General features: G+C 36.3%; 37 protein-coding genes (1 of these 37 running past the window's edge). 21 read left to right on the forward strand and 16 right to left on the reverse strand.

Annotated elements, in window-relative coordinates; genetic code table 11:
• Positions 1-190: 190 nt before the first annotated feature.
• Entirely contained in the window at positions 191-658 is a 468-nt protein-coding gene (locus Q7C23_RS08570) for a hypothetical protein (protein WP_375032118.1), read from the reverse strand.
• A gap of 485 nt (positions 659-1143) precedes the next feature.
• On the opposite strand from Q7C23_RS08570, the gene Q7C23_RS08575 reads away from it, so the two are divergent.
• The 3 genes from Q7C23_RS08575 to Q7C23_RS08585 are packed head-to-tail and all read left to right on the forward strand — an operon-like array spanning position 1144 to position 3898.
• Positions 1144-1884: a (Fe-S)-binding protein gene (locus Q7C23_RS08575; RefSeq protein WP_375032119.1), complete on the forward strand. Its 741-nt coding sequence runs from the start codon at positions 1144-1146 to the stop codon at positions 1882-1884.
• A gap of 33 nt (positions 1885-1917) precedes the next feature.
• Positions 1918-3318 carry a lactate utilization protein B gene (locus Q7C23_RS08580; protein ID WP_375032120.1) on the forward strand — a complete coding sequence of 467 codons (1401 nt, stop codon included), beginning with the start codon at positions 1918-1920 and terminating at the stop codon, positions 3316-3318.
• On the forward strand, positions 3311-3898 hold the full coding sequence (locus Q7C23_RS08585; RefSeq protein ID WP_375032121.1) for a lactate utilization protein C: 588 nt from the start codon (positions 3311-3313) through the stop codon (positions 3896-3898). The genes Q7C23_RS08580 and Q7C23_RS08585 overlap by 8 nt, the downstream gene beginning before the upstream one ends.
• A gap of 108 nt (positions 3899-4006) precedes the next feature.
• On the opposite strand, the gene Q7C23_RS08590 is transcribed toward Q7C23_RS08585, so the two are convergent.
• Positions 4007-4243 carry a hypothetical protein gene (locus tag Q7C23_RS08590; protein WP_375032122.1) on the reverse strand — a complete coding sequence of 79 codons (237 nt, stop codon included), beginning with the start codon at positions 4241-4243 and terminating at the stop codon, positions 4007-4009.
• 451 nt (positions 4244-4694) lie between these two features.
• Here Q7C23_RS08590 and Q7C23_RS08595 point away from each other — a divergent pair, with 451 nt between their 5' ends.
• Positions 4695-5120: a hypothetical protein gene (locus Q7C23_RS08595; protein ID WP_375032123.1), complete on the forward strand. Its 426-nt coding sequence runs from the start codon at positions 4695-4697 to the stop codon at positions 5118-5120.
• A 61-nt stretch (positions 5121-5181) separates the two neighbouring features.
• Positions 5182-5676, forward strand: a complete 495-nt coding sequence (locus Q7C23_RS08600) for a GNAT family N-acetyltransferase (protein ID WP_375032124.1) — start codon at positions 5182-5184, stop codon at positions 5674-5676.
• A gap of 78 nt (positions 5677-5754) precedes the next feature.
• Here the strand turns inward: Q7C23_RS08600 and Q7C23_RS08605 are convergent, their stop codons facing one another.
• Positions 5755-6831, reverse strand: coding sequence for a M23 family metallopeptidase (locus Q7C23_RS08605; RefSeq protein WP_375032125.1), 1077 nt, complete (start codon positions 6829-6831; stop codon positions 5755-5757).
• 407 nt (positions 6832-7238) lie between these two features.
• On the opposite strand from Q7C23_RS08605, the gene Q7C23_RS08610 reads away from it, so the two are divergent.
• The 10 genes from Q7C23_RS08610 to Q7C23_RS08655 all read left to right on the forward strand — a co-directional run bounded on the left by Q7C23_RS08610 (position 7239) and on the right by Q7C23_RS08655 (position 29112).
• On the forward strand, positions 7239-11288 hold the full coding sequence (locus tag Q7C23_RS08610; protein WP_375032126.1) for a two-component regulator propeller domain-containing protein: 4050 nt from the start codon (positions 7239-7241) through the stop codon (positions 11286-11288).
• A gap of 667 nt (positions 11289-11955) precedes the next feature.
• Positions 11956-13353, forward strand: coding sequence for a hypothetical protein (locus tag Q7C23_RS08615; RefSeq protein WP_375032127.1), 1398 nt, complete (start codon positions 11956-11958; stop codon positions 13351-13353).
• Between the two features lie 46 nt (positions 13354-13399).
• Positions 13400-16432 (forward strand): SusC/RagA family TonB-linked outer membrane protein, encoded by a 3033-nt coding sequence (locus tag Q7C23_RS08620; RefSeq protein ID WP_375032128.1) that lies wholly within the window; start codon positions 13400-13402, stop codon positions 16430-16432.
• 12 nt (positions 16433-16444) lie between these two features.
• Positions 16445-18046 (forward strand): RagB/SusD family nutrient uptake outer membrane protein, encoded by a 1602-nt coding sequence (locus Q7C23_RS08625; protein ID WP_375032129.1) that lies wholly within the window; start codon positions 16445-16447, stop codon positions 18044-18046.
• Positions 18046-19683 (forward strand): glycoside hydrolase, encoded by a 1638-nt coding sequence (locus Q7C23_RS08630; protein ID WP_375032130.1) that lies wholly within the window; start codon positions 18046-18048, stop codon positions 19681-19683. The genes Q7C23_RS08625 and Q7C23_RS08630 overlap by 1 nt, the downstream gene beginning before the upstream one ends.
• Before the next feature lie 114 nt (positions 19684-19797).
• Positions 19798-21381 carry a glycoside hydrolase gene (locus Q7C23_RS08635; RefSeq protein ID WP_375032131.1) on the forward strand — a complete coding sequence of 528 codons (1584 nt, stop codon included), beginning with the start codon at positions 19798-19800 and terminating at the stop codon, positions 21379-21381.
• 83 nt (positions 21382-21464) lie between these two features.
• Positions 21465-23888 carry a sugar-binding domain-containing protein gene (locus tag Q7C23_RS08640; RefSeq protein ID WP_375032132.1) on the forward strand — a complete coding sequence of 808 codons (2424 nt, stop codon included), beginning with the start codon at positions 21465-21467 and terminating at the stop codon, positions 23886-23888.
• A 126-nt stretch (positions 23889-24014) separates the two neighbouring features.
• Positions 24015-25385: a glycoside hydrolase family 27 protein gene (locus tag Q7C23_RS08645; RefSeq protein WP_375032133.1), complete on the forward strand. Its 1371-nt coding sequence runs from the start codon at positions 24015-24017 to the stop codon at positions 25383-25385.
• A complete protein-coding gene (locus Q7C23_RS08650) occupies positions 25385-27322 on the forward strand; it encodes a family 43 glycosylhydrolase (RefSeq protein ID WP_375032134.1) in 1938 nt (645 codons plus the stop codon). Before Q7C23_RS08645 ends, Q7C23_RS08650 begins: the two co-directional genes overlap by 1 nt.
• Positions 27323-28074: 752 nt before the next feature.
• Positions 28075-29112 (forward strand): cellulase family glycosylhydrolase, encoded by a 1038-nt coding sequence (locus Q7C23_RS08655; RefSeq protein ID WP_375032135.1) that lies wholly within the window; start codon positions 28075-28077, stop codon positions 29110-29112.
• Positions 29113-29209: 97 nt separating this feature from the next.
• Here the strand turns inward: Q7C23_RS08655 and Q7C23_RS08660 are convergent, their stop codons facing one another.
• Entirely contained in the window at positions 29210-29542 is a 333-nt protein-coding gene (locus tag Q7C23_RS08660) for a YegP family protein (protein WP_375032136.1), read from the reverse strand.
• Between the two features lie 232 nt (positions 29543-29774).
• On the opposite strand from Q7C23_RS08660, the gene Q7C23_RS08665 reads away from it, so the two are divergent.
• Positions 29775-30896, forward strand: coding sequence for an XdhC family protein (locus Q7C23_RS08665; RefSeq protein ID WP_375032137.1), 1122 nt, complete (start codon positions 29775-29777; stop codon positions 30894-30896).
• Between the two features lie 11 nt (positions 30897-30907).
• Positions 30908-31495 carry an NTP transferase domain-containing protein gene (locus Q7C23_RS08670; protein ID WP_375032138.1) on the forward strand — a complete coding sequence of 196 codons (588 nt, stop codon included), beginning with the start codon at positions 30908-30910 and terminating at the stop codon, positions 31493-31495.
• Positions 31496-31643: 148 nt separating this feature from the next.
• Here Q7C23_RS08670 and Q7C23_RS08675 read toward each other — a convergent pair whose 3' ends face one another.
• A complete protein-coding gene (locus Q7C23_RS08675; RefSeq protein ID WP_375032139.1) occupies positions 31644-32783 on the reverse strand; it encodes a cysteine desulfurase family protein in 1140 nt (379 codons plus the stop codon).
• Between the two features lie 170 nt (positions 32784-32953).
• On the opposite strand from Q7C23_RS08675, the gene Q7C23_RS08680 reads away from it, so the two are divergent.
• The 4 genes from Q7C23_RS08680 to Q7C23_RS08695 all read left to right on the forward strand — a co-directional run bounded on the left by Q7C23_RS08680 (position 32954) and on the right by Q7C23_RS08695 (position 37945).
• Positions 32954-33595: a (2Fe-2S)-binding protein gene (locus Q7C23_RS08680; RefSeq protein WP_375032140.1), complete on the forward strand. Its 642-nt coding sequence runs from the start codon at positions 32954-32956 to the stop codon at positions 33593-33595.
• Positions 33592-34572 (forward strand): FAD binding domain-containing protein, encoded by a 981-nt coding sequence (locus tag Q7C23_RS08685; RefSeq protein ID WP_375032141.1) that lies wholly within the window; start codon positions 33592-33594, stop codon positions 34570-34572. Before Q7C23_RS08680 ends, Q7C23_RS08685 begins: the two co-directional genes overlap by 4 nt.
• Before the next feature lie 8 nt (positions 34573-34580).
• Positions 34581-36791 (forward strand): xanthine dehydrogenase family protein molybdopterin-binding subunit, encoded by a 2211-nt coding sequence (locus Q7C23_RS08690; RefSeq protein WP_375032142.1) that lies wholly within the window; start codon positions 34581-34583, stop codon positions 36789-36791.
• A 698-nt stretch (positions 36792-37489) separates the two neighbouring features.
• Positions 37490-37945 carry an Hsp20/alpha crystallin family protein gene (locus Q7C23_RS08695; RefSeq protein ID WP_375032143.1) on the forward strand — a complete coding sequence of 152 codons (456 nt, stop codon included), beginning with the start codon at positions 37490-37492 and terminating at the stop codon, positions 37943-37945.
• A 98-nt stretch (positions 37946-38043) separates the two neighbouring features.
• Here Q7C23_RS08695 and Q7C23_RS08700 read toward each other — a convergent pair whose 3' ends face one another.
• From Q7C23_RS08700 to Q7C23_RS08750, 11 genes are all read right to left on the reverse strand, one after another.
• Positions 38044-38607 (reverse strand): DUF2911 domain-containing protein, encoded by a 564-nt coding sequence (locus Q7C23_RS08700; RefSeq protein WP_375032144.1) that lies wholly within the window; start codon positions 38605-38607, stop codon positions 38044-38046.
• A 97-nt stretch (positions 38608-38704) separates the two neighbouring features.
• Positions 38705-40534 (reverse strand): glycoside hydrolase family 2 protein, encoded by a 1830-nt coding sequence (locus Q7C23_RS08705; RefSeq protein WP_375032145.1) that lies wholly within the window; start codon positions 40532-40534, stop codon positions 38705-38707.
• A gap of 285 nt (positions 40535-40819) precedes the next feature.
• Positions 40820-43237, reverse strand: coding sequence for a glycoside hydrolase family 2 TIM barrel-domain containing protein (locus Q7C23_RS08710; RefSeq protein WP_375032146.1), 2418 nt, complete (start codon positions 43235-43237; stop codon positions 40820-40822).
• Between the two features lie 96 nt (positions 43238-43333).
• Positions 43334-44515: a glycoside hydrolase family 88 protein gene (locus Q7C23_RS08715; RefSeq protein WP_375032147.1), complete on the reverse strand. Its 1182-nt coding sequence runs from the start codon at positions 44513-44515 to the stop codon at positions 43334-43336.
• Positions 44516-44537: 22 nt separating this feature from the next.
• Complete coding sequence (locus tag Q7C23_RS08720; protein WP_375032148.1) at positions 44538-46055, reverse strand: RagB/SusD family nutrient uptake outer membrane protein; 1518 nt, start codon at positions 46053-46055, stop codon at positions 44538-44540.
• A gap of 12 nt (positions 46056-46067) precedes the next feature.
• Positions 46068-49070: a SusC/RagA family TonB-linked outer membrane protein gene (locus Q7C23_RS08725; RefSeq protein WP_375032149.1), complete on the reverse strand. Its 3003-nt coding sequence runs from the start codon at positions 49068-49070 to the stop codon at positions 46068-46070.
• 215 nt (positions 49071-49285) lie between these two features.
• The gene (locus tag Q7C23_RS08730) at positions 49286-53380 is read right to left on the reverse strand and encodes a two-component regulator propeller domain-containing protein (protein ID WP_375032150.1); all 4095 of its coding nucleotides are present in this window, start codon (positions 53378-53380) and stop codon (positions 49286-49288) included.
• Between the two features lie 32 nt (positions 53381-53412).
• Complete coding sequence (locus Q7C23_RS08735; RefSeq protein ID WP_375032151.1) at positions 53413-55053, reverse strand: hypothetical protein; 1641 nt, start codon at positions 55051-55053, stop codon at positions 53413-53415.
• A 106-nt stretch (positions 55054-55159) separates the two neighbouring features.
• Entirely contained in the window at positions 55160-56344 is a 1185-nt protein-coding gene (gene uxuA / locus Q7C23_RS08740; RefSeq protein ID WP_375032152.1) for a mannonate dehydratase, read from the reverse strand.
• Between the two features lie 23 nt (positions 56345-56367).
• Positions 56368-57180, reverse strand: a complete 813-nt coding sequence (locus Q7C23_RS08745) for an SDR family oxidoreductase (RefSeq protein ID WP_375032153.1) — start codon at positions 57178-57180, stop codon at positions 56368-56370.
• Between the two features lie 79 nt (positions 57181-57259).
• Positions 57260-57671 carry the 3' portion of a YhcH/YjgK/YiaL family protein gene (locus Q7C23_RS08750; RefSeq protein WP_375032154.1) on the reverse strand. 38 nt of this gene lie beyond the right edge of the window, so only the last 412 of its 450 coding nucleotides appear in the window; its start codon lies off the right edge, out of view; its stop codon occupies positions 57260-57262.

Consider the following 57671-nt stretch of genomic DNA (forward strand, 5'->3'; position numbering starts at 1 on the left):
AGTATCTCTGTAATTAATTGATTATCAAAGATTCTAAAAAACAGCTTGTGATAATTTACTTCTTCTGATTTTCTATCTTATCAAAAGATATTGATAAAATTGAAGAAGCAAAAAAATAATCTTTTTTGAATTAAAAAGATAAAACCTCGTTTAAGGATTTAAACGAGGTTTTTTTATAGCTAATTTTTGATCATTTTGATAAATTATATTTTTCAGGATGCTTACTTCTTTTATGTTCTATTGCACATGGCCCGATTGTAATTTCGTTGTCTTTTTGTTTTACTAAAAATATATAACCAGAAAAAGGTTTGGTTTTTATAATATAATTTAGGACAATACAATTGTCGGTATAACTCACAACATCGTATTTGAAATCTCCCCAGGAAAAAATGCTGTCTTTTGTTACAGACCATTTTAGAGGAGTTTCTACAACGTCGCTTTCGCCTAAATATTCTTGAAATTCTCCTTTGCTATTTCTCTGATATCGATGACTCAATTTATCTTTATTGAATTTAAAATGGGTAAAATGTGAGGAATTTGAATTATAATATACCCAATGTTCATCAGGTTTTGCTATGAGACTCTCTTCAATAGGATTTAGTTTACTACAGCCTATCAAAACAAATGTAAGTGCTGCTACATAAAATTTTGTTTTCATATGCAATGATTTAAAAATAAGAATAAATATAATGCATTATTATTAGATATTTGAGTTTTGTATTTTTGAGAGAATCTAATTTTAGCGGCTTAAATTGAATTGCTATCAATAAAATTAAAAGGGCTTTTACCGATCTTTTTTCTCTATTGAAAATCATTCTTTCTTTAGTTTCTCCCATTACATTAAAATCGGTAGACAGTACAGTAATACCCAGAAATTACTTTAGTGATTTGTCAAGGTAAGAAATAACGCAAATAGCTGTTCCTAACATTCTTGGTCTCTACTTTACTTTATCAGATTTACCAAATTGATTTGAAATTTTGCAAACATTAATATAATAGCTGGTTTGTATATATTATATTAGCCACAGATTAAAGGATTAAAAAGATTAAAATTAAATCTACTCAATCTACAGGATCTGTGTGAACAAAAATAACACATGAAAATATTGATTTTTTTATGTGTTTTAAGAAAATTACAAGAATATGAAAGTTGGACTTTTTATACCCTGCTATGTCGACCAGTTTTATCCAAAAGTAGGTATTGCAACCTATGAGCTTTTACAAAAATTAGGCTGTGATGTTGAGTTTCCAATGGGACAAACCTGTTGTGGACAACCGATGGCCAATAGCGGCTATCAATATTTAACCAAAGGCTGCGATGCTAATTTCATAGCCAATTTTTCTGGTTTTGATTATATCGTTTGCCCATCAGGAAGTTGTGTTCTGCATGTAAAGGATCATTTGCATGATGAGAAACAAGAGGAATTGGCACGCGAAATGCGAAAAAAGGTTTTTGAACTCACAGAATTTATTACTGATATTCTCAAAGTTGACTATATAGAGGGAAACTTCCCCTACAGAGTTGGAATGCATACAAGCTGCCATGGACAACGTGGTTTAAAGCTTTCGCAGATGAGTGAATTAAATGCTCCATTTTTCTCTAAACCCGAACAATTAATTCGCAACATAAAAGGACTCGATTTGGTTTCTTTAACCAGAAAAGATGAATGTTGTGGTTTTGGAGGTACCTTTTGTGTGACCGAAGAAGCTGTGTCAGTAAAGATGGGACAAGATCGAATTAAAGATCACGAGAACCATAATGTTGATTACATAACCGGAGGTGATATGTCGTGCCTGATGCATTTGGAAGGAATTCTGAAAAGGCAAAAAAGCAACATCAAAACCATTCATATAGCCGAGATATTAAATTCACTGGAAAATTAAAAGATTTCAGTATTTACTTTTAACTCACAAAAGATGTCTTCAGAAAAAATAATAGAACATAGCCAGGCCGCAGCACGTTTTAATAAAGATGTAGAACGGGTAAACTGGCATGATGAAACGCTTTGGTTTGTTCGCGCCAAACGTGATAAATCGGCAAATCAAATTCAGGATTGGGAATTACTTCGTGAAACCGCTTCTCAAATTAAAAATAATGTGCTTGCCAATATGCACGATTATTTAATTGATTTTGAGGCTAATGCTCAAAAAAACGGAATCATTGTGCATTGGGCTGCCGATGCAAAAGAACATAATGAAATTGTGCATTCGATTTTACAAAAGCACAATGTAAAGCAAATGGTGAAATCAAAATCAATGCTTACAGAAGAATGCCATTTGAATGATTATTTAGCCGATAAAGGGATCGAAGTTATCGATTCTGATTTAGGAGAATATATCGTTCAGCTTCGTAAAGAGCCGCCGAGCCATATTGTATTGCCGGCCATTCACCTTAAAAAAGAAGATGTAAGTGAAACTTTTCACCAGCATCTGGGAACCGAAAAAGGAAATTTTGACCCTCAATATTTAACCGAATCTGCAAGACGTGAACTGCGTGATACCTTTTTAACGCGCAAGGCCGCTTTAACAGGAGTTAACTTTGCTATTGCCCAGACAGGTGAGTTTGTAGTTTGTACCAATGAAGGAAATGCTGATATGGGGGCGCATTTAGCCGATGTTCACATTGCCTGCATGGGATTCGAAAAATTGATTCCAAAGCGTGAACATTTAGGTGTTTTCCTAAGATTATTAGCCAGAAGCGCTACAGGACAGCCGATCACGACTTTCTCAAGTCATTTTAAAAAGCCAAGAGACGGAAAAGAAATTCATGTTGTAATTGTAGATAACGGAAGAAGCACGCAATTAGGCAGGGCAGATTTCAGAAACTCTTTAAAATGTATTCGTTGTGGCGCTTGTATGAATACTTGTCCGGTGTACAGAAGAAGTGGCGGACATAGCTATCATAATGCCGTTGCCGGACCAATTGGATCGATCCTAGCGCCTAATTTAGATATGAGCCAGAATGCCGATTTACCTTTTGCAAGTACCCTTTGTGGTTCGTGCACCAATGTTTGTCCGGTGAAAATTGATATTCACGACCAATTGTACAAATGGCGTCAGGTTTTGGTAAAAGAAGGGCATACGCCAACTTCAAAAACTATTGCGATGAAAACCATGGCCACCGTTTTAGCGAATCCTACGGTATTTAATCTGGCTGGGAAATCGGGAAGATTTGTAATGAAAAATATTCCTGGGTTAGTGAATAATAAAATGAACAAATGGTACGACGGGCGCGAAATGCCAGACGTTCCGGAGGAATCTTTTAGAGAATGGTACAAGAAAAATTCAAGGGAATCTAAAGCAAATAAAGATGAGTAGTAAAGCTGAAATCTTAAATAAAATAAAACAAAGTCAGCCTAATCTTGCTGCTGAATTACCTGATTTAAAAGTTTTAGGTTCAGAACAGTTTGATGTTTTGGAAATGTATAAAACAGTATTAAAAAACATCGGAGGAAATCCGATAGAAGTGGCTGATTATAATGAAGTACTAATGTATATCAAGAGTAACTATCCACTTGAAAAACGAATCATAACGACAATTCCGGAGCTTTCTGAAATAGCTGTTTTAGATTGGACAAACGACGATCCGCATTCGCTTCAAAATGTGGAATTAACAATTATAAAAGCGCATTTTGGAGTAGCTGAAAATAGTGCACTTTGGGTAACCGATGACATTTTAGGACAACGTGTTGCACCTTTTATAACGCAATATTTAGCAATCGTAGTGAATAAAAAAGACCTCGTTGCGACAATGCATCAGGCTTATGACAGCATTGGAAACCAGCAGTATGGTTTCGGAACTTTTATCGCCGGACCTTCTAAGACGGCTGATATTGAACAGTCTTTGGTTTTGGGTGCGCATGGGGCTAGGGGATTGGTTGTTTTTTTGATGGATTAAATACAATGAAGAATAAAAAAAATGCGCAAATTCTATTTTTAGGATTTGCACATTTTTTGTCTTTTGAATATAAATTTCTTTTTAGAGTGCGCCTGTTAATTTTGTCAATTAACTGTTTGTAGCCGCGCTTCCAGTGCTTCCTGCACCTCCTGAATTGTTATTTCCGCCTTCTTCAAGTTGGTCGGAATCATTACGGTCAGGATCGGTTCCTGCTTCATCTCGCTCGTCATCCCAATCGCCTGTGTTAGCATTTTCCCGTTCCCCATTATTGTTGCTACTATTTTGCTGACTGTGATAAGGACATTTTTGAAGATCTTCGCTATTGTAGTTGTTTAAATTTTCCATGACTTAGATATTTTAATTAGTAAGTTTAAAATTAAGCTGATAACTATGAAATTTCTTATACATAAATAAGGATTCGTTATCAAATTTACATTCGGACATACATAAGAGATATTTAGTTTTAAAGTCAGAGAATTTATGAGATTTCTGTTTTTCAATTATATTTGTTTAAAATTACGCAAAGGTCAGAGGCATTTGCGCAAGCCTGTCAATGAGCACTTTTCACAGCGGGATTTAAAAAATAAAGTATGAAAAAAATTATATTAAGATTACTAATCATTGTATTTATGTTTGTTAGTTGTAATAGTCATGTAATAAAGAAGATAATGACGCTTACATTGCTGCTAGAAGTGAATTTGATACTGTTATAACTTCACATTTTCCAAATAAATTAATTAAATATCCCTACACCACCATCAATAATAAAAATATAACCAAAAATGATGTATGTTTCATGCTATATAATTATGAAGTTGATAATTTAAAAATTGATTCGATATTAAATAAATATCATTTTGTTGCTACTTATACATCTAAAGATTCATGTATGTTTTTAGTTAATAGATTTGAAACAAAGGATACTTACGAAAACATAAAAAGGGTTGAAATATTAGACACCCTTTCAGTAGACAAAGATTGCTATAAAAATAAATATCCAGTACCAAATTTCGTCGTTTATAATGTTACAGATGAAAGTAATCGACCGCTTGATAATAATTTCGATATCTACGTAATTGATGCTAAATCAGGAAAGCACTTTAAAAATTTTGATTTACTTCCTGATCCACAAATGCCTCTAGATTGGCAGAATGGGTATTCAAAAGGAATAGCAATTAACAAAAAAAGAAAAACGATAATATATTGGGGGATAATTTGGTAAAAATAGTATGCCCTGGTATTTCTTTAATTTATTAAAAAATCATTTTTTGTATATTTGAAATATGGATGCAATTACAAAAGACATATCAATCAGACGTGCTACTACTGCTGATTTGCCTAAACTAGCAGAATTTCTACAGTTTCTTGTTACGGCAGAACGACCATTTGACCCAACACTTAAAGAGGGTGAAATCTTCTATTATAACATAGAAGAGTTTATATGGGATGAGAAGTCAGAAATTTTGGTTATAGACTATAAACAACAAATTATTGGATGTGGATATGCGCAGATTCGATCAGCAAAATCGTATCAAAAGTTTGACTCATTCGGCTATTTGGGTTTCATGTATGTGAGTCCGGAATTTAGGGGGAATGGTTTTAATAATTTATTGCTGAATGATCTTAAAAAATGGGTTTTATCGCAAGGCATAACAGAGGTTAGACTGGAAGTTTACTCTGAAAACCAAGCGGCAGTCAGAGCTTATGAAAAAGCCGGTTTTAAGCAAATATTGACAACCATGCGTTGTGATATAAGCGAAAATGATCTTCCCAAATAATCTCACGAAAAGCGGTATAAATAGCAATGCATTTGTACCGCTTTTTTGCTCAGAGACAAAATCACAATAAATATCTTATTATTTTGCCTGAATAACATTTCCGGTTTCAGCCAAACCCGATTTTAGTTTTTGAGATTTATTTCCAATTACTAAATCAATATTCGAAAAATAGGAAGGAAGCCCTTCTGCGGTGTTCGATAAATCAGTTCTGATCTCAAAATGAAGGTGCGGAAAAAAGGAACTGCCTGAAACACCAATTTGACCGATTTCCTGTCCGGATTTTACTAAATCTCCTTTCTTGTATTTTAAACTGTTTTCTTTTAAATGACCATAAATACTAACTGAGCCATCGTTATGCTGAATTGCGACACAATTTCCATATAATTCCAAAGGATTTTCTTTTAGCTTGGGAATATCAAAAGTCTTATCGTCTTTGTGATTCGCTACGGAGTAAATTATTTTTCCGTCAGCAACCGCATAAACGGATCTTTCAAAACCAAAGTAATCAGAATTGTTTTCTCCCTTATTTTTAAATTGATTGTTGCTAGTATCCAATAATACAAAATCATAGGCATAACGCATGAAATTTGATTTGAGTTCAAGCATTTTGATAGGCTCAAAATTATAGTCAAATCTGCGATGGTGTGAGTTGTAATCGTGTGCGTCATATACCAGCACACGACCTTTTAATGGGAATTGATAATTTGTTTTTTGCTGGTATTTCTCAGGTAGAATCGTAGTTTTTACAATCATTTCATTTTCTTTAGCATCACTAAAAGTCCATTCGAATTCTAATTTATTTAAAGGAAATGAATTATCAAATTCTGAAAAAGGATTAAAAACCAAATGATTTTCCTGACCATTCCAAGTGCGAGTTGGTACTAATAAAATACTAGGGGCAGTTCCGTTATTATCCAAAAATCTGGTATGAACTAAATGATTTTGATTGTCAAAAATTGAAATTTTTAAGCGCTGTAAAGTCAGGGTATCTTTGGATTGATTGGAGATCAAAAAATCAAAATTGAGAATTTGCTTGTTTTCACTTTGCTCAATAAAAATCGAAGAGGGTTTAGGATCTATAAGTATTTTGTTTTGAGCGTAAATCGGACTTCCGAAAAATAATAATAGCACTGCCGTATAATAAACTGTTTTCATTTTTATGTCTTTTGGTTGTTATAATTTAAGACGATAAAAAAAAAATTAGGTTACAGCCAATGCTAAGATTTTCTTTTGAGATGATTTTCCTTTTTTTTCACAGTATTGATCATTTCTGCGCATTAGAAACAACAAATAGATATCTTTATATGCTATGCAGTCTTACAAGATAAACCAATAGAATATTCCTTTTTTGTTTTTTAAATTAAAGAGTCTAAAAATAAATATGAAAACCACTCCTAATTAAGATTGGTTTTTTTATAGGTATAAATGTGTTAAAAAGAGAAACAAAGGATAAAATCTTATAAGTAAAGAGGTAATGCAATTTTTATCTGTTTATTTTTATGAAATATCTATAAAATTAACTTATAATTGTACTTTTTACACTCAGACAAAAAGTATTTATTTTGAAGTATTTTGTTTTACATCTTCTTTTTTTAATAGGTTTTTCTTCTGTATGCCCTGCACAGGATAATCCAATAAAATTTCTTGATATTTCGGATGGTTTGTCTAATAATTCGGTAACCACTATTTTTCAGGACAGCGACGGTTATCTTTGGTTTGGAACCTACGACGGATTAAATCGTTATGACGGCTATAATTTCAAAGTTTTCCGAAACAGAATCAACGATGAAAAATCACTCCTTTTTAATACCATTTATAATATTGAAGGCGATTCGAGAAAAAACATATGGGTGGGAGGTTCTAACGGTATTTGTATTTACAATAAAAGAACAGCAACATTTCATCCGGTAGAATATGTTCTGTCCAACAAAAAGCCTAAAGTTTTAAAAGATATTATTCATCAGATGCGCTCGGTCTCTGATGCGCTTGTTTTGGTGGCTTCTCAGAATTTAGGTTTAATTGCTTTTGAGGAAGGTTCTTTTGCCGGAAAACAAATTCCGCTAAAAGTTTTAGGTAACAAAATCAGCATCAATAACTATGATGCTATTGCTATTCAGGACGATAAGAAAAATGGGCACTGCTGGATATATGTGCGTAATGTTGGAATTTGCAGCTACAATTATCAATCAAAAAGTCTAAAAGCGGTTTTTGCGTTTTCTAAAGAAGTCAAAGCAATGAAACTGGCCTTAGATGGCAATCTGTGGCTGGGAACCGATGAAGGAGTTTTTCTCTTCAACACAAAATCCGGCGGGCTATCAGAGAATTATTTTTCCAATAAATGCAGCGTTACCGATATTCTTTTGGACAAGAAAAATGAAATCTGGATCACAACAGATGGCTGTGGTATTTATAAAATTAGCGCAGCAAATAAGAAAGCCAGTTCTTCTAATATTGTAAACGAGGTGCAATTGGCCAAGAGTAACTCAGTTTGGAGTTTGTACGAAGATAAATCAGGAAATAAATGGTTTGGATCGCTTCGCGGTGGGATAAGTATGCTCAGTAGTACGCCTAAATATTTTAAAAGTATTCGTTACAATGCCACGAATCCGGCTGAGAACTTTATTTTATCTTTTTGTGAAGACCAAAAGAAAAACTTATGGGTAGGTACAGATGGTGCGGGACTAAAATACTGGAACCGAAAAACCAATACCTACAGCAATTACAGCCATAAACTATCGAGCCCCTTTATTACCGGTATTGTCAGGGATAATAATAACGATATTTGGCTTTCGACCTGGAACGGCGGTGTAAATAAGATAAGTGCCAATACAAATACGGTTACCCAATATTCTTGCTTTAATCCTTTTACCAAACAAGTTGAGAAGAAAATCTGGCTGGTATATAAAGATTCAAAATCTAATATTTGGGCCAGCGCAACAAATGAAGGAGCTTTGTATTGGTTTGACAGATCTAAAAATAGTTTTACGCTTTTTGATCAATCGATTACCAATCTGCAATCTTTAATAGAGACCAGCGACGGAAAACTTTGGGGTGGAAATTACACGACTTTATTTTCTTTCGAAAAAAATACCAGAAAAATCTCTAAAACAGTTATTGGAAATCCCATCAGATGCATTCATGAAGACAAAGACAAAAATCTATGGCTGGGCACTCAGGAAGGCGGATTGTTACTCTTTGACCGAAAAACCAATAACTTCAAAAGACTCACAACAGACGATGGTTTGCCATCAAATACGATTTTGCGATTGCTGGAAGACAAAGAAGGCAATCTTTGGATGAGTACCTATAATGGAGTTTGCCGCTTTGACAAGAAACAAAAAACCTTCCGTAATTTTTCTGTAAATGATGGTCTGCAAAGCAATCAGTTTAGTTTCAATGCGGGAATTAAATTGTCAACAGGTGAGTTTTTGTTTGGAGGAATTAACGGTTTCAATATCTTTTTTCCTCAGGCCATCAAAGGATTCAATCAACAGAATAATTTACTCTTAACTGATTTTTATGTAAACAATCAGCCTATCGAAGAAAGCAAAAATGATTTGGTATCTCAGTGGGAATCGGGCAGAATAAAAGAAGTTAGCCTTCCGTACGATCAGACTACTTTATCACTTGAATTTGTGGCACTGGATTATAACAATGCAGACAAAATCAATTATGCGTATTATTTAGAAGGCTGGGATGTGCAATGGAATTATGTGGGTCAGGCCCGAAAAGCAAATTATGCCAGATTAACCGAAGGGAAATATACTTTTAAAGTAAAAACGACCAATTTTAAAGGGGGATGGAATAAAGAAATAAGCCTTGTAACAATCGAAATTTTACCACCCTGGTACAGAACATGGTGGGCTTATTCTGTCTATTTATTAGCGCTGGCTGGAATTCTTTTTGCGTATTTGGAATATCATAAAAATAAAGAAAAACTAAAGTATAAAGTAAAAATAGCCGAACTGGAAAGCAAAAAAGAAAAAGAAGTTGCCGAGAAACAATCCTCGATGTTTACTTATATCTCACATGAGTTTAGAACACCGCTTTCGCTGATTATAAATCCGCTGAAAAAAGCGGTTCAGAAAGAAAGTGTTCAAAACGGATCTTCGGGAAGCGACCTGGCAATTGCCCACAGAAACGCCCGCAGACTTTTGAGTCTGGTAGATCAGCTTTTGCTTTTTAGAAAAGCCGAAAATGATGCTGACTCCCTTAGATTATCGTCCATAAATGTGAATAGTTTATGCAATGAGGTATATCAATGTTTTGTCAATCAGGCAAAAGATAAAAATATTCAATACAACTTTCATATTCCGGATCACGAAATTGTAATAATTGGAGATTACGAAAAAATTGAAATTTCGTTATTTAATTTAATGTCTAATGCTTTTAAATATACGCACATTGGCGGTGAAATTAATCTTGTACTAACAGAAACAGCTAATGAAGTAGTATTAGAAATTGCTGATAACGGTGAGGGAATTGAGAAAAAGGATATTGAGGTCATTTTCGAAAAATTCAAGCAAATCAATTCGAAAGTGTCGGTGGGAACCGGTTTTGGAATTGGGCTTTATATTGTAAAATATTTTGTGGAAAAACACAAAGGAAGTGTAAGCTGTCAAAGCGCACTTGGAAAAGGCAGTACATTTAAACTAACATTTCTAAAAGGAAACAGTCATTTTGAAAACGCCGAGATTACCAGTAAAACACCACAAAGAAGTCAGTTATTTGATGAATTAAGCGGGGATGATCTACAAGAAAATATAAGTACGCTAAATCCGTCTTTGGCAGAGAATGATTTTCAGAAGATCATGCTCACTGATAAACGGACGGTTTTAATTATTGACGACAATGCCGAAATCAGAGCCTATCTGATCAAATTGTTCGCAGAAAATTATATCGTTTACAGTGCTGAAAACGGTGAAGAAGGATTGAAACTCACCAAAAAGCACATGCCGGATTTGGTGATCAGCGATATCACCATGCAGCAAATGGACGGTCTGGAATTATGTCGTAAAATAAAGGAAAGCGAAAGTTTATCTCATATTCCGGTTATTTTACTCACAGCATCTAAGAATCCGGAAACGCACTTGCAGGGAATTACAGATGGCGCCGATGATTATATAACAAAACCTTTTGATGATGATATTTTAGTTGCCCGCGTAGAATCGTTACTGCGCAACCGCAGTAATCTCAGAACTTATTTCTTAGACAGTATAACGCTAAAAGAAAACACTCAGAAAGTTCCTCTTGAATATCAGGAAATTTTGAAAAAGTGTATTGATATTGTTGAAGCCAATATTCACAAAAGAGATTTCACGATTAAAAACTTCGCACTCGAAATGGGAATGAGCCACAGAACACTTTATACCAAAATCAAAATTATTTCTGGTCAGACCTTAAATGCATTTATCCGTTCAGTCCGAATTCGAAGAGCCGCAATGCTCATGCTGACAGAAGATATGAATATCGCACAGGCAAGTGCCGAAGTTGGTTTTGAAGACTCAAAATACTTCAGACAGCAGTTTGTAAAACTCTTCGGGATGACGCCTTCAGAATACATCAAAAAGTATAAGAATTCTTTTAATTCTGACTTGAATATCATTAAATAATCATCCGTTAGATTTTTTATTCTTTGAATACTCTTTTGTTTTTTGCGCAAGCGAGCAAGAATCTTTGAAAAATATCAAACGTTTTAGTTATAAACTGACTATTTTTTAATAATTGCGAATTATGTAAAAATAGAGTGGTATTTTTTTATACTTGTTAATTTTAAATCTAAAATAATAGTTAATTGCCATTTTGACCTCCTTTTTTTTCCATTTTACCCCTCCTTAGAAGCCTGCAATACTTATTTCTTTGCACTTATAGTAATCTATTTAAGTTGTTACTGTGTAAAAAATTAAGTGTTTATTTTTTTTGGTAAGTTTTTGATCCGCTTAAAGAATGGGCCTTCTTTAAGATAAGATTGTAAGAGTTGGTTTTACGTATTACTTATCGGGCCCGCAATTTTGTAATTGCGGGTTTAAAAAAATAAAAATAAAGACTTTTTGAATTGTTAATCAGCAATTCGTTTAGAGGAAAAAAATAAAAAAAAGAATATTAACCAAACTTTACTAAAATGACAAAAAACAAACCATTGCCTTTTGATTGTCCCAATTCTTTACCAAAAACAGAAAGACAATCCAGATTCTCTTCAAAAATGAGTTTACCTCATTTCAACAACAATCTTTACTAGCATAAAACAAACTAAACTAACCTAACCTTAAAATTTGAGAGATGAAAAAAAATATATTTTTATTTTTTCTTGCCCTTTTTGGCGTCCTTTTTACCGGATGTCAAAATAATGAATCTGGTTTTCCAAGCTCTGATGATCCTACAGTTGTAGTTTCGACCAAAGAGATTTATGGAGCGCCAAGCCGAAAATTTGAAATCAAAGCTGCTCTGGCAGATGATTTAGGACTAAAAAGTGTTCAAATTCAAATTCCTGAATTATCACTTGATAAAGTGATCACGTTTGCAACAAGTCCTTTGCTTGAAACTTATGACTTAAGTTACTTCTTCGAAATTCCTGCAAACCGCGGAACTTCTGAAGCTTTCAAAATAAAATTGGTTATAACCGATGTTTCCGGAAATGTTGTTAATGAAGAAATCAATCTTCGTTTAGACGGAGAGTTTGCTGCGCCATCTATAAGTATGGTTACTCCAAAAGAAGGAGCGGTTATTTTATTGTCAACAAGTAATGAAATGCCGGTAAATTTTGTGGTAAATGATGATTCAGGAATCGATTATGTACAGGTAAAATGCGAGGCATTAGGTATTGACGAAATGGTTCAATTAACAGGAGCACCTCAATCTTATACTTTCAACAAAATGTACACATTACCTGTAACAGCTGCAAATTATGTGTTAACAGTTACAGCTAAAGATAAATTCGCAATTCCCAATACAGGATCTTTAAATATCAATATTGTGGCAACGAACGAATATCCTGCTATCTATTTATGCGATCAGCCAAAAGGCACCAACCTGACTACTGATGCTGTGGGTGTGCCAATGTATTTCCACGAGAAAAACGGACAGGATTTCGAATTCAAATATTATGCTGATAAAGACAATAAAGAGATTTATTTCCTTGGTCAGGAAGCGGACTTTGCCCCACATTGTTTCGGATTAAATGCAGCTGGAGGTCTAGTAGACGATTTAACTGCAACTCCAATTATTTTACCAACTAAAGGATATTACAACATAAAAGTAAATCCAAATACACTGGCATATACTGTGACAAAATACACACCTTCAAGCAAAGTCTGGGCTGATGTTGCCAACGGATTATGGCATGATGACGAAGCCTTAAGAAGACCATTTGTGAGTGTTTGCGGTGGCGGAATTGATGGTGCAAACTGGGATACCTGGAATGCATGGGTAACGACAAAACTTCACTTGGCAAATAATGCAGCAAACCCTTACCAGTTAGTTGGAGAATATACTTTAACGGGACAAATGGAAGCGACTTTAACGGGTCAGTGGTGGAATCCGTCATGGAGATTAATCAAAAATGGTATCTGTACCATGTCGCCTGGAGAAAACGGAAATGCTAAATATCCAGCAGCTCCCGGAGTTTATAAAGTAGTTCTTGATACAGAGTTAGAAAGAATATTTATAACAAAAAAATAAGTTGTTATGACTTTGTTATAACATTTAATTAATAAAACAGCTTACTATGAAATTTAAATATATATGGTTTTTTATAGCCCTTATGTGCACAGTTGCATCATTTGGACAAATAAAAGTAACAGGTAGCGTTAAGGACAAGGGCGCCGTACCAATTCCGGGAGTGAATATAGTTGTAAAAGGAACAGCTACTACTGCGGCAACAGATTTTGATGGAAAATTCAGCATCACTGTTCCTAATAAAAATGCTCAAATCGAATTCTCATTTGTTGGTTTTTCGAGCAAAACAGTTCTGGTTGGCGATAAAACATCTTTTGATGTTGTATTGGAAGAATCAAGCCAGGCACTAGATGAAATTGTTGTTGTAGGTTACGCCGCTGTAAAAAAGAGCGATGTAACAAGTTCGATTTCTTCTATTAAAGGAAAAGAACTTCAAACCATGACTGTTGGTAACGTTGCAGAATCCCTGCAAGGAAAAGTTTCCGGAGTTCAGGTTACAGGACAAGGAGGTCCGGGTGCACAGCCAAGAGTATTGATTCGTGGTATTTCTACAGTAAATTTAAGTACAGATCCGCTTTATGTGGTAGATGGTATTCCGATGGGAACAAGCATCAATTTCTTAAGTAATAATGAAATTGAATCTATGGAGGTTTTAAAAGATGCTTCCGCAAGTGCAATTTACGGTTCTCGTGCTTCTAACGGAGTTATTTTGATCACCACTAAAAAAGGTAAAGTTGGTAAAACAAGATTCAACTTTGACACAAGTTCTGGAATGCAAATCATGAACAACCCTTATAATATGGCTGATGCCGAAGGTTATGCAACGATTATGAATAAAGCATACAACAATTCGGGATACGCGGATTATTTGCCAAATCCTTCTCAATACAGAGGAAAAACAACAGATTGGTGGAAAGCCGGAATTAGAGGCGGAGCACCGGTAGTCAATGCTTCTTTGGGAGTTAGCGGTGGTTCTGAGAAACATACTTATGCAATTAGCATGAACTATTATGATGCAGAGTCTATTTATGAAGTAGGAGGCTGGGAGAGAATTACTTTGAGAATTGCCAATGATTTTAAATTCTCAGATAAATTCTCTGCCGGAATCACTTTAAATCCACGTTATGAAACTTACGGTCAACCTGGAAACTGGGCTGATTTTGATAAAATTGATCCAATTACACCCATTTACAAGCCAGCAGACCAATTAACGGGAGATGAAAACGAATACAGTATTTATGCACGCTCGCCTTCGTATGTATGGAATCCGGTTGCAGCTGTAAAGAGATATGATGATTTTACGGATCAGTATAACTTAAATACAAATGGTTATTTGCAATACGCGCCAATCAAAGGTTTAGTAATTCGTACTCAGGCATCTGTTGAAGTTGGGGACAAAGTAAGAAGCAGGTTCAGACCCGATTTCATCATTGATGCCGCGCACGAAAAAGAAGAGATCAATAAAGTGGAAAGATGGGCTACAACAAATGTAGACTGGACATGGCAAAATACAGTTACCTATTCCAGAACATTTGCAGAAAAACACAATGCGTCTTTGATGGTCGGAAATACAATGGAGGAGTATAATGGAAATGATGTTTGGGGTTACGGCGAAGGTGTGCCTAATAACTCTGATTTAATGAGAGAGGTAAATGCTGCAACTAAAAACCGCGATAGTAAAGGTAACAGCTGGTCAAGTTCACTCATGTCTTATATTTCTCGTTTTTCTTATAACTACGACAACAAGTATTATTTCACGGGAACATTCAGACGTGATGGTTCTTCTAAGTTTATGACGAACAACAAATGGGCAAATTTCCCATCAGCTTCTGTTTCATGGAGAATTCTGAATGAGGGATTTATGGAAGCTACAAAAGATGTTTTAAGTGATCTTAGATTTAGAGCAGGTTGGGGTAAAGTAGGTAATCAGGGATTACCAACAGCAGTTTATCAGTCCAACATCGGACAAGGGTTTTATCCTATCGGAGATGTGATTGGCGATACTTCGTTTCCTGATTCTATGGCAAATAAAGATATCAAATGGGAAACTGTTGAAGATATGAGTTTTGGAGTTGATTTCGGATTGTGGAAAAACAAGCTTTCAGGATCATTAGAATATTATAAGAAAAAAACAGAAGATATGTTATTCCTGAAGCAATTTCCAGCTTACAGCGGATTCCCAAGTAATGCAACAATCTGGACAAATGTAGGTTCTATGCAATCCAGCGGTATTGATTTATTGATTTCTTATAAAGATAAAAAAGGAGACTTCTCTTATGGCGCAGATGTAACTTTTACAACAGTAGATGTTGAAATGTTGTCTTTATCTTCTAATGATGAAAAATTGTACGGAGCTGCTAACAGAACTTTGACCGTTAAAGGAGAAGAACCAGGATATTTCTACGGATATGTAGCTGACGGTTTATTCCAAAATCAAACAGAATTAAATTCTCATACAGATGAGCACGGAACTAAATTACAGCCTTATGCAAAAGAAGGAGATGTTCGCTTTAAAGATGTGAATGGTGACGGAAAATTAGATGATAAAGACCGTACAAAAATTGGTTCTCCTTGGGCTGATTACAACATTGGATTGAATTTAAATTTTGCCTACAAACAATTTGATTTAGTAGCTAATTTTTATTCCAGTATTGGAAATGATATCGTTAATACAAACATTTCAGATTTATACAATGGTGCAAGTTTAACCAACAAAGTAGAAGGATTAGATCAAATGGCATGGCACGGAGAAGGAACTTCGAATTCAGTTCCTCGTTTGTCTAAAGATGACAACAATGAGAACTACACTAAATTCTCTTCTCTGTATGTAGAAGATGGTTCTTATGTACGTATGAAAAATTTACAATTAGGATTTTCATTCTATAATAAATTCGGTTTAGACAAACTTAGAATTTCTTTATCGGGTCAGAATTTATGGACATGGACAAAATACACAGGAGTTGATCCTGAAGTGGCAGGAGGAGATCCGGATAAGGGTGACGCAGTAAAAGGATCAGGATTTGGAGGATGGAACTATCCGGTTCAGCCAACAATTTTGATGGGTCTTAATGTAGCATTTTAATAAAAAACGAACATGAAAAAAATAATTTTATCCATAATAGCTTTAGCTGCAGTTGCAGTTTCCTGCTCTGATTTTATTGAAAAAGAAGAAAGAGGAAAACAAACCTTAGAAAACTATTTTCAAACGGCGCAGGAGTGCGAGAATTATACAAACGAATTAACAAGAAGATTGTTAATCACCAATGATTGGTGGGTATTGGTAGCGCCAAGAGTTACCAACGAAATGTCTACTGATGACGCCTGGATGGGTAATACCGGTCAGGACAACAGTGCACACAGACCTTCATCACAGTACATCATCTCGCCGGATAATATGGGAGATATGAATAGTAGTTATACAGCGCATTTCTATACCATTCAGTCGGCAAATATTGGTTTGGAGAAAATGGCTTTGGCTCCAATTTCTGAGTCGCAAAGGAATCAGTATATGGGAGAATCTCTTTTTGTTCGCGCCTATTGCTATTATGAATTAGTGAATCTTTTCGGAGGGGTTCCGTTATACACAACAGTATTAGGAACAAATGATTTGAAGTTAGAGCGTAGTTCTGCTGCAGCTGTTTATGCTCAGATTGAAGCTGATCTTAAAGAGTCTGCTGCTAAACTAGAAACAATTCCGGTGAACAGAAGCGGAAGAATTAACAAATGGGCTGCTTACGCTTTATTAGCTCGTGTTTCGTTATTTCAGGAAAAATGGGCAGAGGCCAAACAATATTCAAACAAAGTAATCACGGAAGGGCCTTATTCATTAGAAACTGATTTTCTAAACATTTGGAACGTAAATAATCACAATGGTGTTGAGTCCATTTTAGAAGCACAATCTTCTGATGTACAAAATAAAAGTTTAGGTTCTGCATTACCAACATTGGCAGGAGCGAGAGGTGAAGACAAAAAATATTTCCCAAGTAATGATGCCCAGGATGTTTTGGACGGCTGGGGATGGTGTATGCCAACCAGCGATTTAGAGAATGCTTATCTGTCTGAAAATGATGTTATCCGTCGTAGAAGTACCATTACAAAATGGGGAGAAGCAGCTTATGGAGATGAGGTTTTAAATCCAACACATAAATTCAGTCTTAATGATAATAAATCAGGACGTATCTGCCGTAAATATTATATTCCGATAGCAACGCGTCGTGCGTTAGATAACAAAGACGGACACTTGCCATTGAATGTTCCATTGATTCGTCTGGCTGAAATGTATCTGACAAGAGCTGAAGCAAGCTTCCATACAACCGGAGATGCATTAGGAGATATTAACATTATCAGAGCGCGTGTAAAATTAGAACCAAAAACGGGTCTGGCTGGTCCAGCCTTGTTGAAACAAATTTACAAAGAGCGTCGTTTAGAATTGGCTTTTGAAGGATTACGTTTGTATGATATTCGTCGTGAAAAAGATCCAACGACAGGAAAACGAGTTATCGAAACCCTGATGGGACCAAACGGAACTTTCGTTCAATACAACTTAAATTCTACAGATCCTTACGAAACTACAAACTTGAGAGAACCTCAGGATAAAGGAATCAACTTTAATCCGGCTAAAAATTTATTGTGGCCAATTCCTCAAATGGAAATTGATTTAAGTGGAGGATTAATCAAACAAAATCCTGGTTACTAATGAGAATTATAAATAACAAAAAAGTAAGTCTGCTATGTGCAGGCTTGCTTTTCGCTAATGCTTTGTTTGTTAGCTGCGACTCTGAAAAATCAGATGATTCAGGTGCTGAAAATGCAATTGCTGAATTAAGTGTAAATCTGGATATGAATCTTCAGACAATGGAAAGTTTTGGCGCTTCTGATGCCTGGCAATGTAATTTTATCGGAAAGAATTGGCCTTCTGATAAAAGAAACAAAATGGCCGATTTGCTTTTCAGCAGAGAATTAGATGCTAACGGAAATCCAAAAGGAATCGGATTATCACTATGGCGTTTTAATCTGGGAGCAGGAAGTACAGAACAAGGTGATGCCAGTGATATTACAGATGAGTGGAGACGTACCGAATGTTTTACAACAAACGGAGTTGCTTATGACATGAACAAACAAGCCGGACAGGTTTGGTTTATGAAAGCAGCAAAAGAACGTGGTGTCGAAAAATTATTAGCTTTTACCAATAGTGCACCGGTTTACCTGACTCAAAATGGAAAAGCGCATGCCAGCATCAAAGAATTTTATAATTTGAAAGAAGGAAAAATGCCAGAGTTGGCTGATTTCTGGGCTACTTCTTTAGATAAATTAAAAACGGAGCACGGTTTAACAATCGATTATGTAAGTCCGTTTAACGAGCCGCAATATGAGTGGGATGGTTCAGGACAAGAAGGTTCGCCAGCAACCAATACAAATATTTACAGTTTTGTAAATGTACTGTCTCCAAAATTACAATCTAAAGGACTTACGGCTCAAATCGTTGTTGGCGAAGCAGGAGCTTATGAAGCTTTATACAAAACAGTTTCAGGAAAAGAAAGCAGATCCAATCAGATTGATTATTTCTTTGGAGTAAACTCGACTAAAAAAATTACAGGATTATCTAATGTAAAGAAAACCATTTCAGGACACAGTTACTGGCAGGCATGGCCTTTGAGCGAACTGGTTTCATCAAGACAACAGGCCGCTTCAAGAATTCAGTCAACTGGCGCAGTGAGTCTTTGGTCTTCAGAATATTGTGTTTTAGAAAGCCCGGGAACTTCAGAATTGCCAGGAGGCGGAGGTGCAGGAAGAGATTTGGGAATGTCACTCGCGCTTTGGACTGCCCGTATTATCAGTACAGATATCGCTGTTGGCGGCGTTACGTCATGGCAATGGTGGACAGCAATTAGCCGTGGAGATTACAAAGACGGATTAATTCATGTGGATGATAATGCAAGCAATGGAGCCGGAGATTCAAATTACTGTAAAAACGACGGATACATTAGAGATTCAAAAACACTTTGGGCCTTAGGAAACTTCTCCTTCTTTGTAAAACCGGGAATGGTAAGAGTTCAAATTCCAAGTGTCGATAATGCTACTTCCGTGAATGGTGTAATGGTAACGGCATACAAAGACGCAGCAACAAAGAAATTAGTTGTTGTAGCAGTTAACATTGGTAAATCGGCGAAAGCCTACAAATTAAATCTTGCCGGAGGAGCTTTGGCAGATAATAAATTTACACCTTATACGACTTCTGAAACTTTAAGTTTGAAAAAAGGTGTAGCTGTTGATGCTTCTAATTTTGTGATTCCAGCCAAGTCGATTGTAACTTATGTGGGAACGTATAAATAATAAGGTTCAGAGGTGCAAAGAAGCAAAGGTTCAGCGGTTTTTAATTTGATTATGCAAACCGCTGTCAAAGGCGAACAACGACAGTTCGTGAATAAAAATTACAAAGAATAAGAAATGAGAAAAATATATATCTCGCTTTTATTGGTAACGAGTTCGCTGTTTTATGGACAGCGAACCGTCACCATTAGCACAGATAATGTTGTACAAACCATGGATGGTTTTGGAGGCTCTGATGCCTGGAGATGCCAATTTGTGGGGAAATGGCCGGAACAGAAAAAAAATGCCATTGCCGACTTACTTTTTAGTAAAGAAATCGATGCGCAGGGAAATCCAAAAGGAATTGGTCTTTCGATCTGGAGATTTAATCTGGGAGCGGGAAGCACTGAACAAGGAGAAAAAAGTAAAGTTTCAGACGAATGGAGAAGAAGCGAATCGTTTTTACAGGCCGATGGATCTTATGATTTCTCAAAACAGGAAGGCCAGAGATGGTTTTTGCAGGCCGCTAAAAAACGAGGCGTTGAGAAATTCCTGATCTTCACCAACAGTCCGCCAGTTTATATGACTAGTAACGGATTATCTTTTGCCTCTCAAAAGAATAAACTGAATCTAAAAGATGGTGCAATTCCAAAATTTGCCGATTTCTTAGTTCAAAGTATTCAGGGGTTGGAGAAAAAAGAAGGAATTAAATTCGACTATGTTAGTCCCATAAATGAACCGCAATGGGAATGGATGCCCAAACATGGCGACACCAATAGTCAGGAAGGAACTCCGGCCACTAATCAGGAAATTTATGATTTGACCAAATCACTTTCAGATAAATTAAAAGCTCAAAAAATGAGTACCGAGATTGTAATTGCCGAAGCTGCACAAATCAATTATTTATATGAAAATGTAAATGGTGAAAACCGCGACAATCAGATTGACTATTTCTTCGGAAAAACAAAAACAAACATTACTAAACTTCCAAATGTTAAAAATGTAATCTTAGGTCACAGTTATTTTACAACCTGGCCAATTGACAAACAAGTTTTAAGCCGAAAATTGATCGCTGCAAATGTGAAACAAAATCCGGGTTTGAAATATTGGCAGTCTGAATACTGTATTTTAGAAAACCCGGGTGAAGCCGAAATTCCAGGTGGTTCAGGAGGCGGAAGAGATTTAGGAATGCAGACCGCGTTATTCGTGGCACGTTTGATTCACAATGATATTGCCGTAGCCAATGCCGCTTCATGGCAATGGTGGACTTCTATAACCCGGGTGGATTACAAAGACGGATTGATTTATCTGGATGACGGAAAGAGCAACGGAGGAACTACACCGGATTACGTGAGAAACGACGGTGAATTTCATGATTCAAAATTGCTCTGGGCCTTAGGAAATTACTCTTTGTTTGTGCGTCCGGGAATGCTGAGAATTGATGTTCCAAATCAAAACGAAGTCGATGCAGCAAGTGATGTAATGTTGACCGCTTACAAAGATACAGCAAACAAAAAACTGATTGTTGTTGCGGTAAACTGCGGTAAATCATCTCAAAAATACAAGTTTGATTTGTCAAAAGGAACAATCAAAAACAATGAATTTACGCCTTATGTAACTTCAGAAAACTCCAATTTAAAAAGAGCCAATAGTCAGAATATTGATAATCTGGAAATCCCTGCAAAATCAGTCGTAACGTTTGTTGGTGAATTGGAATATTAAGAGTTTCAGGTTTCAGGTTCTATGCGAAACTTGAAACCTGAAACAAAGAAAACTAAAAAACAACAATTAAAAACTAAAGAATAGTGTTTACAAAAAAGAGCTTATTACCTGTTTTACTCTTTTCGTGCGTCTCGGCCTTCAGCCAGATTTCGTTTGGAGATTCGAAAAAAATTAATGACAACTGGAAATTTAATCTTCAGGATGTTTCAGATGCAAAAAATACCACTTTTGACGACAGCAAATGGCAGTCTGTAAATGTACCTCACGACTGGAGCGTAAAAGGGCAGTTAAGTCCAACATTGGCAAGTTGTACGGGTTATTTGCCGGGCGGAATTGCCTGGTACAGAAAATCAATCAATATTCCGCAAAGCAAAGCGGGAGAAAAAGTCTATTTGTATTTTGAAGGTGTTTACAACAGAAGTGAAGTTTTCATCAACGGACATTCTTTAGGAAAACGTCCAAACGGATATATTTCTTTTGCTTATGATGCAACTCAGTTCGTAAAATACGGCGGAGAAAATACGATTTCAGTTCGTGTAGATCACAGTCAAAGTGCCGATTCAAGATGGTATACCGGTTCAGGAATTTATAGAAATGTCTGGGTAGTATATGCAAATCCGGTTCATATTGCACAATGGGGCGTTTACGCTTATCCTGAAGTGAAAAAAGGAAACGGAACATTGAATGTTGAGGTAGATCTTGAGAATGGATCTTCTGCAAAATCAACTTTGACAGTTGTGAACGAATTAATTTCAAAAGATGGAAAATCAGTAGCCAAAGCATCAGCTAAAATTGATCTTGAAGCAAACAAAAGCGGAAAAGTTTCGGCTAAAATGAATGTAAAAAATCCACAACTATGGGATTTAGAGCATCCAAATTTATATCAGCTTCAGACAACGGTTTTAAAAGATGGAAAACAAATAGATCAAACCCTTACAAAAACAGGTTTCAGAACTTTTACTTTCGATTCAAATAATGGTTTTGCATTAAATGGAACATGGATGAAAATGAAGGGTGTTTGTTTGCATCATGATGCGGGAGTTTTAGGTTCTGCAGTACCTCGCGAAGTTTGGGAGACCAGACTCAAAACATTAAAAGAAATCGGTGTAAATGCTATCCGTACAAGTCATAATCCACAAGCTCCGGTTTTTTATGAGCTTTGTGATGAATTGGGATTGTTAGTTTTAAATGAAGCATATGACGAATGGGAATTCCCAAAACGTAAATGGCTTGAAGGCTGGAATTACGGAACTCCGGGATTTGAAGGTTCGTTTGATATTTTTGCAGACTATGCAGAAAAAGATTTAGAAGATTTTGTACGTCGTGACAGAAACCACCTTTCGGTTTTTGCATGGAGTATTGGTAACGAGGTAGATTATCCAAATGATCCTTATTCGCATCCGGTTTTAGACAAAGGAAAAGATGGTTTTGGGCAAGCTGCTTACGGAGGTTATAAAAAAGATGCGCCAGATGCGATGCGCCTTGGAGTAATTGCAAAACGTTTGGTTGCAGCGGTAAAAAAATACGACAAATCCCGTCCTACAACTGCAGGTTTAGCTGGTGTTGCAATGTCTAATGAAACAGAATATCCGGGATCTTTAGACATTACAGGATACAATTATACAGAAAGCAAATATCAATCGGATCACGAAAAATATCCAAACAGAGTAATTTACGGAAGCGAGAACGTTCACGATATGGAACCTTGGCTTGCTGTAAAAAACAACAAGCATATTTTTGGACAATTCCTTTGGACGGGGATTGATTATTTAGGAGAATCAGGAAGATGGCCTTCAAGAGGATTTTACTCAGGTTTAGTTGATTTTGCCGGAGTTATCAAGCCAAGAGGGTATTTCCGTCAGTCATTATGGTCTGATAAACCAATGGCTTATATCGGAACTTATCCATTGAAAGATACTAAAGATGTCTCTAAAGATGCATGGGCAATTTGGAATTACACTCAAGGTGAAAAAATTCGCGTTGTGTGTTATACAAATGCTGCAAAAGCACGTTTAGAGTTAAACGGAAAAGTGATTGGCGAGACAAAAACTTACGATGAAAAAACAGGAATTATCTATTGGGATATTCCATTTGCTTCAGGAAAATTAGAAGCCGTTGGTTTAAATAAAGAGGATAAGGAAGTAAGCCGATATGCTATTACTTCAACTCAACAGCCAGTTGAATTGACGATTGCAGATACCAATATCACAATTGCAAAAGAAAAAGGTGTGGCCAAAATAATGGTTCAGGTTAAAGATCAAAATGGACTTCCTGTAATGCTTTCTGATAACGAAGTTGCATGTACTATCAGTGGGCCGGGAACTTTATTAGGACTTGAAGCGGGAAACAACAGTGACATGACAGATTATACTGATAATGTTCAACGTGTATTTCACGGACATATCGCAGCCTATGTACAGGCAACCGGAGAATCGTCTCAGCCTATTAAAGTTACCTTTACAAGTCAATGGTTAAAACCGGTTGAAGTTACTGTGAATGTAAAATAAAGTAGTTAGTTTTTGTAAATGGTCAATTAACCTGTCAGCATTTTGGTTAGCCGACAGGTTAATTGTATTTACTGACGAAAAGTTTATTATATTTGAAGTGTAGTGTTAACACTTATTAAAAGCAAAATGAAAATAAAAAATATAGTTCCGTTGATTTTGGCAGTAACTTTTGTAGCAGTTTCTTCTCAGGCACAGACAAAATCGTTCAAAAAAGAAGAGTTCAAACAATGGGCACAAACACCGCCTATGGGTTGGAATAGTTGGGATTGCTACGGACCAACAGTTGAAGAACATGAAGTTAAAGCCAATGCCGATTATATGGCAAATAACCTGAAGAAATTCGGTTGGGAATATATTGTTGTCGACATCAGATGGTTTGTCGAAAATGATAAAGCAGGAGGTTACAACCAAACAGATCCACGATATGTAATTGATCAGTACGGACGATATTTGCCAGCGGTAAATCGTTTTCCTTCAGCAAAAGACGGACAAGGATTTAAACCTTTAGCAGATTATATTCATAAGAAAGGATTAAAATTCGGAATCCATATAATGCGCGGAATTCCTAAAAAAGCAGTGCAAGACAAAATGCCAATTAAAGGCGCTAACGGAATCACAGCTGATCAGATTTATACTACAGCTTTGCAATGCGAGTGGCTAAAAGACAATTATACCATTTTGGCAGACAAGCCGGGAGCACAGCAATATTATGATTCTATATTTGAGCTTTATGCAAGCTGGGGAGTTGATTTTATCAAAATTGATGATTTGTCAAGACCGTATCACGAAGGCGAAATCAACTTAATTAGAAACGCGATCGACAAATGCGGACGCAAAATCGTATTGAGTACTTCACCGGGAGAAACGCCAATTTCCGCAGCTCCGCATGTAAAAGAACACGCAAATATGTGGCGTATGGTAGATGATGTTTGGGATACCTGGCCTCATATTACCCATTTAATGAAAGTAAGCGAGCAGTGGTATCCACATATCGCACCGGGAACATGGCCAGACTGCGATATGATTCCGCTAGGACGTATTTCTGTTAGGGGAGAACGTGGTGACGACCGAATGACGCGCTTGACAAAAGACGAACAGTATACATTAATTACGTTCTTTAATATTTTTAAATCCCCCTTGTTTTTTGGTGGAGATTTGCCAAGCAACGATGCTTTTACCTTATCCTTATTAACCAATAATGAGGTTGTAAAAATGCACAATGAAAGTACCGATGTAAAACAGCTTTTCCAGAAAGATGGAAAAATTGCCGTGACTTCAAAGAATCCTAAAGATGGAAGTGTTTATCTGGCTTTGATTAATATTTCAGATACCGCTTCAGAAAATATTTCGGTTAATCTTTCTGATTTGGGAATTTCAGGAAATATAGAGGTTTTGAATATGTGGACCGGTGAGAAATCAAAAGTTTCTTCTACAGCAATTTCCGCAGAATTAAAACCTCACAGCTCCGTTCTGTATCAATTAAAAGGGAAAAAATAATGAAGAAAACGCATTTTAGTCTTGTATTATTTTTAAGCATCTTTACTTTTTTACAAGCTCAAAATAACAAAGAAAAGGGAATTCCTCCTGTAATTGCAGAGAAGGATTTAACGGCTTATTTGTTTGTCTACTTCACTGGAAATTCTGTTGAAGAAGAAGCTGTACGATATGCCATTAGTGCTGATGGTTATCACTATTTTCATCTCAATAATAACAAACCAGTTATCGACAGCAAAGTAATCAGTTCAACTGGAGGTGTTCGTGATCCGCATATTTTGCGTGGTGACGATGGCAAAACTTTTTATATGGTTTTGACCGATATGACCTCTTCAAAAGGCTGGGACAGCAATCGTGCGATGGTTTTGCTTAAGAGTAGTGATTTAGTAAATTGGAAAAGCAGCATCGTAAATATTCAAAGTACTTTTCCCGGAAACGAAAACTTAAAAAGAGTTTGGGCACCGCAGACAATTTACGACGCAAAAGCAGGAAAGTATTTAATTTACTTTAGTTTGCAATATGCGGGAGGTCCTGATAAAATTTATTACGCTTATGCCAATAAAGATTTTACAGGTTTAGAAAGTGCTCCAAAATTGTTATTTGTTCCAAAATCTGAAAGAGCTTGTATAGATGGCGATATTATTGAAAAAGACGGCGTTTATCACCTTTTCTATAAGACAGAAACAGAGAAAGCAGGAATAAAAGTTGCGACAACAACCGACTTGACTTCCGGAAAATGGACAGAAAACGATAATTATCTCCAGCAGACAAAAGATGGTGTGGAAGGTTCAAGTGTTTTCAAATTGAACAATTCTGATGATTATATCTTAATGTACGATGTCTATACAAAAGGAAGATATCAGTTTACAAAAAGTAAAGATTTAGAAAATTTCACGGTTATAGACAATGATATTTCAATGGATTTTAATCCCCGTCACGGAACTATTTTGCCTATCACACGATCTGAATTGAAAAGATTGATTGCAAAATGGGGAACGCCGGAGCAATTTCCAAAAATAAATAATAATCCGGTTTTAGAAGGATATTACGCTGATCCTGAAATTTTATATTCAAATAAAACAAAAAAGTACTACATCTATCCAACAAGCGATGGTTTTGATGGCTGGTCAGGAAATTATTTCAAGACTTTTTCTTCAGATAACTTGACAGATTGGAAAGACGAAGGAATTATAGTTGATCTTCGAAAGGATGTAAGCTGGGCCAACAGAAATGCCTGGGCGCCTTGTATTGTAGAGAAAAAAATCAAAGGAAAACACAAGTATTTTTATTATTTCACGGCCGCTCAAAAAATTGGTGTAGCATCTTCGGATAACCCAAACGGGCCTTTCACAGACAGCGGAAAAGCGTTGGTAAGCAAAAGACCAGAAGGTGTAAAAGATGGTCAGGAAATTGATCCGGATGTATTTACAGATCCTAAAACAGGAAAAAGTTATTTGTATTGGGGCAATGGTTATATGGCTGTAGCGGAATTAAATGCCGACATGATTTCGATAAAAGAAGGAAGCACCAAAGTAATTCAGGTTGATGCTACTTTTAGGGAAGGGACTTATGTTATTCACAGAAAAGGAATCTACTACTTTTTATGGAGCGAAGATGACACCAGAAGTCCAAATTATAAAGTGAGATACGGAACATCAAAATCGCCGTTAGGTCCAATTGATATTCCGGCCAATAACATTGTAATTCAGGGAATTCCGGATCAGGGCATTTATGCTACGGGACATAATTCGGTTTTGCAAATTCCAAACAAAGATGAATGGTACATTACCTATCATCGTTTCTCTTATCCAACCGGAATAAAAATGGGAGACGCCGGCGGTTTTCATCGTGAAGTCTGCATCGATAAATTAGAATTCAATGCTGATGGAAGTATTAAACAGGTAACACCAACACATACCGGGATTAATGCAATAAAATAATTTTTAGAATTTTAGTTTTTAAAAAGCCGTTTCTGTATAGAGAAACGGCTTTTTCTTTTTAAAACCCTAATGATTATCAAGTGAGCTGTTTTGTATCATTAATGACAGGGTTATCAATGGAATGTTTGGCTATTTTGCGGTGATGTGCTTGTTTTCATATATAATCAGGTAATTTTTTAATATGATAATTTGATAATTATTTAATAGATATAAAACAATGTGCTTTATTAAGTATTTAGTCTTTTTAATCCTAAAAAAATATCAAATTACCATTATGACCTCCATTTTTTTCCAATTTGCCCCTGCTGTAACATGTAAGATAAGCATTACTTTGTATTGTTCTCACCAATAATGCAGTATTATTTTTATAATCATAAAATGGTTATTTAGGATAGGATAAAATTCCTTTTTTAGCCAGAAATGTTAAGCAAAAACATCGTAAGTAACTTTAGACTTGTTGTGTTTAGTGGCTGAGCATTAGTAAACTGCCTTACTTGATTACAATTACAATATTTTACTAACTAAAACCACACAAACCATGAACAGACCTTACGATTAATTTGTAAAATGCATTTCCTATAAGTGGGGTTTACTGCTAATTTTTGAACAGGAACTTTCAGATTAAAAGAAGCCTCGTTATTTTAATGCGTTTCCGGGCAGTATGCAACTATAGCATAAATAGCTCAAAGAGATTTTAAAATATTAATTTAATACTTAAACAATTTATATCAATGAGAAAAAGATATTTGCTTATGTTAAGCATACTTGTGTGTGCATGTTCAAAAGATGAAGTTATTGAAGTTAATCAAACAAGTTCGGCAGAAAAAGAAGCCGTAATTGAAAATACGGTAAAAAATAATAATACAACGGCTAGGGTAGGAGCGGCGTCGATTGCCGGGCTGAATTGGGCAGACGGTCGAGATAATTTTGTAGATGGCTGGGTTATACCCTCAGGTTTAGAAGCAGCGGACAGTTATACTACTGTTGTGGCAAAAACAGATGCAATATTAAATGGTTTTACAAGTAAAATAAGTGGGGTGAATACGATACGTATTCCAATTAATCCACCCTCTGTTTCTGAGAGTTGGTGGGCTAGTTATCAGGGAGTAATCGATAAAGCAACCAGTAAAGGCTGGAAAGTAATTATCGCTTGTTGGGAGTCTTCATCCTCAAAAGATGGTATGATTGACAATACAACAGCTTTTTGGAGCATGTGGACTACAGTTGTCAATAAATATCAAGGTAACGCGAATGTATATTTTGAACCGTTCAATGAGCCTCACGGATATACTTTAGCGCAGTTAACGACTATTTATGCTCAGTTTCTGTCTACTTATCCGAATGTTCCCAGAGGGCGAATAATCTTGGGTGGAACAGGATATTCTGAAAATGTTACGGGAGTTGGAGCAGATAGCCGCTTTAGTAGCTGTCTGTTAGGACTGCATAATTATGCTTTTTGGGCTACCAGATCAGTTACGCAGTGGAGAGCGGATTGGCGAAGCAGGGTAGGTAGTTATGCCAGCCGTACGGTAATTACTGAATTTGGTGCCGGAATGAACTCTGGTAAAGATTATCAAAACGGAAACCAGACAGATAATGAAATTGCTTATATAGTAGCAACCAGTGATGTATGCAGAACAGATAAAATTGCCAGTGTTTATTGGCCTGGTTTAAGAGATGGGGATTCTTATAGTTTGTTTACAAGGGGTGGAAGCGGCACCAATATTACAATTAATACCGTTAACAGTTCAGGTGTCTTCCGTGTAAGATATGGTTGGGGTGAAAATTAATTAATGCAATAAAATAATTTTACAATTGCGTTTTTGGAAAAAGGAAAAGGCTGCTTCAATCAAGAAGCAGCCTTTGTTTTATTTGATAAAATGGTTTTTAAGCCGTTTGATCGTCTGTAGTTGCGTCTGGAGCATTTGTTTTTACTGATGCAATCCCGTTATCTCTGGCAGATGTACTTTCATACATTTCGCTTGAACCAATAATTTGGCCGTTACTGGCCTTTAAATTAAAATAGGGTTTTCCGTTACTTGATTCTTTTTTGTCAAATTTGCTGTCGTCTTGCGAATTGGTTTTTACTGATTCGATTCCGTTAAGGCAAGCCGCTTTTGTAGTATAGCCTTCGCTAGTTAAAATTGTTTGCCCATTTCCTGCTTTTAAATTGAATTGGAATTCGCCGTTGGCTCTTTTAGTAATTACAAATTTTCCCATATTATTTATTTTTAAGTTAGGTATTAAATAAACTTTGCTTTAATAAAAATACAAAACTTGATCATATAAATTATTCTTTCAGGAAAATAAAATTGAATATTAGGGCATTACATACTATAGAAACCTCAGAAAGCACATTTCAATTAAAAAACTTTTGTTGAGTTACTACTTTTAATCATTTAAATCTTCATCAAAAAAATAATTATCTACTTTTGTTAGAAGCGTTATTACTATGAAGGAAATTAATGAAATTTTAAAAGCTTATTCAGAAGCAAAAAAAGCCGGAAAAAAGGCTGCTTTAGCCACTGTCGTAAAAGTTGAAGGATCATCTTATCGTCAGCCAGGTGCGCGCATGTTGGTTACTGAAGATGGAAATCTGACTGGTGCCATTAGCGGTGGCTGTTTAGAAGGGGATGCTTTACGAAAGGCGCTGCTATCCATTCATCAGCAGCAGAATAAATTAATTACCTACAATACCAGTAATGAAAATGATAGTGAAGTTGGGCTGCAATTAGGCTGCAACGGAATCGTTCATATTCTTTTTGAATACATTAAGGATGATGAAATTAATAACCCAATTCAGCTTTTGAAGCAATTAGAAAGAGAACGGAAAGCCGCTATAATCGAAACTATTTTTTCCCTTAAACGAAATGCGCCACAAATAGGAACCGTTTTATTTTACAGGCAGCATTCAGCTATTTTGCATAATAATGATATCGCCATTAATAGTATTGCCGACGTAAAAAAGGCACTTGAAAGCAAAACGACTATCATAAAAAAAATGGAGGATGATAACGAAAATGAAACTTTGATTGAGTGTATTCAACCAGTGATTGCTCTTGTTATAGCCGGTGCAGGAAATGATGCTCAGCCACTGGTAAATATGGCTTCTTTGTTAGGCTGGGAAACCACTATAGGGGATGGAAGAGCAACCCATGCCACTACAAAACGTTTTCCTGATGTCAGACAAAGATTCGTCGTAAAATCAGAAGATTTTCTTAATGATATCCAAATTGATGATCAAACTTATTTCGTTTTAATGACCCATGATTATAAATATGATTTAGCCGTATTAAAGTTGCTTTTGAAGAGAGATTGCAAATACATTGGAATCTTGGGACCAAAATCAAAATTAAATCGAATGCTGGACGATTTAAATTCTGAAGGAATAATTTTGACAGAAGAACAATTGAATCGTATTTATGGACCAATCGGACTTGACATTGGTGCGGAAACTTCAGAAGAGATTGCCTTATCCATTATAGCGGAAATTAAAGCGGTTATGAGTGGGAAAACAGGAACTTCTCTCAAATATAAAACGCACAAAATACACGATTCAAAAGTAGTAATCTAAATTAAAAGGTGATGACGGGCATTGTAATTTTAGCAGCAGGAAATTCTTCGAGATTGGGACAGCCAAAACAATTACTAGGATACAAAGATTCTACTCTTTTAAAAAATACAATTGCTGAAGCTTTTTTAGTACAAGATGCTGCTATGATTGTAGTAACCGGTGCAAACAAGCAATTGATTGAAGAAGAACTGGATCCTTCGAGAATAAAAGTATGCTTTAATCCGGATTGGGAAACGGGAATGTCATCTTCAATCGTAAAGGGTCTCAATGCATTATTGCACGTGTATCCGAATTGTGAGAATTGCATATTTGCCGTATGCGATCAACCGTACGTTTCCAGTCTGGTTTTTGAGAATTTAATTCAGGAACATTCCAAAACAGGAAAAGGAATTGTGGCTTCGTCTTATGCCGAAACTTTAGGAACACCGGTTCTTTTTAATAAAAAATACTTTACCGAATTGGCAGCTTTGCAAGGACAGGAGGGAGCAAAAAAAATCATTAATCGATTTTTAGAGGATACGGCTTCAGTTTCTTTTGAAAAAGGCAGTGTCGATATTGATACGGAAGACGATTACAATAAGCTTATTTCTGAATTGTAGGGTTTTGTTTTTGTCACGAAGGCATAAAGACATAAAGTTTTTTTATTACCAGTAATTTGTAAAAAAAGCTTTGCGCCCCTGAGATCAATTGAGCATAGTAAAAAAATCTTCGCGTCTTTGTGCCTTCGTGGCATGGCACCGCATGGCATTAAGAAAGCTGTGCAACCAAAGCTGTTACTCTTTCAATTGTCTCCTCAATTTCATGCGAAGTGGTAGATCGGCCTAAACTAAAACGAATTGAACTCAATGCTTCTTCATCAGATAAACCTAAAGCCTTCAGCACATGCGAAGGTTGTGAAGTTACAGACGAACACGATGATCCATTGGAGACTGAAATATTTTGCAAAGCCAAAATGAATTTTTCAGAATTCACTCCAGGAAAACAAATGTTAGTAGTATTACAAATTCGGTTTTGCGTATTTCCATTTACGAACGAGCCTTCAATTTTTAGTAAACCATTCTCTAATTGATCTCTCAGTTTTGTAATTCTTTTTTTATTGTTATATAATTCTAATACAGCTATTTCTGAAGCTTTACCTAAACCAATAATTGCGGGAACATTCAATGTTCCACTTCGTAATTTTCTTTGTTGATTTCCTCCGTTTAGTAATGGGGTTAGTTTTATTTTGGCTTCTGCCGAAATGTATAGAGCGCCAACACCTTTTGGACCATAAAATTTATGTGCAGAAAGCGCCAGAAGATCAATCTCAAGTTTTTTTACATCAATAGAAATCTTTCCAATTGCCTGGGTTGCATCACATAAAAAGAGCGCATTTTTTGCATGTGCAAGATCTGCCATTTTTGCAATATCCTGAATGACACCTGTTTCATTATTTGTAAGCATAACAATGACAATCAGTGTTTTAATGGTAATTACCTCATTTAAAAGATTAGTATCTATTATTCCGTCTGAAGTAACGGGTAAGTAGGTGACTTCAAAGCCAATACGCTCCATATAACGACAAGTTTCCAGAACAGCTTTGTGTTCTGTAGCAACCGTTACGATATGCTTTTTGTTTTCATTTTCATTAGCCAATCCTTTAATGGCTAAATTGATGGATTCCGTTGCCCCGGAAGTAAAGATAATTTCTTCTTCTTTGGCACCAATTAAAGTAGCGGTTTGCCAGGCGGCATTTTCAACTGCCTCCTGAATTTCTAATCCGGCTAAATGGCTACTGCTTGGATTGGCATATAAATCTGTAAAATAAGGGAGCATCGCATGGAGCACTCGCTCGTCAAGGCGGGTGGTAGCGTTGTTGTCTAAATAGATAGCAGATAATTGCGGCATAAATAGTACTTAATGATGTAAAAATACAATTTTGTAATTTAAATAATTCTCTTATTTAGTACTTAAATAAATTACGAGTTTATGTGAATTTTATAAGTATTTATTCTGAAGGATTGTTAAATTTGTTAGGAATAACATTTTTGATTTTTTCTAACTTAAAAATACCAGGTATGGCTGCCAAAAAATCAACCAAAGACAAATTGATAGAAGATGAATCGAACGCATCTCGTCGGGACTTTCTAAAAAAGTCAGGATTGTTTACCGCTCTAGCTTTGGCGCCGCCTTCATTGGTGATGGCCTCTGAAAATAAATGGGATGAAAAAATCGCCGGGTATCTCGAAACGGTTCCGCTTTCTATCGAAGTGAACGGAGTAAAACAGAATCTCAATGTAGAGCCTCGTACCACTTTATTGGATTTACTGCGCGAGCAATTACATTTAACCGGAACAAAAAAAGGTTGTGATCACGGACAATGTGGTGCATGCACGGTACATGTTAATGGCACAAGAATTCTATCTTGTTTGACATTAGCATCCATGCAGCAAAATGCTCAGGTAACCACAATCGAAGGACTTTCAAAAGGGAAAAAACTACACCCAATGCAGGAAGCTTTTATCAAGAATGATGGTTTTCAATGCGGGTATTGTACGCCCGGACAAATCATGTCCGGAATTGCCTGTATCAAAGAAGGTCATGCCAACAGCAGAGAAGAAATTAGAGAATACATGAGCGGTAACATTTGTCGTTGCGGTGCGTATCACAACATTGTTGATGCGATTACCGAAGTTAAGGAAGGAGGGATGTTGTCATGAAAAACTTTCAAATAATTAGAGCCTTATCTTCCGGATCAGCAGTATCAAGTATTGCTAAAGAAAAAGAAGCCATGTTCATTGCCGGAGGTACCAACCTTGTCGATTTAATGAAAAAGAATGTGGTCGCTCCGGACAAGCTTGTCGACATAACGGCATTAGATTTAAAAAAGATAGAATTCCTTACCGGAAAAACCTCAATTGGCGCTTTGGCGAAAAACAGTCAGGTTGCCGAAGATAAAGTCATAATAGAAAAACATCCTTTGCTGGCAATGGCTTTAGCGGCCGGAGCTTCTCAGCAAATCAGACATATGGCAACGGTTGGCGGGAATATGCTGCAGCGTACACGTTGTTCTTATTTTTACAATACCGATATGCCTTGCAACAAAAGAGTTCCAAAAAGCGGTTGTGGTGCCATTGGAGGATCAAACAGAATGCATGCTATTTTTGGCGCATCTGAAAGTTGTATCGCTGTTCATCCAAGTGATATGTGTGTAGCACTGGCTGCACTTGATGCAACAGTTCAGGTTGAAGGTCCGAAAGGAAAAAGAGAAATTAAATTTACCGATTTTCATCGCCTGCCTGGGAATACGCCAGAAAAAGACAATACACTTCAAAGTAAAGAATTGATCACTTTTGTTGAAATTCCGAACAACAACTTCAATAAAAATGTACATTATTTAAAGGTTCGGGATAGAAGCAGTTATGCATTCGCAGTGGTTTCTGTTGCGGCTGCTTTAGATATTCAAAACAATACAATCAATGATGTCCGATTGGCTATGGGTGGCGTAGCACACAAACCATGGCGACTTACCGAAGCCGAGGAATTTCTAAAAGGGAAAACAGTTTCAGAAACCATTTTCAGACAAGCTGCCGATCTGGCTATGAAAGGAGCAAGAGGTTACGGAGATAACGATTTTAAATTAACTCTCGGACCAAACGCAATTGTAGAAGCATTAATTATAGCATCATCTAAATAATTTGAATTATGAGCAAGACAAGTAATATAAATAGAGTAGATGGATTTGCTAAAGTCACGGGTTCTGCCACTTATTCAGCCGAATATAAAACCGATGGTGTTGTGTATGCCTGTTTGGTAGGAAGTACAATTGCAAAAGGACGAATCAAAAGCATAGATACTAAAAAAGCCGAATGGGCACCAGGCGTTCTGGCTGTTATTTCGCATTTGAATGTTGATAAACCGTCTGGATATGCAAAAGCTAAGGATCCACATAATTTTGGACAGCCGCTTCAGGTTTTTAAAGACGATACGATTCTGTATTATGATCAGCCAATTGCAATGGTTGTGGCCGATACTTTTGAACGTATGCAATATGCGGCGAGTTTAATTAAAGCGGAATACATTAAAGAAGAGCATATCACGGATCTTCAAAAAGCAAAAGATAAAGAGAAAAAAATAGAAACCGATAAAGGGGATGATTATCACCGCGGTGTCCAGGACAACTATAAAAATGCAGCTGTTGTTTTAGAAGAAGAATATACAATTCCGACAGAAGTTCATAACCCAATGGAGCTAGCCAATATTATTGCCAAATGGGAGGGAAACAAACCAACTGTTTATACCAAAAGCCAAGGAGTTGAAGGAACTAGAAGAAGCATTGGTGGCGTATTTGGAATTCCCCCGGAAGATGTTTCTGTTAATTCGGAATATCTTGGAGGTGCTTTCGGAATGGGATTGCATACCTGGCCTTATGAGATTGCAGCGCTTATCGGAGCAAAAAAATTAAACCGTCCGGTTAAATTAGTGCTTCACAGGGAGCAAATGTTTACCAATGTCGGATTTAGACCTTATACCATTCAAAAAATGGGTTTGGGAGCCACAAAAGAAGGTAAACTGACTGGTTTAACACATGAAGCCGTAGCAATGACTTCGAGTTATGAAGATTTTATGGAAGGAACGGTAAACATGTCCCGCTTTATTTACAATTGCGATAATGTTTCAACGCGATATCGAATTGTAAAATTAGACACTTGTACACCAATCTGGATGCGTGGTCCGGGTGAAGCGACTGGTTCTTTCGCTTTAGAAAGTGCGATGGACGAATTGGCTCATAAATTAGATATGGATCCAATTGAATTCCGTAAACTGAATTATGCCGAAAAAGACTTAGAACAAAATAAACCCTGGAGCAGTAAATATTTACTCGAATGTTACGAGGGCGGAATGGAGCGTATCGGCTGGAAAAACCGTAAAAACAAACCAGGTTCCGTAAAAGAAGGCGAGTGGTTAGTGGGTTACGGAATGGGAACCGGAACATTCGGTTGTTACAGAAGTCCAACTTCTGTAAAAGCAAAATTTTTAGCCGATGGAAATTTAGTTTTGCAATGCAGTGTAAACGATATGGGACCGGGAACAGCAACGATGATGACTGCAATTGGAGCTGAAATCACCGGTTTGCCATCTGAAAATGTGATTATCGAAATGGGAAAAAGCGGACTTCCAAAAGGACCAACCCAGGGAGGATCGGCAACGACTTCATCAGTAGGATCTGCGGTTCATGATGCCTGTAATTTATTAGTGAGTAAAATTCTTGGATTGGCGGGTGCTACTCCAACTTTTAAAGGAACTCCAATTACCGATTTAACTTTTGCAAATGGTGTAATATCTTCTGCAAAAGACAATTCAAAAACAGTTTCGTTAGCATCATTAATTAGTGCCAATAAACCGGAAGATTTTGAAGTGGAAAATACATCAAAGGGAAATGAAGAAATGAAAAAATATTCGATTTATTCGTTTTCAGTGCATTTTGTAAAGGTTTTAGTGAATCCGAATTTAGGAAAAATAAGATTAGCGCACGTAGTTTCTTGTGCAGATATTGGCACGGTAATCAACCAGAAAACTTCGGCTGGTCAAATGTACGGTGGAGCGGTAGGCGGAATCGGAATGGGATTGATGGAAGCATTAGAAATCGATCATCGTTTTGGTCGACCGATCAATAATAATTTTGCGGATTATCATGTTCCGGTAAATGCTGATATTGAAAAGCAAGAAGTGTTTTTTGTCAATAAAAAAGATCCAATCAGTAACCCGATGGGAACAAAAGGCCTTGGTGAAACGGCTTTAGTGGGAATGGCGCCTGCAATTGCAAATGCTGTTTTTAATGCGACAGGAAAACGTGTTCGGGATTTGCCGATTACATTAGATAAAATATTAGATTTAAATGTATCCACAGCTTAGCAGTGGATGACCCTATTTTGTTGCTTAACGGCAATGTTCGCAAAGGTTAATCATATAGAGCTTTGCGAATTTAAAAGATCCTGCAAACACAGCCAAAAAAAAGTCCTTGCTTACTTTGCGGTAAATTTTTTATGCCTGCCGATTTTTGTTTGAAATCAAAAATCCCTTTAGAAAGTCAGCGCTTTTTAAAGGGATTTTCTATTAAAGTAAAATGAGTAAGAATTTAGTTTTAATTAAAAAAATGATGCAAATTATCCTAAAACTAAAACATCAAATTTAAAAGGCACAAATTAAAAGAATGCTACATTATTATGGATGGATATAAAGCGTAGTTCTTTTAATTACTGTCTGTTGTTCTAAATTTTGTACTGATATTTTGTTATGATATTGCATCATTTTTCCATTGTTGGTTTTGGTTATTAAATGGGTTAAATTTCTCTAAACTCAATATGTCCTTTCCGAATCGTTAAATCTGACAACCAAAAATAAAAGTCAATGAAAAATGTTGTTTATATAATTTTTGCCAAATATTATATAATTTCCATTTATTCGTTTTTGAACTGACATTTTTTCTTAAATCACTGCTAATCTGACAAGTATTTTATTGTAAAAATGACAGTTTTTTTGGTTTGGTATTTATTTTGCATTTTCTCAGGTGAACAATTTTACTATGTATAACTATTTAAAAAGAAAAAATCATGTTAAGTATTAGAAAAAATGGGAATCAATCCCAATCATTACCGGCATTATTTGATGACTTTTTTAGTCGTGAGCTTTTTAACTGGGGAAACAGTAACTTTTCTTCCACCAGTACAACAGTACCTTCAATAAATGTCAAGGAAACTGCTGAAAACTATGAAGTTGAAGTCGCAGCTCCCGGGCTGGACAAAAAAGATTTTAATGTGACGCTCGATAACAATTTATTGACAATCTCTTGCGTAAAATCTACTAAAACAGAAAACAAAGACGAAGGTAATAACTATACTCGTCGTGAGTTTAGTTATCAATCGTTCCAAAGAAGTTTTGAATTGCCAAAACATGTAGTGGATGAAGATAAAATCAATGCACGTTATGAAAAAGGGCTTTTATATCTTACCATTCCTAAAAAAGAAGAGGCAAAACAAAAAGCTCCAAAACTCATTGAAATTGAGTAATAATTTCAACTGTTTTGCAGATTATTTACTCAGTTTTTTATTCATGAAAAAAGGCTGTCTAATTTTAGACAGCCTTTTTGTATTTATATGCATTATATTCATTTAATCGTTATAGGTAATTCGACTGTTGTTTTATCCCAGCCAATAACCAAATTTGTTACAGCTCCCTGAGTTGTAAAAGCAATTGATAAAGCCTCAATAATAGTTGAAACTGGTTTTACAGGAACTGACACCCTAACTAGATCTTTACTTTCATCATAGGCATAACCTCCCCACAAATCAAGTTCTTTATTGATGATGATAGTCCATTTGTCTTTTTCTGGAATAGCAAATAAACTGTAAGTTCCAGCAGGAACTGCCACACCATTAATAGTTGCAGGTTTGTAAAATTTGATTTCTGTATTCTCATTGGCACCAACTCTCCAAACTTCACCGTATTTAATTAAATCTCCAAAGATGACACGACCTTTAACAGAAGGTCTGGCATAAGTAACTTTAATTGAAGGGGATGGAGTATCCGTTTTTTTAAACTTCACAGCTTTATTTGGGAAATAAGAAATATCAACAGGACTCGCATCTAATGGAGCAAATTTTACCACATCTTGAGCCTGAACTGTAACGGCAGCAAATAAAATAACTGCTAGTAAACATAATTTTTTCATAGGATTACAATTTTTAGAATTACTACAAAGTAAGTTAATAATGAAGAAAAATCATATAATTACAGTTTGTTTTTTGTTAATGAATTGGTAATGCTTCTTAATTTTGGTTTTGCTCTTTTTCCTTTTTTGCGTACCAATTTTGCATGATGTAAAAAGCTTTCTTTTTGTTACCATCATTTGAAATCAAACCTTTCCTGTTGTATTCGTCCTGAATGCCCGGAAGCAGTCTTCTTGGCGATCTGAAATCAACCAAAATCCACGGACTCAAACCGCTTAGATGAGGTATTTTTTCAATCATTTTCAGGTTCTGAATATATAAGTATTCCTGATATTCTTCCGTCCAGCGCTCATTTTTTTCTCCGTGTAAGCCTTGTTTGGCATCTCCTCCAAATTCAGAAACAATAACAGGTTTATTGTATTTGGTTTTCCAGAATATCTTTTCAGCATCTTCCAGTTTTCCGCCATACCAGCCTAAATATTGATTGAATGAAATAATATCCAAATAATCGCCTATAGCATCATTAATAGTGCCAAATCCTGCACTATCACTTTGTGTCAATAAAGCCGCACTGATTAGTCTGGTGTTGTCTAAAGATTTGGTATGGTCCACTAATTTTTTGATAAATGCATTTCGTGCATCAGAGATCGGCGTTTCATTGGCCATTGACCAGATGATAATACAAGCTCTGTTTTTATCTCTGGTAACTGCAGCTGTCAGCTGATCTTCTGCATTTTGATAAGTAGCTTCTCTGGTAAATTCAACAGTCCAGTAAACCGGAATTTCTTCCCAAACCATTAATCCCATTTTATCAGCGGTTCTGATAATGTTTTCGTTATGCGGATAATGTGCCAGACGAACATAATTACAACCCAGTTCTTTGGCCCAGTTTAATAATCGTAAAGCATCTTCTTCAGAATTCGCGCGTCCGCCTTTTGCATTTTCTTCATGAATTGAAATACCACGTAAAAAAATGGGCTTTCCGTTCAATAGAATTTTATCTTCTTTGGTTTCAATGGTTCTAAAACCAATATTGTCTTTTAATTTTTGACCGTTATAATCAATAGTCACATCATATAATTTCGGATTTTCAGGTGACCAATACGAGATTTTTTTGGCCGGAATTTCAAAGTTTAAAAGACCGTCAGCACCCACTTTTCCTTTATAGTTAATTTTTAATTCCGGAATTGTGATGGTTACAGTATTTTTTACTGTATCAGGATTACTGATTTTTACAAAACCAGAAAGCAAAGCTGCATTATTTTTTTTAAGCTGAATGTTGTAATCTTCTACAAAAGAAGCTTCTTCTTCAATTAAGGTCACATCACGTGTGATTCCGCCGTAATTCCACCAATCTGTATTAATTGTCGGCACATCTTCTTTATGGCGCGTATTATCAACTTTAATAACCAGATAATTGTCTTTTGCTTTTACAATCGAAGTTACCTCGTAATTAAATGGGGTAAATCCACCAACGTGAGTTCCCAGTTTCTTCCCATTTAAATAAACATCTGCTTTATAATTGATCGCTCCCAGATAAACAAAAAGACGTTTTCCAGCTTTCAAATTATAATCGAAAGATTTTTTGAACCAGACATTTCCCTCGTAATATTTAAGTTCCGGAACCTGCGAAGTCCAATCTCCCGGAATATTGATTTTAGGAGATTTATCAAAATCATATTCCACCAGTTCCTGTTTGTTAACTGCATGATAATTATTGAAATAAGCTGCATTGGATGCCTTTGCCTGCTTGTCGTATTCATCGTGATGAAAACTGTAATAACCCGTTTCATAAGGGTCAACAATATAATTCCAAACGCCGTTTAATGAAGTTGTATTTCGGTTAGGGACGTTGGAGATCAGGTTTTGATTTTGTGCCTGCCCGAAAACGGAAAGGGTTAGGAGTAATACGGTTAATAGTTTTTTCATTGGTAAAGTTTTGTATTTATTTTACTATCAAAGCTATTTATCAAAAGCTTTGTTTATAGCTCTCGCGAAGTCGTGAAGGCGCTAAGTTTTATTTCAAGCAGATTTAAAAAGATTTTAGCAGCTACTTGCAGATGATTTATTAAACTAATTTTTAAAATTAAATCTGTTCAAATCTGTTCAAATCTGGTTAAATCTGCAGAATCTGGGTAAAAAAATCATTTCAATCCTTATTAATGAGTGGCCATAAAAAAAACTTAGTGCCTTCGTGCCTTTGTAGCATTCTTTTTAATTGACAGGTATCTTTAAATATTCTCCTTTAAAACTCTGGTTCAAAGCTGTCATTTCAATTGGTAAACCCGAGCCATCCGGTACAACTTCAATAGATGCTTTTCCGTTTGCCATTTTAATAGATTCACTTCCCGTCGGAGTTCCTTGGTTTTTCATTGTTCGACCACCTTTCAAACATTGAAAATAAACACTTTCTTCGTAATCCAGACAACGCAAATTGTTATTGTCAATTGCTGTTGCCGTTACTAAATAATTGCCATTTTTTAATTTTTGGGAAGACAATTGTAACGAAGTTGCCGTGTCATTTTTGTTGAAACGATAGTTTACTTTTAAAGTATCTGAAACGGTTTTCCCTTCTTTATTTTTTCCAATGGCAACCAGAATATTAGCTCCTTTTTTAAAATTAACATCCCAAGTTAAACCATTTGCAGGATATAGCGAAAGATTTCTTAATTTTTCTCCCAGTGACTTACCATCTTGATACAGAGTCACTTTCTCGCAATTGCTGAAAACGCTCAGTGTTCTTGGTGTATTTTCAGGCCCCTGACGCTCGGTCCAGGTATGTGATTCAATATAAGTAAACGGCTCTTTGCTCCAGTAGCTTTTAAAAACATAATAGGCGTCTTTCGGAACTCCGTTTCGGTCTACCAAGCCTTTTTGGTTCATGTACGGAATATCATCTTCAGGTCTGAGTGGCGTTGCAAAATCCTTAAATGCCCATTGTACATTACCCACGAACGTTGGATCATTCTCGGATATATGCAAATGCCAGTCAAATAAATCAACGATATAATTCTCACTCCAGTCGCCAATTTGTGCAATATTCGCTACTTTGGTTTGCACGATTGCTTCTTCCCAGCCCTCGGCTTTTATAACATTTTCGCCCGTAACCGGTTTTTCGCTGTGGCGGCCAACATGACTGTCTCCGCCATATTCGGCGTGGATAAAATGTTTGTATTCTTTTTTATAAACATCAATTGCTTTTTGGTAGCTTTTATAACTTCCGGAATACCAGCCAGACCAGATAGAAGGAGAGAAGACATCAACAATTTGTGAACCTTCATAATATTTTCTAATTGCTGTTTTTCTTGTAGGATCAAGTTTATGTGCGAGATTGTTTAATTCGGTTAAAAAGACATTTGTCTTTTCTGTATTATCTCCGTCAGGAAAGTCAGGAAGCCAGTTCATTTCATTCCCCAAAGACCAGATGATGATACTTGGATGATTGTAGTTTTGACTGATGATTTCGGTCAGCATAGTTTTGGTGTTCGTCTGCCAAAGTTCGCCGCCAATACCGCCACGACACCAGGGTAATTCATCCCAGACTAAAAGTCCCAATTCATCACAAGCTTTATACACTTCAGGGTCTTGCGGGTAATGTGCCAGACGAACAAAATTAGCCCCCATACTTTTTATGGATTTCATATCGGCCCAATGTTGTTCGTTGCTCATTGCCGCGCCCACACCGGCTTGTTCTTCATGACGATGGGTACCACGAATCAACAATCTTTTTCCATTTAAATAAAACGGACCATGATCTTTAAATTCAAACCATCTGAAACCTACTTTTTCGTTTACGCTGTCTTTGATTTGATTTTTTCCGGATAAAATAGCGGTAACGGAATATAAGTTGGGATTGTCAGTATCCCACAGCTCCGGATTTTTAATGTTTTCGAAAGTGATATTCGATATTTTATCTGAAACCGAAATTGTTTTGCTTGCTACTTTTTTCCCTTTCGGATTTTTAAGAATCACGGTTAACGATAAAGCCGAATTATCAGCATTTACAATAGAAGTCAGAATTTGTACCGAAGCCTTTTTAGCAGAAACCTCAGGAGTGGTAATTTTTAGATTATCGATATGATTTTTGTATTGAGATAACAGCCAGACATCTCTTGTAATTCCGCCATAAATAAAGAAATCGCTCTTTTGAGACGGAATTATTTCGATGTCATAACTATTATCCACGCGTACAAAAATATCGTTGTTTCCTTCTTTGATTAAATTGCTAATATCAATAGTAAAACCAATATAGCCACCAATATGTCCGCCGGCTTCTTTACCGTTTACATATACTTTTGTAGTGACATTCGAACCTTCAAAATATAAAGAATAACGTCGGTTTTTATCTATTTGAGAAATATTCAGTTTCTTTTGATACCAGCTTGCATCTCGTCTGTACCCGGGGTTTAAGTCGGTTGCGTCTTCGGCATTCCAGCTGTGTGGTAAATTGATCGTATTCCAGTTTGAAGCTTTTTGAGCCTCGGAAAGGGAAGGAGTATGATTTTCTAAATACAGCCAATTGTCATTAATATTCATTTTTGTCTGAGCAAAACTGCTGCTCAGACAAATTTGAAAAAAAACAAAAAGTGCAAAAGTAAAAAATGTGTTATGGTGATATGGAGGGTTCTTCATAAATTATAAAGCTTTATTTTTAAGGTTGAAATGGTCAAAGGCTTATAGGTTCAAAGGCAAAACCTTTGTTTCTTTGCACCTTTGTCCCTTTGCAACTTATTTATTACTTTTTCTCAACAATGCTTCAAGAAAATAATAATCGGCATAGATTATTGGTTCATCAATTTCGTCGTGTTTTGGCCAGTTTCCGGTGCTGTGATCCAGAATAAAAGGCGCTTTTACAGCATCACTTAAAATGTATTTATCTGAATTTAAGGAAGTCATTATTTTATCGGCGAAAGCCAAATAACTCTTATTCTTAGTATAGCCGTACAATTCATATAAAGCAGAAGCCATAACGCTTGCAGCAGAAACATCCCGAGCCGAATTGGGAATAGCAGGATCTTTAAAATCCCAATACGGAATTCCGTCTTCCGGTAAATTTTTATCATTCATGAAAAATTTGGCAGTGGCTTCGGCTTGTTTTAGATAAGCAGGATCTTTGGTATAGCGATATGACATGGTGAATCCGTAAACGGCCCAGCCTTGACCGCGTGCCCAAACGGAGTCATCGTTATAACCCTGAAGCGTTGTTTTCTTTCTAACCGCTCCTGAAGTTGGATTATAATCAATAACATGGTAACAACTATTGTCAGCTCTAAACTGATTTTTTAAAGTGGTATTGGCGTGCTGGATCGCAATCTCCTGATATTTTTTATTTCCTGATAATTTCGAGGCTTCAAAAAGCAGTTCCAAATTCATCATATTGTCAATGATCACCGGATAATCCCAGATCTCTTTATTGAAATCCCAGGATCTGATAGCGCCTACTTTGGCATTAAAACGAGTGCATAATGTTTCGGCACCTTTAATTATAACGTCTTTGTATTCTTGCTTGTTTTCCACTTTTAAAGCTTCTCCAAAACTGCAAAACACTTTGAATCCAACGTCGTGCGAATTACTATTTACGCTTTCTTTTTTGCTAAAAGGCGTCCATTTTTCTGCCTGATTTTTATAGGCTTCATTGCTTGTCAATCGGTATAATTGCCATAAGTTTCCGGCAAAGAAACCGCTTGTCCAGTCTCTTGATGGCACTTTTTTAATTGTATTGGTTTTGATGGTCATGCTGCGTGGCATCGACATCGAGTCAACCGGATAATCGAGCAGCATTTTATATCTTTTCTCCAGAAGATTTCCGGGAGTTGCAGTAACTTTTGTCTGAGAATTAATTCCGGATTTGCACGCTGTCACCAGCAGTGCAAACCCAAGAATTAAAGAAAATGAACTAACTTTATTCATACTTACTAATTAATCTAATGTTTTAATAACCAGGATTATTTGGTTTTAAGTTTGGATTGATGGCTAATTCGGTTCCTGGTAAAGGGAATAAATAATCTTTGTTTGGATCAAAATTAGCATGTGGTTCAAAACCATTCGGGCCAAAAACTTCAGGCCCATTTTTCAGCCTCTTAATATCGTACCATCTGATGTATTCAAAAGCCAGTTCTAATCTTCTTTCATTGATAACCATTTTTTTGAAATTAACTTTAGAAAGTCCCGGAGTTACGTCGGCAGGAAATGAAACTTGTCTGCCCGCTTTATTTCGCGCTCTTGCACGCACTCGGTTTACATAATTATCTGCTTCTGCCGTTCCTGGTGTAATTTCGTTTAGCGCTTCAGCAGCAGTTAATAATATTTCAGCATATCGCATCGTGATATAATTGTGCTGTGACGTTCTTCCGTTGGCACCTGCTTTTCCAGGAAAACGATAATATTTGGCAATATGCGGACGAGGTGCTTTTTCATTATCGCTTGATGGATAAATCTCCAAGGAACCACCTGGTCCTGTTTTCTTTCTGATGATGGTATCAAAACTTACTGCTCTTCTGTAATCTCTTTGGTCCCAGTCGTTAAATACTTTTAAAGACGGAACGGCAACTGAAAATCCTTGTCCGTAGCTATAGCTGTCATCTTTTAATGAACCCGTAAAAAAGGCTGTATAATCCTGACCGTAATTTCCTGATGTTAAGTTATTAAAATCAATTGTAAACAAAGGCTCTTTTAACGAAGCTGCTTTTGTAGCGTTGAACAAATCCTGAAAATCAGCATCTAAACCTAAACCGAATTTAGCTTCATTGTTAATTACAAATTTAGCTTCGTCATACGCTTTTTGATAGTTTCCTAAAGTTAAATAAACAGATGCCAAATAACCCGCTGCCGTACCTTTTCCCGGAACCGCTTTTACTTTTGGTTTGTCATCTAGCCATTGTTTTGCAAATTCAAGATCGGCTATGATTTTAGCATATACCTCAGCTTCTTTGGTTTTACCCAATGTATTTACCTGAGAAACATCATTCACCACAAAATCAACGTAAGGAATGTCACCAAAAATTCGAACTAAATGGTAGTAAGCAAAAGCTCTTGCAAAATAGGCCTGAGCTACGATCGCGTTTACTTTTGCCGGATCTCCCGGAGTCTTTTTAGCACCTTCAATGGCTTGATTGGCTGCTGTTACAATGATATACGATTGTGGCCAAAAGTTGGCAACAAGTGCGTTGGTATCATTCATTTTCATATCATTGACATCAATACGGGCAGCCTGCGTTGTTCTGTCGCCAATATCGGCCATGTCATCACGCAACATCAAAGCGATGGTAAATTCTCTTCCCCAGTAATTATTGTGTGCAATGTTGGCAAAGGCTCCGTTTACAGCGGCTTGTAGGTCATCTGTATTGTTGAAAAAGTTATCTGGACGAATGATTCCAACTGGATGTTCTTCAAGATCTGAGCATCCAAAAGCGAATATTCCCAAGAAAAATAAAGCTATATATTTTTTCATAATATGATTCTATTAAAATTTTAAATTGAAACCGAAAGTGAAGGTTTTCACGTTTGGATAACTTCCATAATCCAATCCTAAATTGGTATTACTTCTGGCGTTGGTGTCGTTTAAGTAATTTACCTCAGGGTCTGAACCCGGATAATCTGTAATGGTCCAGAGGTTTTGCGCACTCACATAAAAACGAACTTTACTCAATCCGATTTTTGATACTACTTTATCGTCTAAGCTATATCCGATAGAAACGTTTTTCAAACGGATGTAACTTGCATCATACACAAATCTTGAAGTGATTCTTTTTGTTCTTGCTGCATTGGCAGGAACATTAGTATCAGTATTTGTTGGTGTCCAGGCATCCAGAACTTCTGTAGTTGCATTGTTGTTTCCTGAAGCCAATTCCATTAAAGTATAATTTAGAATTTGGTTTCCTTCTGAACCCTGAAAGAAGATGTTCAAATCCAGATTTTTATAAGTGAAATCATTATTCAATCCGAAAATGAAATCCGGGTTTGGATTCCCGATAATGGTCTTATCACTTGAATCCAGTTTTCCATCACCATTTACATCTCTGAATTTTTCTCCACCCGGAGCCGTTTCAAAATTCCCCGGAAGCACTGTTTCTCCTTGCTGGATTACGCCATCATAAATAAATCCGTAGAAAGAACCAACAGGCTCACCAACTCTTAGAATCTGAGATTCTGTTGCCAGGAAATGTCCCGGAGCAGAGTTGATTAACAAGTCTTTGTTATCGGCTAATTTTAATACTTTGTTTTTGTTGGAAGAGATATTAAAGTTCGTAGACCAGGTAAAATCAGCACCAATAAAGTTTTTAGTATTGATACCTAATTCCCAGCCTTTGTTTTCTAATTCTCCAACATTTTGAAGCTGAGATCCAATTCCTGAAATTCCAGGTAACGGTCTGTTGAACAACAAATCTTTGGTAATGGTTTTGTAATAATCTGCCGTTAGACTGATTCTGTTATCAAATAAACCTAAATCAATTCCGTAGTCCTGTTGGTACGATGTTTCCCATTTTAGGTTTGGATTATCCAAAGAAGTCAACTGAACTGCATTTACAATTACGTCACCACTCACATCATAAATTTCTGAGAATCTTGATAAAGTAGAGTAGGCGCCAATCGATGGATTTCCTGTTGCTCCGTAACTCGCTCTCAATTTAAGATTTGAAACGGTTTTATTGTCTTTTAAGAAATTCTCTTTAGCAATATTCCAACCCACGGCTCCGGAAGGGAAAGTTCCGTATTTGTAATTTTTACTGAAACTGGATGAACCGTCACGGCGCGCTGTAAAGGTGAATAAGTATTTGTCATCGTAATCAAAATTCAGCCTTCCGAAAGCAGAAATCAATTCGGTTTCAGACAAACCTGAATCTGGTTTTAAGAAAACAGTTCCGGCACCTAAATTGTGATAAGAATTGGTATTGGTAAGAAATCCTCTCGAAGCGGCATACGAATTTTCGTTGGTGTTTTTTTGATAAGAGTAACCACCAAGAACCGTTAAGATTCCTTTGTCGATAATTTCTTTTTTGTACGTCAAATAATTCTCTGTTAAGAAAGAAGAAAATCTTGTGTTGTTTACAGAAGCTTCTCCCTTGATATTTTTTCCTGCAATTAAAGTAGACGGAATATATCTTCCGGTTTGAGAGTTAGATTCTGTTAAACCTAAAGTAGTTTTGAAGTTTAAATCTTTAAAAATCTGATACGAAGCAAAGAAATTGCTTCTGTTGGTAATGTTGATTACTTCCAGAATGTTTTCCATTGCAGTGGCGTATGGATTGTCAATATCGTCGCCAATTGGAGCTGTAGTGGTATAAGTACCATCTTCATTATAAATACCTTTATCTGGCATAAATCGATACGCTGAAGCAATTACACCAGCAGCACCAGTTCCTCCGGCTCCCGTCTGGCTGATAATTCCGTCTTTGTTTTGCTTGCTGGTAAATAAATTCAATCCTACCTTAAACTTGTCACTCAAATCAGCTTCAAGATTACTTACAATCGTGTATTTATCAATTCCTGAATTAATTACAACTCCGTTTTGGTTGTAATAATTTCCCGAAACATAGTATCTGATTTTCTCTGAACCGCCTGAAAATGATAACTGCGAATTCGAAATCATTCCGTCACGATAAATAACATCCTGCCAGTCTGTGTTTGCACCGCCTGAAGTGTGGGTGGTAAAACTTTTTCTATAAGCGACAAATTGATCTCCGTTTAATAAATCCAATTGATTGTTTACCGATTGCGTAGAAGTTGAATTACTGAATTCAATTACCGGGGCTCCTGGCTTTCCCTTTTTAGTGGTAACCATAATAACTCCGTTTGAACCTCTTGATCCGTAAATAGCCGTAGCCGATGCATCTTTTAAAATCTCAATAGAAGCAATATCCTGAGGTGCCGGCATCGAAGCGCCTGCAAAACCATCAACTACAATAAGAGCGTCTCCACTTGCATTGATTGATGTTCCGCCACGAACCCTGATTTTTACCGGAGCGCCTGGCTCGCCACCATTATTCGATTGTACCGAAACCCCTGCAGCGCGGCCTTGTAAAGCCATTTCTGCATTGAGTAATGGATAAGCGGTTAACTCTTTTGCCGTTACCGATGAAACTGATCCTGTAATGTCGCTTTTTTTACGGGTACCATAACCTACAACGATAACCTCATCCAGATTTTTAGTATCTGATTTTAAACTTACATTGACTACTGTTTTATTCCCTATCGGAACTTCGATAGTTTGATATCCTACATAGTTGAAAACTAAGACAGCATTTTTTTCTGCAACTATTACAGTATAGTTTCCATCCATGTCGGCAGTTGCGCCAACAGAAGATCCTTTGATATAGACATTAGCACCAGGAAGCCCAAGTAAGTCTTCGCTGGAAGTAACTTTTCCGGTGACTTTTCTTTCCTGTGCATTCACAACAATATTTCCTAGTAAAAAGAGTACCAGAAAACACCATTTAAGCGATTTAATTTTGTGGTTTGTAAACATTCATTTTTTGGTTTTAAGGTTAATGTTAGATAAAATAAAAAAGCAATAAACTCATTCCGATTATAAGCAGCATGAAGAGAATTTGCAGCAGTAAGAATTTTGTTTTTTTGATTTTCATATCACAAATATATCAGGGCAGAATGATATAGAAATACAAAAAAGGGTATCTAAAAATACAGATACCCTTTTTTAAAGCCTTTAAATATGAGGATTTTCTAAAACACACTGACGGACTTAGAAAATTTGTCAGCAAATTGCGATGGCGTTTCTCCGTACTTCTTCTGGAAACATTTACTGAAGTATTTTGGATTATTAAAACCCACTTTATAACTCACTTCAGAAACATTCAATTTGTTTTGTTCCAATAATTGAGCAGCACGTTTTAGTCTTATTTCATGAATAAATTCGTTTGGCGTATAATTGGTCCACGCTTTTACTTTTAAGAATAACATGGTTCTGCTAACGCCTAATTCGGAACAGAAAAACGGAATGTCGAATTGTTCGTTAGAAATGTTTTCTTCCACAATTTTGAACGCCTTTTTCAATAATTCTTCATCCAGAGAAGAAACCGTAATTTCTGATGGAACGAAACTGTCTTCGCTGGTGAATTTGTTTTTCAGTCTTTCATTTGAATTCAAAAGATTCTTAACACGAAGTTTAAATTCCATCAAATTAAATGGTTTGCTGATATAATCATCGGCACCGCTTTCGAGTCCCTCGAATTTATAAACCAGTGAAGATCTCGAAGTCAGTAATATGACCGGAATATGACTCGTTTTTAGATTTTCTTTTATTTTGGAACAAAGTTCCGTTCCTACCATTTCTGGCATGATTACATCACTAATAATTAAATTCGGAACAAATTGCAGTGCTTTTTCAAAAGCAATTTTACCATTTTCGGCCTCAATAATATTGTATTCTTTTTTGAGTAAATTTTTCATGAAGGTTCGTAAAACCTTATGATCTTCTACAATCAGAATAGTTTGTTTTTCAGAATTGACAACAAAATCTTCAATGTCTTCGGGTTCTGTTATTTCTCCGGTTTCGAGTTGTGTAGTATATTGCACAATGTCATCACTGATTTTAAAATCCTCCATAATCTCATCGTCTGAAAGATGGGCACGACCCAACGGAAGTGTAACTTCAAAAACAACACCGCCAGTGTCTTTATTGGTAACCTCAATATTTCCTTTATGCAGTTTGACAATGTTTTTTACGATGGATAGACCAATTCCGGTTCCTTTATTATAGTTTTTCTGAACGTTGTTGTGCAGCGGAACTTCAAAAAACAAATCGAAAATTTTGTCAATATGTTCCTCGGCAATTCCGGCTCCTGAGTCCTCAACAGCTATAAAAAGGTTTTCGTGATCGTGATTGATTTTAATGTTGATGTTTCCGCCTTTTGGTGTGTAGCGAAAGGCATTGGAAATCAAATTATAAAAAACGCGTTCGAGTTTATAGCGATCAAAATAGACCAGAATCTCTTCTTCAGAAGTTTCAAAGGTATAATCGTAACCGCCGTCTTTGGCATATTCTATAAAAGACAAAAAGATTTCTTTGGTAAATTTGACGATATTTCCATTAGCCGATTCCAGTTTAACCTGATCGTTTTCAAGTTTTCTGAAATCCATCAAACGGTTAATCAAACTCAAAAGATGATTGGCGCTTCCTTCAATTACCAATAACTTTTTGTACATTTCATTGGTGCCGTTATAATTGGATAAGATCTGTTGCAATGGTCCTAAAATCAAAGTTAAAGGTGTTCTGAATTCATGCGAAATATTCGTGAAGAAATCCAGTTTTGCCTTGTTGTTTTCTTCGATACGTTTGGTTTCTAAATACTCTAATTCGAGTTTTTGTTTCAATCTGGCTTTGGATTTTATTATCCAGATCAAACCGTATAGGGCTGAACCAATTATAATTCCGTACAATAAAAAGGCCCAGATGCTGCGCCAAGGAGCGGGTTTTACAATTACCGTCAGGGTAGTGGGAACTTTATTCCACACACCATCATTATTGGCGCCACGAACTTCAAAAACATACGTTCCGGGATTCTGAATGGCGTAAATGGCTTCGGTATTTTTGGTTACGGTCCAGTTGTTTTCCAGTCCGGTCATTCGATAACTGTATTGGTTATTTTTTGACCGAATGTAATTGGGAATAGCAAAATTGATCGAGAAATTGGCCTTGTCATAATCCAAAGTAATGGTTTTGGTATAACTGATACTTTTCTCCAGAATTTCAGTTGAATCCTGAGGAGTAATCGTTTCATTTTTGATTTTCAAATCGGTGATTAAAACCTGAGGCACATATTGGTTTAAGGAAATTTTTCGGGCATCAAAATAAGTCGCTCCGGACGGGCTTCCGAAATAGAATTTATTGGCATCTAATTTTAAGGCTGAATTGTCATTGAATTCATTACTCGCCAAACCGTCTTTTTGATCGTAAATTACAACCGTTTTTCTGGTCGTACTGTATTTTATAATGCCCTGATTTGTACTGATCCAAAGGTTTTTGTCATCATCTTCCAAAATGGAATGGATGGATGTAATAACGGTACTTCCAATTTTAAGATTAATTCTGTTGAATTTTTTTCCATCAAAATAATGCAATCCTTTTGCTTTTGTTCCTACCCAAATTTTATTTTGAGAATCCTGAAACAATGTCAAAATATCGTCACCAGCCAAAGCGGAAGCATCAAAAAAGAAATGTTTTATAGCATATTTACCAGGCTGAAAATTTTGAAGCCCAATAAGATTTAGCCCATTTTGAGTTCCAACCCAAAGTCTTTTTTGCTTGTCGAATAAAATCGTTCGCACGATATTATTGGTCAAATAATTGGCTTTAGTATTATCATTTCCAATAACCTGAAAAGCTTTCGAAAGGGTGTTGTACCGAATCAACCCTTTGCTAAAGGTACCAATCCACAAGATTCCGTTTCCTTCTGTTTTGATGGAATAAACGCCGGTCTCTTTGAGTAAAGTATTTAGTTCCGATGAAATTCTGCTGTCTTCCATTTGTTTTGAAATGGTATTGTAAGCCGTAATTCCTTTAGAGAAAGTTCCAATCCACAAAATATGATCTTCAGCAAGGCACATCGATTTGATGTCGTTTTTAGTCGTTTGCCCACTTTTGCTGTTGATGTAACGCGTTGTTTCGGTTGTTGGATTGTAAATCGTGATGCCGCCGCCTTCCGTTCCAAAATAGATGTTTTTATTTTTATCAGCAATTATAGAACTCACCACATCAAAACTCATCGGAATCTTTTTCGAATTCTGATTGTAATTTGAAAAGTTCACATTCGAGACATCCCAAATATTTACGCCTTTATAATAACAGCCAATCCAAACCGATCCTTTTTGATCCAGGAAAACCGATTTTACCTTATCGATTCCGTTACTGTTGTTGCTGTTGTTTATTTTTTGAATGCTTTTATCTTCTCCTAAAATATAAATTCCGTCATAAGCGCCAATCCATAAAGAACCTTGTTTGTCAATAGTCAAAGCACGAATATCGGTATTGAGTTCACGATACTTTTCATCTGATAAAAATGAGATATATTGATTTGTTGCTGGATTAAATTTTAAAAGTCCTTTGTTTTTTGTGCCAATCCAGATGTCGTTGTAACGATCTTCAGTAAGTGCCTGAACGGTCAATAGATCTGTTGTATTTAAAGGATAATTTTTAAAAGAAAACTTTCCATTTTTTCTACTTATCAAAACACATAGACCTTTTGTTGTACCAATCCAGATTTGACCTTTTTTGGTTTTTAAAATACTCAGAATATTATTGCTCGGAAGCGTGGTATTGTCAGTATCAGAATGAAAAGTAGAGTTAAATTGTCCCGTTTTTTTATTGTAAATAGTCAATCCTTTTGAAGTTCCAAACCACATTTCATCGCCAATTTCTTTAATCGACCAAACCGCATTACCGCTTATGGTATGATTGGTTTTAGTGTGCAGATATCTTGTAAAAGTATTTTTTACCGGATCATAACAATTCAGTCCATTATAAGTTCCAACCCAAATCTTCCCCGAATTATCTTCTTCAATAGCCAAGATATCATTGTTGCTGATAGACGATTTATCCGAAATATCATTTCTGAAAATCGTAAACCTACTGCCGTCATATTTATTAAGGCCGTCGCGCGTACCAAACCACATTTGCCCAAATTTATCCTGATGAATAGCAATGACAGAACTCTGCGAAAGTCCGTCAGTTGTAGAGATATTTTTGAGACGATATTTATTTTGGGAGAATACACTCCCGGAAATAAATAGTAAAACCAGAAAAGCTATTTTGTATTTCATGGTGATTTTTTAAAGGTGCAAAGCCATAAAGATTATTTTTTTAAGCGCTTTTGCAATTGATAATCATACAACGAAGGAATTTTATCCAGAGGTGTATTTACAAATTCAATATAAGGGTCAGGTTCGTATTTGACTTCGAATTTAGCATTGCCGTTTAAGCCAATAATTCTAGCAGATGGACCATCTTTCATGCCGTATAGTAAAAGAGGTTTTGCACTATCAACTGGCTTTTCAACCTGAACATTTAGATTCCAAAAAGTACTGAAAGGCCCGTGTGAAGGTTTCCAGTAATCGGCACCGCCGCCGCCAAATAATAAATAACTATTGTTTTTATCCGCATTGATATGAACCGTAATATGGTCAAATAAATTCTGGTGATTCGCACCCGAATGCTGATCTAATAATGGTTCAGCAAATATTTCACAATTCTGATATACATTTTTTGTAGCAAATGTATTGAAGCTCAACGGGTGAACTGTTTTATTATAGATTTTTAGATTCTTCACCAATATATTATGTACACCACCTAAAGTTACGGTGTAATGTGCCATATGCGGTCCATCAGTCACAATATCCTGAATCGTAACATTCGAATCTTCTTCGGCTAAAATTCCGCTGTCTGAATTTGTAATGACAATATCTTTAACCCAGCTATTAAAAAGACGGGTTAAAAAGATTGCATTATTTCCCGGTTCAACATGATGTGCCACTCGCGGAATATCAGGAAAAGTAAAGCGGATATGCTCAATTCCCACCTCGTTTAGATGTTTCCATTCTACCAATTGCGCCTGATAACTTGGTTTTACAGCAATGGTCAAAGGTGTTTTGATGGTGATTTTTGAGTTTGAAATTTTAGTGATTTCAACTTGTTGTCTCACGATTGGCAATTTTGGGAATTGCCAGTGATGTGACCCTGGTTTTACTTTGGCTCCTTTGTATAAATCGGCAATGATTTCACCATTCTCTCCGTCTTTATTGAACAATTGAAGCTCGACAATAGCGCCCACTTTCAGTCCTTTTACATCAGAAACCGTAATGATATGCTCGCTCATATTTCCGGAAGTCACTTTCGCTAAAACATTGGGAGTCGGTTCGTATTTATCCAAATACGATTTTACACGCTCGCCAGGAACCTGTGTCCAGATAAAACCGCCGGACCAGGCATATTGCGAAAAAGGCAAATCGATATTATTTTCAGCTTCGCGCTGTCTTTTATCAAAAGTGGTTAAATATTCACGAAGTTCTGCCAATGATTCGGGATCTTTAAGATACATCATTGGTCTCGGGCAATAAATCTCGGTTCCGTTTTCTCCGGAACCGGCTCCGCGAAGCACAAAATTACTTCTTTCGATGTATAAAATATCACTTAGTATAATTCGGCCTGCAGGTAATTGTAAAATTACATTTCCTTCTGTTGAAGTTGCCGCTTTTATAGCTTTCAATAAAGCTTTTGAATCGTCTAAATTATCATTTGCTTTTACGCCAAAATCTGTTGCATTAATGACTCTTCCAGTTGATTCGGGAATTTCGCTTTCGCCGAAATGATAACCGGCATAACTAAAATCAGGGAGATAATTGGTTTTTGAATCGTTCAGTATTTTTGGTGTTTGCTGGGCCATTAAAATACTATTTACAAAAAGGCTGCAACAAATAATAATGATTTGAGGCTTCATGGTTTTGTGGTTATTTTGGTTTGAAGTTATCTCTGGCAAAGTCGCAAAGACGCAATTTTTTTTAAGTTATTTTCTTTGCGACTCTGCGAGAGCTATAGACGCAGTGTTAGTTTGATCTTTTAATCCCCAATTCAAGCCCTCGTAATTCGGCTAGACCTCTCAAACGCCCAATGGCAGAGTAACCCGGATTTGTCTTTTTCTTCAAATCATCCAGCATCTGGTGTCCGTGATCCGGTCGCATTGGCAATTGGCTGTTATTTCTTTTTTCTACCTCGATAATCGCTTTTACAACTTCGTACATATCAACATCGCCTTCAAGATGATTGGCTTCGTAAAAACTGCCTTCTGCATCTCGTTGTGTACTTCTTAAATGAATAAAGTTCATTTTATCGCCGTGACGTTTTACAATTCCCGGTAAATCATTATCAGCTCGTACCCCGTAAGAACCTGTACACATGGTAAAACCGTTTGATTTAGAGGGAACGGCATTCATCAATTCCATTAAATCTTCTTCTGTACTCACCACTCTTGGTAAACCTAAAATAGGGTAGGGAGGATCATCAGGATGAATTGCCATGAGAACTCCTTTACTCTCGGCAACCGGAATGATTTCCTTTAAAAAGAAGAAAAGGTTTTTCTTTAAAGCTTCTCTGTCAATATGATTATAAGCACTCAAAGTCACCAGAAAATCTTCTACGGAATAGGCTTCCTCAGCACCGGGAAGTCCAGCCAGAATGTTTTGCTGTAATTTGATTTTGTCAGCAGCAGTCATTGCCTCAAAATACTTCGTCGCTTTTTCAATTTGTTCTGCTGAATATTCTTTTTCAGCTCCCGGTCTTTTCAAAATAAACAATTCAAAAGCCGCAAAAGCATTAATATCAAAACGCAAAGCTTTTGATCCGTCTTCTACTTCAAAAGATAAATCCGTTCTTGACCAATCCAGAACTGGCATGAAATTGTAGCAAACACATTTTATTCCGCACAAGGCCAGATTGCGAATGCTTTCTTTATAATTTTCAATGTATTGAAGATAGTTTCCTGTTTGTTTTTTGATGTCTTCGTGAACCGGAATACTTTCTACAACGGACCATTTCAAACCAGAAGCACCTTTTTTAGGGTCACCGTCTTCGTGTTCAATTTCAACTTTTCTTTTAATGATTTCTTCAATTTCCCATACTTGTCCGTTTGGAAGGTGGTGTAATGCGGTAACAATTCCGGTAGCACCGGTTTGCTTAATATCTTTTAAAGAAACCGGATCATTTGGTCCGAACCATCTTAATGTTTGTTCCATTTTTGATTTATTTTAATGATGATTTAAATACTTGTAGCGGCAAATCCACCGTCTACTACTATTATGGTTCCCGTTACAAATTTGGACATGTCGCTGCATAAGAATAAAAGCGCACCGTCAATATCATCCGGTTTTCCAAATCTTCCCATAGGGGTATGATCGATAATTTTTTCGCCTCTTGGTGTTAAGTTGCCTTCCGGAGTCAATAATAAAGCTCTGTTTTGTTCTCCAATAAAAAAACCCGGTGATATAGCATTGACACGAATTCCTTCTCCATATTTTGAAGCCAGTTCAACAGACATCCATTTGGTAAAATTGTCAATCGCCGCTTTTGCAGCAGAATAACCAACCACTCGTGTTAAAGGTCTTTGTGCCGATGTTGAGGATATATTGATGACATTCCCTTCTTTTTGTTTTGCAAAAAGTTCAGAGAAAACCTGTGTTGGAAGCATAGTTCCAATGATATTCAAATCGACTACTTGTTGCAGGTCATTTGTTTTCATATCATAAACAGCCTGATCAGGCTGTATCGTGGCTCCCGGCATATTTCCTCCGGCAGCATTGATCAAAATATCAAGACGGCCATACTTTTCTACAATAAAATCTTTGGCTTTTTCCAGTTCTTCTTTGTTTAAAACATTGGCCTGAATAGCAAAAGCTTTTCCGCCATTGCTTTCTATAGCAGCCACCGTTTTATTGGCTTTTTCGATCGATTGAGATACAATTCCAACAATTACGCCTTGTTTGGCCAATACGTTTGCAAAATTACTTCCCAATACGCCGGCACCGCCAGTAATCAGAGCAATTTTTCCTTCAAGATTAAATATTGAATTCATTTTTAAGTTTTATTATTTATATTTTTTAAGTACCTGTAGGCTTACATTTCAAGTTTAGTTTTTAGAATAGATTCCAAATTTAAATCTTGACCTTTATTACAATTTTCTTCAACGTTCCTTCACCAATCATGGCAGCATGAACATCGGTTGGGAATAAAATGGCAAATTGTCCTTCCTGCAATTCAAAATACATATCGGGTTTATCATGGAAGAAGCGAACATCCCTCTCCTCGCTGTATTCGCCATTTGGACTCACACATTTTTCTCTCGGTTTCCAGGCAAAAGTTTCAGGGCCTTTTAGCGAAATCTGAATGTCGATGTTTTGATCATGGCATTCAAAACCTTTTATACTTTCTTCTCTGGTTGTTCCTGCTCCTGAAATTACAATTACTTTTAATCCTTCTCCAATTTCAAACGTACCATCTTCAAGATTAATCAAATCATTGTGGCTTAAATAATCAAATGCTTTTTTGAAATTGGGATGTAAACCA

This window comes from Flavobacterium sp. LAR06 (assembly GCF_041946075.1).
Lineage (GTDB): Bacteria > Bacteroidota > Bacteroidia > Flavobacteriales > Flavobacteriaceae > Flavobacterium.

Excerpts from the sequence above, each read along its gene's own strand:
- Q7C23_RS08690 (WP_375032142.1), top strand. The coding sequence starts at position 34,581 with ATGAGCAAGACAAGTAATATAAATAGAGTAGATGGATTTGCTAAAGTC.
- Q7C23_RS08685 (WP_375032141.1), top strand. The coding sequence starts at position 33,592 with ATGAAAAACTTTCAAATAATTAGAGCCTTATCTTCCGGATCAGCAGTA.
- Q7C23_RS08725 (WP_375032149.1), bottom strand. The coding sequence starts at position 49,070 with ATGTTTACAAACCACAAAATTAAATCGCTTAAATGGTGTTTTCTGGTA.
- Q7C23_RS08575 (WP_375032119.1), top strand. The coding sequence starts at position 1,144 with ATGAAAGTTGGACTTTTTATACCCTGCTATGTCGACCAGTTTTATCCA.
- Q7C23_RS08650 (WP_375032134.1), top strand. The coding sequence starts at position 25,385 with ATGAAGAAAACGCATTTTAGTCTTGTATTATTTTTAAGCATCTTTACT.
- Q7C23_RS08600 (WP_375032124.1), top strand. The coding sequence starts at position 5,182 with ATGGATGCAATTACAAAAGACATATCAATCAGACGTGCTACTACTGCT.
- Q7C23_RS08665 (WP_375032137.1), top strand. The coding sequence starts at position 29,775 with ATGAAGGAAATTAATGAAATTTTAAAAGCTTATTCAGAAGCAAAAAAA.
- Q7C23_RS08620 (WP_375032128.1), top strand. The coding sequence starts at position 13,400 with ATGAAATTTAAATATATATGGTTTTTTATAGCCCTTATGTGCACAGTT.
- Q7C23_RS08595 (WP_375032123.1), top strand. The coding sequence starts at position 4,695 with ATGCTATATAATTATGAAGTTGATAATTTAAAAATTGATTCGATATTA.
- uxuA (WP_375032152.1), bottom strand. The coding sequence starts at position 56,344 with ATGGAACAAACATTAAGATGGTTCGGACCAAATGATCCGGTTTCTTTA.
- Q7C23_RS08625 (WP_375032129.1), top strand. The coding sequence starts at position 16,445 with ATGAAAAAAATAATTTTATCCATAATAGCTTTAGCTGCAGTTGCAGTT.
- Q7C23_RS08655 (WP_375032135.1), top strand. The coding sequence starts at position 28,075 with ATGTTAAGCATACTTGTGTGTGCATGTTCAAAAGATGAAGTTATTGAA.
- Q7C23_RS08580 (WP_375032120.1), top strand. The coding sequence starts at position 1,918 with ATGTCTTCAGAAAAAATAATAGAACATAGCCAGGCCGCAGCACGTTTT.
- Q7C23_RS08735 (WP_375032151.1), bottom strand. The coding sequence starts at position 55,053 with ATGAAGCCTCAAATCATTATTATTTGTTGCAGCCTTTTTGTAAATAGT.
- Q7C23_RS08730 (WP_375032150.1), bottom strand. The coding sequence starts at position 53,380 with ATGAAATACAAAATAGCTTTTCTGGTTTTACTATTTATTTCCGGGAGT.
- Q7C23_RS08745 (WP_375032153.1), bottom strand. The coding sequence starts at position 57,180 with ATGAATTCAATATTTAATCTTGAAGGAAAAATTGCTCTGATTACTGGC.
- Q7C23_RS08570 (WP_375032118.1), bottom strand. The coding sequence starts at position 658 with ATGAAAACAAAATTTTATGTAGCAGCACTTACATTTGTTTTGATAGGC.
- Q7C23_RS08675 (WP_375032139.1), bottom strand. The coding sequence starts at position 32,783 with ATGCCGCAATTATCTGCTATCTATTTAGACAACAACGCTACCACCCGC.
- Q7C23_RS08635 (WP_375032131.1), top strand. The coding sequence starts at position 19,798 with ATGAGAAAAATATATATCTCGCTTTTATTGGTAACGAGTTCGCTGTTT.
- Q7C23_RS08660 (WP_375032136.1), bottom strand. The coding sequence starts at position 29,542 with ATGGGAAAATTTGTAATTACTAAAAGAGCCAACGGCGAATTCCAATTC.
- Q7C23_RS08645 (WP_375032133.1), top strand. The coding sequence starts at position 24,015 with ATGAAAATAAAAAATATAGTTCCGTTGATTTTGGCAGTAACTTTTGTA.
- Q7C23_RS08695 (WP_375032143.1), top strand. The coding sequence starts at position 37,490 with ATGTTAAGTATTAGAAAAAATGGGAATCAATCCCAATCATTACCGGCA.
- Q7C23_RS08590 (WP_375032122.1), bottom strand. The coding sequence starts at position 4,243 with ATGGAAAATTTAAACAACTACAATAGCGAAGATCTTCAAAAATGTCCT.
- Q7C23_RS08670 (WP_375032138.1), top strand. The coding sequence starts at position 30,908 with ATGACGGGCATTGTAATTTTAGCAGCAGGAAATTCTTCGAGATTGGGA.
- Q7C23_RS08585 (WP_375032121.1), top strand. The coding sequence starts at position 3,311 with ATGAGTAGTAAAGCTGAAATCTTAAATAAAATAAAACAAAGTCAGCCT.
- Q7C23_RS08720 (WP_375032148.1), bottom strand. The coding sequence starts at position 46,055 with ATGAAAAAATATATAGCTTTATTTTTCTTGGGAATATTCGCTTTTGGA.
- Q7C23_RS08630 (WP_375032130.1), top strand. The coding sequence starts at position 18,046 with ATGAGAATTATAAATAACAAAAAAGTAAGTCTGCTATGTGCAGGCTTG.
- Q7C23_RS08710 (WP_375032146.1), bottom strand. The coding sequence starts at position 43,237 with ATGAAGAACCCTCCATATCACCATAACACATTTTTTACTTTTGCACTT.
- Q7C23_RS08605 (WP_375032125.1), bottom strand. The coding sequence starts at position 6,831 with ATGAAAACAGTTTATTATACGGCAGTGCTATTATTATTTTTCGGAAGT.
- Q7C23_RS08615 (WP_375032127.1), top strand. The coding sequence starts at position 11,956 with ATGAAAAAAAATATATTTTTATTTTTTCTTGCCCTTTTTGGCGTCCTT.
- Q7C23_RS08705 (WP_375032145.1), bottom strand. The coding sequence starts at position 40,534 with ATGAAAAAACTATTAACCGTATTACTCCTAACCCTTTCCGTTTTCGGG.
- Q7C23_RS08715 (WP_375032147.1), bottom strand. The coding sequence starts at position 44,515 with ATGAATAAAGTTAGTTCATTTTCTTTAATTCTTGGGTTTGCACTGCTG.
- Q7C23_RS08680 (WP_375032140.1), top strand. The coding sequence starts at position 32,954 with ATGGCTGCCAAAAAATCAACCAAAGACAAATTGATAGAAGATGAATCG.
- Q7C23_RS08700 (WP_375032144.1), bottom strand. The coding sequence starts at position 38,607 with ATGAAAAAATTATGTTTACTAGCAGTTATTTTATTTGCTGCCGTTACA.